Genomic DNA, 57671 nt, shown 5'->3' with positions numbered 1-57671 from the left:
TGGCTCGGCGGCAAGGCGTCTTCCCCCGTGATCCGCGCACCAGCCTGATGGCCCATTCCCCCGCGTCCCATGGAAGCCCCGCTGCGCGACGTCGTGGCCAGCGCTGGCGACAAGTCGTTGGCGATACTCGACATGGTGCAGGCTCCCGGGCCCGGCCAAGGTGACCCGCACGGCGCTGCAGAACGCCGCGTCGATCGCCGGCCTGATGATCACGACCGAAGCGATGGTCGCCGAAGCCCCGAAGAAGGACGCTCCGGCTCCGGGCGGCGGCGGTGGCATGGGCGGCATGGGCGACATGGATTTCTGATCCAGCGCGCCAAGCGGTACTGCGTCAAACGAAGCCCGGCCTTGTACCGGGCTTTGTGCTTTTTTGCCTCCCGCTGCTTCGCCTTCGACGCTGTTTCGCCGCTGACGGTCCGGGGGGCTGCGTTACAATCCGGCCGGCCAAAAAGGAGGCAATACAGCGTGCGACGTACCGAAAAGGACCTGCGGATCGCGGTGCTCATCCCCTGCCGCGACGAAGCTGCGGCCATCGCTCGTGTCGTCGCCGATTTCCGTGCTTACCTGCCGGATGCCGAGGTGCATGTGTTTGACAACGGGTCGCGAGACGATTCCTGCGCATTGGCGAAGGCCGCTGGCGCTCAGGTGCACCGCGTCGTGTTGGTCGGCAAGGGCAACGTGGTGCGCCGCGCATTCGCCGACATCGAGGCGGACGTGTACGTGATGGTCGATGGTGACGACACATACGAAGCGGCCGCGGCGCCGTCCATGGTCGCGAGGCTGCTGGACGAAGAGCTGGATATGCTGGTCGGCAAGCGGGTTGGAAACGAGGCGGCGGCCTATCGCCGTGGCCACCGGTTCGGCAACCGCATGCTGACCGAGACGCTGGCGATGCTGTTTGGACGCAGCTTCGATGACCTCTTGTCCGGGTACCGCGTCTTCTCGCGACGCTATGTCAAGTCGTTCCCGGCACACGCGCACGGTTTCGAGATTGAGACCGAGCTGGCTGTTCATGCCCTCCAGCTTCGGATGCCGGTGGGTGAAGTGCCGACGCGCTACGGAGCACGTGGAGACGGATCGGCCAGCAAGCTCCGTACCTACCGAGACGGCTGGCGCATCCTCGGCACCCTCGTCGGACTCTTCAAGACTGAGCGGCCGCTGCGCTTCTTCGGCATCGGCGGCGTCGCCTGCGCGGTGCTGGCCTTGGTGCTTTCGGTTCCGCTGTTCGCCACCTGGTGGTCAACCGGGCTGGTGCCGCGTTTCCCAACCGCTGTTCTCTGCGCAGCATTGTTCCTGCTGGGCGCTTTGCTTGGTGTCTGCGGCCTCTTGCTTGACACGGTCACGCGTGGCCGTGTCGAGGCCAAGCGTCTGGCCTACCTCGCCTTGCCTGGCCCCGGTGTCTTGCAGTCGCATGCGGGCAAGGGAGATTCCCTGCATGGCTGAAGCCACATCAATAGTGCGCGGCTGGCTCTCGCGAAACTTCGCTTTCGACACTCGCGCCAACGTCGTGCGAGCCTGTGTGGTGGCTTGCGCGCTTGCCGCCATGGTTTCGCTGCTGCTCGGACAGGACGCGAACGCGGATCTGCGCAATTACCATCTGTACAACGGTTGGGCGGCCCTGTACTCGCGGCTTTCGATCGATCTTGCTCCGGCGCAGATGCAGAGCTATTTCGTGCCTTGGCTGGACGTGGGCTACTACCTGGTGGCGGTGAAGGGCTCGGCAATGCTGGCCGGGATAGTGTTGGGCGCCTGGCACGGCCTGGTCTTCGCTGCGGTGGCGGCGGTGGCTTGGCAGGTGCTCGAAGGCGACCAACGCCGTAGCCGGCTGGTACCGATGCTCGCGTTCGCCGGGTGCTGTAGCGCCGTTTTTCTGGCCGAGCTTGGCAACACGATGGGCGACAACACCACGGCGCCACTGGTGCTGGCGGCGGTGGCGCTGACGATACGTGCGGTCAAGTCGCAATCATCGGCGACGTTGCACTGGCTGGTGGCGGGCTTGCTGCTTGGCTTGGCGCTCGGATTGAAACTGACCAATGCCATCTACGCCCTGGGGCTAGGCGTTGCCGTGCTTACCGGTCGCCCGGGCTGGAGGCGCCGCTTCGCCGATGCAACGCTGCTGACGGTGGTGACAACCATCGTGTTCGGTGTCGTCGCCGGCCCATGGTTCTTTCAGGTATGGAGCCAGTTCGGCAATCCGCTGTTTCCGCAGTTCAACACCTGGTTCCAGGCCCCCTTGGCGCAGCCGATCGGCGTGGCTGATCTGCGCTGGCTGCCCGATGGCGTACTGCAGGCCGTGCTTTGGCCGATCTGGATCACGCTCAATCCGCGCGAGATCAGCGAAAGCGCGATGCCGCAATTGGCGTGGGCCGCGCTTTACCTGCTGGGCATCGCGGCCGCCTTCATCGCCTTGATGCGCCGATTCGGCCCTGGGCGCTCGCAGCCAAGCGCGCCGGTCGGCTTCGCCATTGCTGAGCGGATGCTGCTGGTTTTCGTCGCGGTTTCTTTTCTGGCGTGGATGTGGATGTTCAGCATTCACCGTTACCTCGCGGCATTGGAAGCGTTGGCACCGCTAGCCATCTGGCTGTTGGCGCTGCGGGTGTTTCCCGCGGCATCTGCGAGGCAGTGGGGCGCACGAATCGTGACGGCATGTGTGTTCGTTGCCGTGCTTGGTTGGAATACGTGGGGGAACAACGGTTGGGACCGCCATGGTTTCTTCGTGGAAACTCCGCCGATGCGCGGGCCTGAGCGCGCCACAGTGCTGCTCGTCGGCGGCTATCCACAGGCGTGGCGCGTACCCTTCCTGCCGGCGAAGGCGACCTATGCCTCGGTGGGGACGAACTTCCCTGCGTCGCCCGCCTATTCGCTACGTGTGAACGAAACAATCGCCGAGCGCGGTGGAGAGATCTTTGCGATGTTCCCCGCTGAAGAGTCGCGGTTTAGCGCGCGGCTCGTGAAGATCAATCGGTGGGCGAAAAGGCTGGGCTTGACCAGCGGCGACTGTGGGGTGCTCGGTCGCTTTGCCAAGCCCGGGCGATTCGAGTTGCGTGCTGCCGTCGGCGACGTTCCCTGCCAACTGGTGCTTGCCGCTGCGGCTGAGGAGGCGCGCGAACGCGGCAACCAGGCGCTGATTCACAACGCCAGTGAGCTGCTGCGCGCCCACGGATTGAGCTTGCGCCCCGGTAGCTGCGCGGTGCTCGATTCGCGTATCGGCGATGAGGGGTATCCATTTCGCTGGTGCGAGGTGGAGCGAAGCCCCTGAAGGTGTGGAGAGCAAAGCCTGGATAACGTCGTGCCTTGAAGGATGTGATCCGCGGCAGGCCGATCAGGTCCGAGAGAGTGGCATTCTCATCGATGGTGCTGAAGCCGAGGCCGTCCATGCGCGCATAGCGACGCTCAGTGGACGCCGCTCGCGTAAACTGAGGCCCAGCCTCCCGCTCAACCTTCCCCATGTCGGCCTGTGTCCACTGCGGTACCGTCGCCGCGACCGTCGCGCTGGCGCTTGATCGTCGCGCATTGATCCGCTGCACCGGCTGCCACCTCGTCCGCCTCGATCCGGTGCCGACGCCCGCGGAGCTCAGCGCCGTCTACGACAGCGGTCACTACTACACGACCGAACCGCCGTCGCTGCGTTCGGGCCTCGCGGCGCGCCTGCAGGACCTCGTTCTGAGGACCTTCTGGAACTATCCCGAAGCCCTCTCGCCGCTGGTGCGCGCGGTCGCGTCGATCGTTCTGCGTCCGCTGCGCGCGCGCTTCCTGCCGGTCCCTTTCCCCGGCGATGCGCCGGTGCTCGACATCGGCTGCGGCAATGGGCAACGCCTGCTCGAACTCGAACGCTATGGCTGCTCGGCGCTGTTCGGCCTGGAGCCGACCGTCGGCGCCGCCGAGCAGGCGCGACGCGCGACGCGCGCGGACATCCGCACCGCCTTTCTCGACGACGCTGGGCTGCCGCGCGGGCATTTCGGCCTCGTCATCCTCAACCAGGTGCTCGAGCACGTTCCGTCGCCGAAGGACACGCTGGCGTCGATCCACGCGCACCTTCGCCCTGGCGGCACGCTGTACCTGACGGTGCCGAACTTCGACTCCGCCGAGGCGGGCTTCTTCGGGCCGTCCTGGTCCGGCCTGCAGATTCCCGAGCATCTCCACCACTTCACCGAGTCGTCGCTGCGGCCGATTGTGGAAGCGGCCGGGTTCCGCATCACGTTGTGGCGCACGGACAGCGTCTGGTCGGTGACGAGGATGAGCCTCAAGACGTGGAAGCAGTCCGCCCCCAAGGGCTGGCGTGCGCTTCTCGCCGCGCTGCCGCCCCTCGCCTGGCTGCCGCTGACCGTTGCCGCGGATCTTGTCGGGCGCGGCCAGATGCTGCGGATCGTGGCGACGCGGATCGATGGTTGATCGCGCTCGCTTCGGACGAATGATCGTCCTCGCGTTCCTGTGCGCGGCCACGCTGTGCGCGGCCGCGCCGGCGGAGAACGCGCTGACGACGCTCAAGGCTGATCCGATTCCTGTCGTGGCCAAGCCGGCGACGAAGGCGACCGGGCTGGACGCGCCGAGCTACATCGACCCGGTGTACGGCACCCGGGTGTTCAAGGCGACCGACGCCAGCGACCTCGCCGGCGCGACGCACGTGCGCCACAACTACAGTCGCCGGCAGGCCTTCAATGCCGACAACAGCCGCTACCTCGGCGCGGCCAGCAACGGCTATTGGGTGCTGTACGACGGCGGCACGTTCGGCATGCTGGCGCGCAGCGGCGAGGGCGGTGCACTTCGCGGTCTGGCGGGCGACGCCGAGCCGATCTGGCACCCGACCGACCCCCGCATCCTGTTCTACAACCAAGGCATGGCCTGGTACGCCAAGGACGTCGAGACCGATCGGGACACGCTGATGGCCGATTTCCGCGGCCGGCTGCCGTGGCCCGGGGCGACGCAGGTGTGGACGAAGTCGGAAGGCACCGCGTCGGCCGACGGCCGCTACTGGGCGTTCATGGCCACCTCCTACAACGACGCCACGAAGGCCAACACGATCCACGGCCTGGTCACGTACGACCGCGAGGAAGATCGCATCGTCGGCACGCTGGATGCCTCGGCCTTCGGCGGGGCGTTTCCCGACCACATCAGCATCAGTCCGAGCGGCCGCTGGGCCGTGCCCTCGTGGGCCTTCAACAAGGCGCTCGGCACGCGGGCCTACCCGCTCGACTTCTCCCGCTCGCGCCAGCTGCACGTGATGAGCGAGCACAGCGACCTGACGTTCGGCCCCGGGGGCGAAGACCTGTATGTCTTCACCGACTACGAGGCCGGTGCGATCCGGGCGATGGACATCGCCACCGGGAGGGCCTTCGACCTGCTGCCGCTCTATCCCCGCAGCGGTGCCGGCTATGCCGCGCACCTCTCCGGCCAGGCCTTCGACCGACCCGGCTGGGTCGTCATCAGCACCTACGCCGACTCGGCCGAGTACGGCAGGGTCGTGCCTGACGCCACCCTGGAGCCGATGCACCGTAAGGTCATGCTGCTCGAACTCAAGCCGGGCGGGCGGAAGCTCTCGGTGGCGCACACCCGAGCCGCCGCGAACTTCGGCGGCTACTTCGGCGAGCCCCAGGCCACGATCAGCCGCGACGGTTCACGCATCCTGTTCGTGACCAATTTCGACGATGGCGGCCCGCCGAGCAGCTACATGGTCCTCGTTCCTGCCGGGGTATACCGCTAGGTCACGGAACGGGCGCTTGAACGCTGGCGCCGTGCTTCTGGAACAGGTCTCATAGCCGTCCCCCGCGCCGGATCGATGCCGGCCCGCCCCCCACGCTGAAGAATGGACGCCCTCCCGATGAAGAAGACCCCCCTCGCCCTTGCCCTCCTTCTGTCGTCGCCCTGGGCGCTGGCCCAGAACGCCGCCGACGCCGCGGCCCTGCCTCTTGGCATGGGTGCCGGCGTGCGTGGCGAGATCACGACCGCCAACCGCATCAACTACAGCGACGGCAGCCGCAGCATCGTCTATGCCATCGACCTCGACGCCGGCCAGGCGGTGAGCTTCGAGGCCAGCGGCGCGCTGTGCGCCCGGCTGTTCGTGATGCGCGAAGGCGACGCGGTGGCCGGCCCCACCCAGAGCCAATGCGGTGAAGCGCCCGCGGGTGTCCGGCTGACGATGCTGGCGAGCGAGAAAGGGCGCTACGAGGTGGCGGTGAGCGGCAGCGGCCCCCGCGCCTTTGGCCCGTTCCGTCTCGACGCCAAGCCGCTGCAGGTCCATCGCGGCGAGGGCCCGTTGCGTCCCGGTGCCGACATCGCCGACCTGATCGGCCGTGACGGCAAGAGCTACCGACTCGAGATCCGGCAAGCCGGCTACTACCAGATCGAGATGCGTTCCAGCGAGTTCGATTCCGCGCTGGAGTTGCAAGGGAATGGCGTTTCGATCAGCGACGACGACGGCGGTGGCGGCCTGAACGCGCGCCTGAACGCGCCGCTGGAAGCCGGCACCTACACCCTGCGCGCGAAATCGGTGGACGAGGCGACGGGCCTGTTCCAGCTGGCCGTGGGGATGGGAGAGCTGCCGGATGGCGTGCGTCTGCGCAACAGCGGTGCGCTGGCCCTCGACGGCAGCGTCGTGCACGGCGCCCTGACCGGCAGCCCGCGCGAGTACCAGCTGCGGGTGAGGCAGCCGGGGCGCGTCATCATCGAACTCGGCAGCGAGTCCTTCGACACCCAGCTGGAGCTGCGCGGCAACGACGTTTCGCTCAGCGACGACGACGGTGGCGGCAACGGCACCGACTCGCGGATTGCCGCCATGCTGCAGCCGGGGACGTACACCGTGGTCGCCCGTGCGCTGAACGAGGGTTCGAACGGCCTGTTCCGGTTGTCCGCCACCCAAACCGCCCTGCCCGCGGGCACCGAGCTGCGCAGCGGCGGCACCCTGACGCTGGATGCGCCGGTCACCGGGATGAGCGCCGGCGAGGCCCACGGCTACCAGCTGACCATCACCGAAGCGGGGACGCTGGTCGTCGACATGCGCAGCGAAGACTTCGACACGATGCTGGAGCTGCGTCGCAACGGAAGCGTGGTGGCCGAAGATGACGACGGCGGCGATGGCGGCGGCACCAATGCGCGCCTTTCGGTCGACGTGCAGCCGGGGACGTACACCGTGATGGCGAAGGCGTACGAAGGCGGCAGCGGTGGGCTCTACGAGCTGCGTGCGCGGATGGGACTCGAATGACGCGTTGTTCGACCCGGCCGGTCCTGTTGCTGCCGTTGCTGCTCGCGCTGGCACCCATGGCGGCGGCGTCGGTCCCTGCACTCGAGGGGGCGAGCACCGTCGCCTTCGAGCACACCAGCGATCCCCATTTCGTCCAGCTCGGCGATGGGCGTGCGCTGACGGTGATCTATGCCGAGGGTGATTGGGAGAAGACCGAGGATTGGGCGGAAGGCCGCTCGCTGATCCTGGGTTTCGACCCGGAGCGTGGCACCGTGCTCGCCGATCCACGGAGTGGCCTCGTGCTGCCGGTGGTCGACGACCTCGGCGCGCAGCATCCGATCGATGTCGCCAACGACGCCTGCCAGCAGGACGACAGCAGCACCCTCGGGATCAGCAGCTGCCTTGCAGAAGCCACGGCGCGCTGGGACCGCCAGCTCAACCTCAACTACCAGCGCCTCCTCGGTCGCCTTGATGCGGAGCAGCAGGCGCCAGTGAAAGCGGCGCAGCGCGCGTGGCTGGCCTGGCGCGACGCGCAGTTCGCGGCGATTTCCGCGACCTACCAGCGCGAAGGGACGATATGGGGCCTGGTCAGCGCGGGCCGTCGACTCGATCTCGTCCGTGAGCAGGCGGTCCGGCTCGGCCAACTCGCCGCGGATTGATGCCGCATCCGCTGGCTTTGGGATACGTCGCGCCCGTTCCGCCGCAGGGTGCCTGCGTTATTCCGGCTCGTCGCGGCGCAGCGGCGCGGACAGCGGCGCGCGCAGCAAAAAGCGCGCGCCCTCGCCGGGCGTCGATTCCACGGTCAATCGCCCGCCGAGCACGGTGGCGGCCAATTGCCGGCTGATCGAAAGGCCGAGGCCCGAGCCCTCTTCGTCGCCACGGGTGGTGAAGTAGGGTTCGAAGATGCGCGCGAGGACTTCCGGCGCGATACCCACGCCGTTGTCGATGACCTCGAGTTCGAAGCCGGTGCTTGAGCGGCGCCCGTCGATGGCGATGCGCCCGTCGGTGCGGTCGGCGAAGCCGTGGAGGACGGCGTTCTGCAGCAGGTTGGTGATGATCTGGCCCAGCGGCCCCGGGTAGCCCTGCAGTTCGATGCCGGGCTCGATGCGGGTCTCCACGAGCATCCGGCGGTGGCCCTTGGAGGCTTTGAACGTGCGCACGAGGTCGGCGATGCACTCGTCGAGCATGAAGGCACGGCGCCGCCCCGAGGCCTGGTCGACCGACACGCGCTTGAAGCTCTGCACGAGGTCGCGCGCGCGGTCGAGCGAGCGCATCAGCAGCGCGGAGTGGTCGCGGGCGTCGGTGACGAAGGCCTCGAGCTCGCTTTTCCGCAGCGTTCCCGCGGTCATCTTGGCGCCGAGTTCCGTGGCCGCGTCCTCGAGCGCCGAAGCCACGACCACCGCGTTGCTGATCGGCGTGGCGAGCTCGTGGGTGACGCCGGAAACCGCGCTTCCGAGGGTGGCGAGGCGTTCGCTGCGCACGAGCTCGCGCGAGGCGCGTTCAATGCGGTCCACCGCCGCTTCGAGCTCGGCGTTGCTGGCTTCGAGCTCGGCCGTGCGCCGCTGCACCGCGCGCTCCAGATCGGCGTTGTGTGCGGCCAGGGCATCCAGCAGGAAGTTCAGCGCCCAGGACGCCGTCATGCCGACGAAGGTGGCGAAGGCGAGGATCAGCACCACGACGGGCGCCGTGCGCATCGCCAGCTCCGCCTCGGCCGGCGAAGGCGGCCTCGGCAGGAAGTCGTTGGCCGTCGCCAGGGCGAGGAACCCGGCAGAGGCCGCCGCCAGCACGCCGGTCAGCAGCGTGGCGCGTGGCCGCGCCACGAGGCCGATGGCCACCACGCTGGCCGGAAGGATCAGCATCGACACGTCGTGCATCCCGTACCCACTCCAAGCCAGAACGAGGGGCATGCCCACCAGCACGGCGGCGGCGATGGCGACGGCGGGCCCGGTCCGGCCCCGATGGGCCAGCCATAGGCCGAGCGACCCGAGCAGGACGGCGACCGCGGTCGTCGCGACGACCACGCCCGAGTAGTGGAAGATCCCCATGCAGATCAGCGAGCCGAGCGTGATCGAGGCGTGGATCCCCAGGACCGTGCGCTGGCGGAAGAAGCGGATGGGCCCGAGAAAGGTTTCCCCGGCGGTGTGGTCGACCAAGGGCATGCTCCGTCCAGTACGGACCCCTGAAGTGTAATCGGCGCCGGCCCGCCATGGCGGACCCCGGTCGGCCGCGATGCGACAATCCCGGAACCGAAGACCACCCCCGGAAGGCCATGCGTACGTTCGTCCTGCGCGCCCGTGCCGCACCCACCGACAGCGCCAAGCTGCTGGCCGGCGTGGGTGGCGAAGCGCACTCCGAGATCCTCGCCCACGTGCTGATGAACGCGATCTTCGTCGCGCAATCGCATCGCGATGATGTCGTGGTGTACCTCGTGCTCGAAAGCACATCGGACTACTCGCGGACGGTCCGCTTCGAGCCGCGCGCCATGCATGAGCTGGGCGGCTTCGACGAGCGCGCCCTGCTCGGCAAGGTGGCGAAGGCGTTGGACGCCTCGCGGGGCATGGGCAAGGAGGAGACGCGGCCAGTCGAGTCCGGCGTCACGGTGCAGACGATCAGCTTCGAACGGCTCGTGCAGCAGCTCGGCGCCGACCACAGGCTCTTCGTCCTCGACCGCAAGGGCACGCCGATCGGCGAGCAGGCCTTTGGCGGCAACCCCTGCTTCCTGCTCACCGACCACATCCCGATGCCGAAGAAGACCTTCGGCAGCCTCGAGCGGCTCGGCGCGACGAAGCTGTCGCTGGGCTCGCGGATGCTGTTCGCCTCGCAGTGCGTGGTGCTGATCCACCACGCGCTCGACCAGCGCTGAGCCCCAAACGAAGAACCCCGCGGCAAGCCGCGGGGTTCCGGGTGCAGCGATGGCGCTGGGATCAGCCGCTGAAGCCGACCGTCAGCAGGAACTTGTCTTCCGACAGGTCGGGGCCGAAGTTGTCCTCACCCTCGCTGTCGGTGCCCACGTAGCTCAGCGCCACGGTGGCCGGGCCGAACGCGCGGCTCACGCCGACGCTGAAGTCGATGAAGTTCTCCAGCGGGCCCTGGTCGATCACGGTGACGCCGGCGCCCGCATTGAAGGTGTAGTGCTCGGCGAAATCCCAGCTGCCGCCGAGGTTGTAGTAGTAGCTGTCGACGTCGGCGTTGAAGTAGTCGTTGGTGTAGCCGAAGGTGAACGTGTAGTTCTCCGCGAAGCCCAGCTTGGAGATCAGCTCGTTGTAGGCGTAATCGGTGCCGTTCGGCTCGTTGAGGTAGTTGTAGCGGACGACCTGCACGTCGAGGCTGGTGGTGTCCGACAGGTCGCCGGCCCAGCCGACGAAGGTGTCGATCTCGGCGTCCGTGCTGCCATCGCCGAAGTCGACGTTCGAGGCCCAGGCGCCGACGTACAGACCGTTCTCGAAGCCGTAGCCGGCGCCGAGCTGCAGCGCGGGCTGGTCGTCGTTCTGGTCGATGCCGCGGTAGAGGTAGTCGGACGCCAGGGTGGCGTTCCAGTTGAAGCCTTCAGCGGCAGCGGCGCCGGGGAGGGCGGCGAGGAGCAGGGCGGCAATCAGGGTCTTGCGGGTCATGGGAGGCGATTCCTTCTCTTGGGCTCGTCGAATGCGGCCGGGGCGGGGCCCGGCGGGTTAGGGGCAAGAGTGGCTAAGCGTAAACGCTTTGCCATCAAGCCTTCACTTTCTAGAGCTTGGGCACGAATCCGTCGACCCGCTATCGGGCGGGTGCCCCCGGGAGGTAGCGGTCGAAGCAGGCGGCCACCACCCGGAGCAGCAGCCGGCCCCGGTCGGTGACCCGCACGCGGTGGTCGCGGCAGGCCACCAGCCCGTCGGCTTCCAGCGCGGCGAGGCGCGGCCGGGCTTCCTCGAGGACGGCCAGGGTTTCCGCGCCGGTCCGCCGGCTGAGGGCGTCGAAATCCACCTCGCCCTGGCACATCAGGTCCTGGATCAGGGTGGCGCGGAGCTGGTCGTCGTCGTCCAGCACCAGGCCGCGCCACACCGGCAGCCGGCCGGCGTCGACGGCGGCCTCCCACAGGCCGAGTTCGCGCGGGTTCTGCGCGTAGGCGTCGGCGATGCGGGAGATGGCGCTGGCCCCGAAACCGACGAGGTCGGTGTCGGCGTGCGTGGTGTAGCCCATGAAGTTGCGGTGCAGGCCGCCCTTGCGTTGCGCGACGGCGAGTTCGTCGAAGGGCAGGGCAAAGTGGTCCATGCCGATGTAGACGTACCCGGCGGCGGTCAGGCGCTCGATGGCGAGGCCGAGCAGGGCGATCTTCCCGGCGGGGCTCGGCAGGTCGGCGGCATCGATGCGCTTCTGCGGCCGGAACATCTGCGGCAGATGCGCGTAGCTGTAGACGGCCACGCGGTCGGGGCGCAATTCCACGACCTTCTCCAGCGTCGCGCGGAAACCGTCGAGCGTCTGCTTCGGCAGGCCGTAGATCAGGTCGACGTTGATCGAGCGCATGCCGGCGGCGCGCGCGGCCTCGAGCACGTCGCGCGTGGCTTCGAAAGGCTGCACGCGGTTCACCGCCACCTGCACGTCGGGATCGAAATCCTGGATGCCGAAGCTGGCGCGGTTGAAGCCGATGTCGCGCAGCATCGCCATTGCCGCCGGCGTGGTGCTGCGTGGATCGATTTCGATCGACAGGTCGCTGTGCTGCTCGTCCGTGAAGCGGAAGGCCTGGCGCAGGTGCCCCACCAGCCCGGCGAGCGTCGTTTCGTCGAGGAAGTTCGGGGTGCCACCACCGAAGTGGAGCTGCACCACTTCGCGGTCGTCGTCGAACAGCGGGGCGATGCGGTCGATCTCGCGGCGCAGGCGCTCCGCGTAGGCCGGCCCGCGGGCGGTGTCGCGGGTGACGATGCGCGTGCAGCCGCAGTAGAAGCAGGGGCTCAGGCAGAAGGGGACGTGCACGTACAGCGACAGCGGCCGGGGGATCAGCGCGTCGTTGCTGCGGGTGATGGCGGCCCGCAGCGCCGACTCGCCGAAAGCGGCATCGAAGTGCGGGGCCGTCGGATACGAGGTGTAGCGCGGCCCTGGCGTGTCGTGCCGGGCCAGCAGGTCGGGGTCGAAGCGGGGGCGGCCGGTGGTCATGGCGCCACGGTAGGCGCGGTGCGCGGACCGGGCCTTGACCCGGATCAAGCCACGCACGCGAGGGTGGACCGTGCGGGACGCCACGATTTCACGGCGGGGTCATGGAACGCGGTGGAATGCCGGCGCATGCTGCGGCGATGGCGACACGATCCCAGGGGCAATGGTGGCGGCGGATGGCGGGCCTGGCGGCCCTGCTTTGCACGGCTGGCGTGCTCGCGGCGGCCGCTCCCCCGGAGCAGCGTTTCGCCACGTCGGAGTTCCTGCCCTACATCGACCGCACGGCGCCGGAAGGGGGCTACTACCCGGCGTTGGTGACACGGGTGCTCGCGCACCATGGCGAGCGTGCGGTGTTCGTCGACCGCCCTTGGGCCCGTGCCCATGAGGAAACGCGGGCGGGGCGCTTCGATGGCAGCTTCCCCTACCTGCGCAGCCCCGCGCGCGAGCGCGAGTTCCTGTTCTCCGACCCGCTGCTCGAGGTGCCCTCGCTGCTGTTCGTCCGCCGCGACACGCTTGCCGGGGGCGGCGATGTCGAGCGCAACCGGCACATGCAGTCGGCGCGCCGCACCTGCTACCTGCGCGATTCGCTGATGCCCACGCCCCTCGAGGCGCGTGTCGCGGCGGGCGGGCTGGAGGTGTTGCGCGTCGACGACATGGCGCAGTGCTTCCGCATGCTCGAGGCCGGTCGGGTCGATGTCGTTGCCGCCGGGGCCTACAACGGCCGCAGCACCCTGCGACGGCTGCACGGCGCCGGGGGCCCGATCGCCGCCGTCGGCGGCGCCATCGATGTCTCGACCCTGCACCTCGTCTGGCCGCGCCGTGATCCCCGCGCCGAGGCGAGGCGTCTAGCCTTCAACGCCTCGCTCGCCGAGCTCAGGCGCTCCGGTGTCGTCGCCGACCTGCAGGCGCGACTCCTCCTGCAAGCGGAGTAACACTGCAGCGCGGATAATCCGCCGCATGACGCCCCCCGACGAACTTCACCGGCACCACGCGCGATGGCTGCAGCGCCGACGGCGCCTGCGCCGCCTGCTGCGGCCGCTGCCGCGCCGCGCCAACCTCACGCGCTACCCGGTGCTGAAGTGGTTCGCCGAGCACGCCCGCCGTGCGGCATTCCTGTGGTCGTTCAAGCGCGCCAACGTGATGCCGTCCCTCTACGTGGGCTCGGTGCTGGCTTTCCTGCCGGTCTATGGCCTGCAGATCCTGTTCGGCTTCGGCCTTGCGCTGGGCCTGCGCGGCAACCTGACGTTGATGGTGGCGCTGCAGATGATCACCAACCCGCTGACCATCGTCCCGATCTACGGATTCACCGCGTGGGTGGGCCTGGGCGCGATGGCCCTCGCCGGCGTCGGCGCCGGTTGGCCCGACGCCTTGCGCTACACCAACGCGCTGTTCGTCGGCGGGGTGATCGTGGGCCTGGCCTTCGCGCTGCTCGCCGACCTCACCTGGCGCCTGCTGGCCTGGGAGGCGCGGGTGTTCCGCCAGCGGCTCGACGCGCTGCGTCGGCATCGAGGCGCAGTACCGGATAGCGACTGAATTCGCTGTCGAAGTACGGCGTGCGCTCGTAGAAGAAGCGCAGCCGCTGGCGCGGATCGGCGGCAAACGCGGCGTCGGCCGCGAGCTTGGCCTCGAAGGCCGCCTTCAGCGCGCGGTCCTTCGCCATCATCTCGCGGGCCATGGCTTCCATCACGCGCGGTTCCGCGTATTCCTTCTCTTCGAAGATCGCGTCGAAGAAGCCCCAACGCAGGAAGCTGTCGGGCGAGGCCGGTTCGAGCAGCAGCGCGGCGAGGCGCGCCTTCGGTTGGTCCATCGGCACCAGCCAGCTGCCCGCGGGGACGGCCTGCTCGCCGGTCTCGAGGGTCTGTTCCAGCTCGGCGATGGCGTGCCGCCCTTCGAACGGGCGCGGCGCCCACGCCACCTTGCCGAAGCGGTAGCGGCCGGCCTCGACGGTGGTGGCCGCCTCGATGCGCGTCATCGCGACGCCGTGCATCCGCAGCCGCTCGATCACCGCGGTCCACTGCGGGGGCACGACGTAGGCCGCGGGCGCCGGGGCTTCGGCCGTGACGGTGACGGCCCGTTGCACGGGCACGCGGATCGTCTCCGGCTTCGACGTTTCGTAGCGCACCCACGTGCCGCCCGAAACCTCGCTGTCAGTTCGCGAGTCGGCATAGCCGAGGAAGTCGATCGTCTCGGTGGTGTCGGCGAGGCCGAAGGCCAGCGGCACGCGGCGGTCACCGGTGAAGCGCGCCGCATCGGCCTGGGCATTCGCGGCCTGCAGGGCTTCGCCTTCCTTGCCGAGCATCCTCAGGATCTCGACCAGCAGGGCCTCGTTGACCGCCGCGCGGGTGCGGAAGTCCTTGAGCATGTGGGTTTCGACCAGCAGGCCGGGGCGATTCACGGCGGCGGCGTAGCCCACCGAGAAGCGCGGCCCCGAGGCCCCTTCGACGAGGCCGGCGCGGAGGTTCGTGCCGTCCTTCAGGCTGACGTAGAACGCCACCGGCCAGTCCTGCGCGGCGAGGGCGGGCTTCACCACGCCGTCGAAGGCGCGACGCTGCCAATCGGCGAGCGGGGCCTCGATGTTCTGCGCCGTCTCGAAGGCCCAGGTCATCGCGTACTGGTAGTCGGCGCCGTTGGTGTTGTGCAGGTCGATCAGCAGGTCGGGGTTCCACGCGTGCCACAGGCGCATCCACGCCTGCATTTCCGGCGCGTCGAGCTTGGTGTAGCCGCGATTGAGGTTGAGGTTCTGCGCGGTGGCGCGCCAGCCCATCGCCTCGGGGCCGTTCTGGTTGATGCGGTTGAACGGGCCGAAGCGCTCGTGCCCGTCGACATTGAAGATGGGCACCAGCACCAGCACGGACGCATCGACGAGGTCGGCGTACTTGCCGCCCACGGTGAGGTCGCGCACCAGGGCCATCAGCACGTCCTTGCCCTCGTGCTCGCCGGGATGGATGGCGGCCTGGATGAAGACCACCGGCTTGCCCGTCGCCTGCGCGGCCTGCGGCGTGGTCACGCCCTCCTTCGACACGATCACCGCGCGCATCGCGCGGCCCTGCGGCGTGGTGCCGAACTCAAGCATCGCGACCTGCGGGCTGGCCGCGTCGAGACGCTCGAAGTACGCCATCGTCTCGGCGTAGCGCGGTGTGCGCGTGAAGCCGCTGGCTTCCGCGGGCGTGGCCCAGCCATCGGCCGCGGCAAAGGCCGCGGGCGAGACGGCGAGGCACAGGGCGAATGCGAGGGCGTTCGCGCGCGGACGGACGAGGCGGTTCGACGTGGGCATGCGGTTCTCCGTGAGCAGGCGTCCGATGCTAGCGGAGCCGTGCCGCATGCAGCGAGCATTCAGCCTCCTCGCGACGGCATCGACGGTTTACGGCTTTCTTAGCCTGCAACTAACTCTTGCCTAACCTTGGCCTAAGACTGGCTTAAGTCGGCGCGGCAACGATGCCCCCATGCCGATGACCGCCTTCCCCTTGCCCGCCCGCACCCACGCCGCGCTCGACGCGGCCACCGATCCGGATTGGGTGCCGACCCTGCTCGGCCCCGACGACGACCGCCGGGTGGCCGAGGCCTTCGTCGCCCGCGTGTACCGCGAGCAGTTCGACGCCCACCTCGCCGAGTTCATGCCATGGCTGCTGGTCTTCCACGACCGCCAGGGCGTGCTGCGCGCCGCCGTCGGTTTGCGCCCCGCGAAGGGCCACCCCCTGTTCGTCGAGCAGTATCTGGACCAGCCGGCGGAACAGGCGGTCGCCGCGGCGCTGGGCCGCTGCATCGATCGCGATGCGATGGTCGAAGTGGGCGGCCTCGCCGCCTCCCGCCCCGGTGATGCGCGCCGCCTGATCCTCTGCCTCACCCGCGGACTGCACCGGGCCGGCCTGCGCTGGGTGCTGTTCGCCGCCACGCGCCAACTGCGCAACGCCTTCGATCGTCTCGGCCTGGCCACCGTCGCGCTTGCGCCTGCGCTGGCCTCGCGGCTGCGTCCCGGCGCGACCGATTGGGGCCGCTACTACGACACGTCGCCGACGCTCGTCTCCGGCGACATCGCCGCGGGCATGGCCTTCCTCGAAGCACGCGACGTCGCGGCGCCGATGCGCGGGGTGGGCACGTGAGCGCCGTCCTGCAGTCACTCGCCGATCGCGCCGCCCGCGACGTGCTGATGCACGACGGCGAGCAGGCGCTCACGGCCTCCGCCTTGCGCGATGCGGTGTCGCGCTGCCGCGACCAGCTCGAGACGCTGCCGCCGGGCGCGGTCGCCAGTCGCCTCGACAACGGCTTGGCCGCCGCCGTGCTCGATCTCGCCCTCGCGGCGAGCGCGCGCCCGCACATCGCCCTGCCGCCGTTCTTCACCGAAGCGCAGGCGGCGCATGCCGCGCAGTCGGCCGTGGCCATGGCCCTGCCTGCCGCGGCGGAATCGCCGCTGGACCGACTGCAGTGGCGGACGCTCGATGCCTCGCCTTGCGCCTTGCCGGCGGGCACCGCGATCGTCACCTACACCTCCGGCAGTACCGGCGCCCCGAAGGGCGTCTGCCTCGACCGCGCGTTGCCGGAGCGCGTTGCCGCTTCGCTGGTGCAGGCCATGGCCACCTTGGGCGTGCGCCGCCATCTGTGCCTGCTGCCCTTGGGCGTGTTGCTGGAAACGGTCGGCGGGCTCTATGCACCGCTGCTGGCGGGTGGCGAAGTGCATCTGCCCTCGCTGGCCACGGTCGGCCATCGCGGCAGCGCCGGCCTCGACCTGCAGGCCCTGCTGGCCACGCTGCATCGCCATGCGCCGGAGTCGATCATCCTCGTGCCGCAATTGCTGCAGGGGCTGGTGCAGGCGGCCGAAGCCGGTGCGGCCTTGCCGCGTTCGCTGCGGATGATCGCCGTCGGCGGCGCCCGCGTGCCGCTCAGCCTGCTCGGCCGCGCCGCGGCCCTCGGCTTGCCCGTCTTCGAAGGCTATGGCCTGAGCGAATGTGCCTCGGTCGTCGCCCTGAACCGCCCGGGCGCACAGCGTGCCGGCAGCGTCGGCCGTGCCTTGCCGCATGCGCGGATTCGCGTCGACGGCGAGGGCGAGGTGTGGGTCGACGGCCCTGCCTTCCTCGGCTACACCGGCGAGCCGCTGCGCGCTCCCGGTGCGTACGCGACGGGCGATCTCGGTGAGTTCGACAGCGAAGGCTTCCTGCACCTCCGCGGCCGCCGCAAGGCGATGTACATCACCGCCTGGGGTCGCAACGTCAGCCCCGAATGGCTGGAAAGCGAACTGGTGCAGCACCCGCTGATCGCCCAGGCCTTCGTCTGGGGCGAGGGCCGCGTGCAAGGCGCCGCCGTGCTGGTGCCGCGCCGCGCCGATGCCTCCCCCGCGGCGCTCGAGCGCGCGGTGGCCGAAGTCAACGCTGGCTTGCCCGACTACGCGCGCGTGGCCGCCGTGCTGCCCGCGGACGAACCCTTCACCGTCGCCAATGGCCTGCTCACCGGCAACGGCCGGCCGCGGCGCGAGGCGCTGATGCAGCGCTACGGCGCCGCCATGGTCGCCGCGCCCGATCCGCATGCGCGCACTGCCCTTTCTCCTCCTGTCCACGAGAGCGTCCATCCATGAAGACCTTCAGCCCGCTGCCCGAGATCGGCGGCTTCCACGCTCGCCTCATCGCGCAGAGCGCCGAGGCGCGCGCGGCCTTCCAAGCCCTGCTGATCCTCGGCGAGGCAGTGCAGGGCCGCGTCTCCCGCGAGGACTACATCGCCTTCCTCATCCAGGCCTACCACCACGTCCGCCACACCACGCCGCTGCTGATGGCCTGCGGCAGCCGCCTGCCGGCGCGCCTCGAATGGTTGCGCGAGGCCATCGCCGAGTACATCGAGGAGGAGGTCGGCCACCAGGAGTGGATCCTCGACGACCTCGAGACGCTGGGCGTGTCGCGCGCCGCCGTGCTCGAAGCCGGCCCCTCGCCGGCGACCGAACTGATGGTCGCCTACGCCTACGACACCATCCATCGCGGCAACCCGGTCGGCTTCTTCGGCATGGTGCTGGTGCTCGAAGGCACCAGCGTCGCGCTGGCGACACGCGCGGCGGATGTCATCGAAACCACGCTCGGGCTGCCGAAGAAGGCGTTCCGCTACCTGCGCTCGCACGGCAGCCTCGACGTCGAGCACACCGGCTTCTACGAAGGCCTGATGGACCGCCTGCACGAACCGTCCGACCAGGCGGCCGTGGTGCACGCGGCACGGATGTTCTACGGCCTGTATGGCGCGGTGTTCCAGGGCCTGCGCAACGCGCCCTCGCTGGCGGTGGCCGCTTGAACGGCGTCGCCGGTCGCGGCGTCCTGCTCACCGGGGCCAGCGGCGGCATCGGCCAATGCCTGGCACTGCGCCTCGCCGAGGCCGGCGCCACCGTGTACGCCGTCGGACGCCGTGCCGATGCGCTGCATGCGCTCGCGGCGCGTGCGCGTCCGGGCGCCATCCGTCCCGTGGTGGCCGACCTGGCCACGACGGACGGCATCGACGCGGTCCGCCGCGCGGTGGCCGCGGCGCCGATTCCGGTGTCGCTGCTGATCCTCGGGGCGGCGGATTCGCGTTTTGGCCTGTTCGAGCACAGCAGCGTCGTCGATGTGCAGGCCCAGGTCGCCACGAATCTCGTCGCACCGATGCTGCTGGTGCGCGCCCTGTTGCCCTCGTTGATGCGTCTTCCGGAGGCCGGTGTCGTCGGCATCGGTTCGACCTTCGGCAGCCTCGGCTACCCCGGCTTCGCCGCCTACAGCGCCAGCAAGTTCGGCCTGCGCGGTTTCCTCGAAGCGCTCGCGCGCGAACACGCCGACACCCCGCTGCGCGTGCAGTACCTCTCGCCGCGTGCGACACGCACGGCATTGAACAGCGTGGCGGTCGACGCGATGAACGCCGAACTCGGCGTGGCCGTCGACGATGCCGATCAGGTCGCCGCCGCTTTGCTCGAGGCCATCGAGGCCGGCACGCGCCGTCGTCAGCTCGGCTGGCCCGAGCGCCTGTTCGCCCGCCTCAACGGCCTTCTGCCCGAGCTCGTCGATCGCGCGCTCGCCAAGCAACTTCCCACCGTGCGGCGCTTCGCCCGCGCCGCCGCCCCCGTCGTTTCCGACACCGCCCTGGAGTCCCTCCCATGAATGCCTTCCGTCATCCCCTTGCCGTGGCGATCCTTGCCGGGCTGTTGCCTGTCACCGGACTGTTCGTCGCGACCTCCGTCCGCGCCGCCGACGCGCCCGCCGTGGCGTCCACGGTCGCCGCGAGCGAGGCGTCGACGGTCGCCGGGCTGCAGGCCCGCTGGGCCGAGATCAAGTACGGCATGGCCGCCAATGCGCAGGCCGCCGCGTTCGAGACGCTGGCGAAAGAGGCCGATGCCGTCGTCGCCGCACACCCGCGCGATGCCGCCGCGCTGACCTGGCGAGGGATCATCGAAGCCTCGTGGGCCGGCGCGAAGGGCGGGCTCGGGGCCCTCTCGCTGGTGAAGAAGGCCAAGGCCGATTTCGAAGCCGCGCTCGCCATCGACAACGCCGTCCTCGACGGTTCGGCGCACACCAGCCTCGGCAGCCTCTACTACCAGGTGCCCGGTTGGCCGGTCGGCTTCGGCGACGAGGATGCCGCGCGCGAGCACCTGCAGGCGGGCCTGCGGATGAACCCCGCGGGCATCGACAGCAACTACTTCTGGGCCGACTTCCTGCGCGACCAGGGCGACGATGCCGGCGCCGTGGCGGCCTTCCGCAAGGCCCTCGCCGCACCGCCGCGCCCCGGTCGTGAATCGGCCGACGCCGGCCGTCGCGGCGAGATCGAAGCCGCGCTGGCCGCGCTGGAGGGCTGACGCCTAGACTCCAGCCATGCGAATCCTGTTGGTGGAAGACGACGCCTCGCTCGGCGAGGGCCTTCAGACGGCCCTGCGCCGGGCGGCGATCGCGGTGGACTGGGTGCAGGATGGCGTCGCCGCGCTGACGGCCATCCGTGACGGTGGCTTCGACGCGGTGGTGCTCGATCTCGGCCTGCCGCGGATGGACGGCGTGCAGGTGATCCGCACCGCGCGGCAGGAGGGGCGCCGCGTGCCGATCCTCGTGCTGACCGCCCGTGACCGCGTCAGCGACCGCATCGAGGCGCTGGACCTCGGCGCCGACGATTTCCTCGGCAAGCCCTTCGACCCGAACGAACTGCTTGCCCGCCTGCGGGCGTTGCATCGCCGCGCGCAAGGGCAGGCCCAGTCCACGCTCTCGCACGGCGCGCTGCGCCTCGATCCGGCGACGCTCAGCGTGCACTGGCAGGGGCGCATCATCGATTTGCCGCGCCGCGAGTTCGCCCTGCTCCGTGCCTTGATGGAACAGCCCGGCCGCATCCTGACGCGCGATGCGCTGCAGCAGGCCATCTACGGCTGGGACGAGGACGTGGCCAGCAATTCGCTCGAAGTGCACGTGCACCACCTGCGCAAGCGGCTCGACGCCGACCTGATCCGCACCGTGCGCGGCGTGGGCTACACGCTGTCGGTGCCGGCATGAGGTCGGCGCGCCTTCTTCTCCTCGCCGCGCTGGTCGTCGTGGTCTGTGGCGTGTCGGCCGTGGCGGCGTTCTTCAGTTACCGCGAAGGCCGCACCGAGGCGGCCGAACTGTTCGACGCCAAGCTCGCGCACTCGGCCCGGGTGCTGTCGGCCCTCGTCGCGCCGCACGTCGAGGACCTGCCGCAGGCCGACGGCGCCCCGTCGCTGATCGAGGTGTGGCACGGCGACGCCGAAGGCCGGGGCGATGCCCTCGTGAGTGCCGACGGCCACGTTTACGAAACCAAGCTGGCCTTCCAGGTGCGCGATGCCGAAGGCCGGCTCCTGCTGCGCTCGGAGAGCGGCCCCGCCACGCCGCTGGCTGCGCTGGCATCAGGCTTCGCCGACGTCGAGCTCGAGGGCCAGCCGTGGCGCGTGTTCACGCTGCGCAGCCGCGAGGGCCTGTGGGTGCAGGCGGCCGAAGAGGGCGAGATCCGCGAGGAGCTCGCCACCGGCATCGCCCGCGGCACGCTGCTCCCCCTGCTTTTCGGCCTGCCCGTGCTCGTGCTGATGCTCTGGGTGGTGCTGGAGTTCGCCGCCCGTGGCCTCGCGCGCATCGTCGATGGCATCGAGCGCCGCGCCGGCCATGACCTGACGCCGATCGAGCCTGATTCCGTGCCGCTGGAACTCGGTGGTCTGGTGCGCGCCATCAACGGCCTGTTCGACCGCATGCGGACCGCGCTGGAGCGCGAGCGCCGATTCACGGCGGATGCCGCGCATGAACTGCGCACGCCGCTCGCGGCCTTGCGCGTCCACGCGGCCAACTGCCACGCCGAGGAGGACGCCGCGGCCCGCGACCGGCTGGCGGCACGCGTCGATCGCGCGCTGGTGAGGATGGAGCGCGTGATCGCGCAGATGCTCGACTTGGCGAGGCAGGAATCCGTGTTGCCCGGCGCTGCATTGCTTGGCCGCGGCGCGATCGACCTCGCGGCCCTCGTGCGGCGCGAGGCGGCGGAGCTCGGGGTCGCGGGTTTCGGGCGCGGCCTGCAGCTCGAAGTGACCGGTGACGAGCATGTCCCCGTGTTGGGCGACGAGATCGCCCTCGGCATCATGGTGCGCAACCTGCTCGACAACGCGTTCCGCTACACGCCCGACGGTGGCCGGATCCGCATCGAGGTCGGGACGCAGGGCGCTGGCGCGCTTCTGCGGATCGACGATTCCGGCCCCGGCCTGCCCGTCGAAGCCCGCGAGCGGGTGTTCGATCGCTTCCATCGCGAACTGGGCAGCGGCGCCACCGGCAGCGGCCTTGGTTTGTCGATCGTGCGCTCCGTGCTGGCGCGGCACGAGGGCACGATCACGCTGCGCGATTCCGAGTGGGGTGGGCTGGGCGTCGACGTGCGACTGCCCGGGGCCGCGGACGCGCTACCAGTGCAGCTGCAGGCGAAGTTCGGCGATGGTGGGGTTGTCGACCACGGCCGCGCCGCCGATCGGAGTGCGTTCCGTCCATAGCTTCACGACGTTGCCCATCAGCTTCAGGTGCGCGCCCAGATACGCGTTCGCACCGATCGTGAGCGCCCGGCCGCGGCCGCCGCGCACGGCACCGTCATCGAGATCGGCACCGTCCCAGCGCAGGGTCACCTGCCAGAGCCGCTCACCGGTTGCGGGCACGTTCGTGACCGGCACGCCGCCCTTGTAGCCGAAGCCAGGACCGCCCACGTTCCAAACGCCCTGCAATGCCCAGGCACGGGCGTCGAACGCCCGGCCGAGTGCCGGGGCCCCGGCCACGGCGTAGCGGTCGATGCGGGACTGGAACAGTTCTGCCTGCACGCGCCAGGTGTCTTTCATCCAAAGCGCTTCCAGCCCCAGCGTCTGCTGGGCATCGGTATTGGTGAAGGCGCCGGCATCCAGCAGGCGCACGGTGGCGAAATCCGCGTTCGGGCGCACCCTCACCCGGCTGCGGTCGCCGGGCGTGTCGGCCGATACCCACGAGGCGCCCAAGTGCAGCACCTCGCCATCGGCGTTCAGCGGCGACCACCACCCGCGCGCCGACCAGCCGCGCCCGCGGTTGAAGCCGCGGCTCAGTTCGCGCGTGAATCCGCTCGCCTGCGCGCCGCCGCTGCTGCCCTCGCGGGCCCAGCCGACGCCGAGGCGGCGACCCAGCGCGAACAGGTTGCCGGCCGTGTGCTTGCTGACGAAATCGTTGCTGCGCGTGCTGCTGAGTTCCTCGAGGCCGTTCGGCTGCTTGAACTGCCCCACCGTGACGCTGCCCAACGCGGTCTTCCAGCGCAGGTTCACGTCGAGCGCGCGCTCCGCCTCGGCGTCGTAGCCCAGCGTCCAGTCGACCACGCCGGCCTTGCCACGCCCCTTCAACACCAGTTCGGCGCGGCGGATGCCCTGCTCGCGATCATCGGGGCCGCGACCGTTGAGATCGGCACGGTCGTTGTCGAAGTCGTTGATGTCCCACTGCACCAGGCCTTCCAGGCCCACCTGCGCGCCGGCAAGATCGCCGAGCGGGATTTCCGCGCGGGCCACGGACGCGAGCCCCAGGCCCAGGGCGATGATCAGCGGCGTGCGTGACATGGCGGGCGTCCTCGTGGGGAAGGCACCCATCAAGTCACAAAAGTGCAACAAAAACTACATGGAAGGGGTCGGTGTCGTCGAAGGTTCCGCCGCCTCGGCACGCGCCACCTTGCTCGCCACCGTGAGGTCGGCGCTGACGTTGCCGACGGTGGAAAACACGTCGGGGATCAGGTCGACCGCAAGCAGCAGGCCCAGCGGTTCAACAGGCAATCCGGCGGCCTGCACGATCGGCAGGTTGGTGCCCATGAAGCTGGCCTGGCCCGGCAGGCCCACCGAGCCGAGGCTGATCACCACGGCCAGCGCGATGCACGTGGCGATCGTCGTGGCATCGAGTTCAATGCCGTAGGCCCAGGCGATGAAGCTCATCACGCCGAGGTACTGCGCCGGGCTAGTGATGCGGAACAGCGAGACCGCCAGCGGCAGCACGAGCGCGCCGATTTGCGGCGGGTAGCCGAAGCGTTCGTTCGACGCCTGCAGCATGGCTGGCAGGCTGGCCAGCGAACTCTGCGTGCTGGCGGCGACGACCTGCGCCGGGAGGATGGCGCTGGCGAAACGGCGCAGCGGCTCGCCGCCGCCGAGCGGCGCGAGCACGTACAGCGAGGCGGTGATCACGAGGTAGGTGGCGATCAGCACGGCCACGTGCACGCCCAGTGCGCCGAGCACGCTGCCGCCGGCCTGCACGGTGACGGGGAGGATCAGCGCGAAAACGCCGAGCGGACCAACCTTCAGCACCCAGTGCACGATCACGATCATCGCGTCGGCCACGCCCTGTGCCAGCGCCAGCACCGGTGCGCGGCGTTCGGCGGGGATGCGCGTCAATGCGAAGGCGAACAGCAGGGTGAACACCACCAGCGGCACGATGGCGCCCTGCGCGGCGGCGGCGATGGCATTGGTGGGCACGAGGGCGGCGAGGCTGGCGGCGACGCTGCCCTCTGGTGCGGCGACGGTGCCGGTGGCCGCGTGCAGGGCTTCGGTGAGCGCATCGCTGCGCGGCGCGAACGACAGCAGGAAGGGCGCGAAGAACGCGGTGAACACCGCCGAGGCCGTCGCGAGGCCGAGGATCCACGCCAGCGTGCGCCGCGCGATGCGCCCCGAGGCCGCGGCATCACTCGCCTGCGCCACGCCGACGATCAGCAGCCCCATCACCAGCGGGACGATGGTCATCTGCAGCGCATTGAGCCACAGCCGGCCAATGGGCTGCGCGATCGCGGCCGCGTGCTGTGCCGCCGCCGGTGCGGTCGCGTCGAGGACGAGGCCGAGGACGGCGCCGAGCAGCAGGCCGAGGAAGACCTTCGCGGCGCCGCTCATTCGTGGGCGTCCCGGCCGGCCGGTGTCGCACCGGCGGGGCCGGCATTCGGGTTGCCGCTGCCCGGTGCGGGCAGGTCCCACGCAGCCTGGAGGCGCGCATAGGCCTGTACCGGCAGCAGCACGAAGCGCGGCGTCGCGGCCGGGTCGAGCCAGCCGAGCAGCGTGGCCATGTCGGCGTCGGCCATCGCCGTGCAGCCAGCGGTGGGCACGTCCGGCCCTTTCCAGAGGTGGGCGAAGATGCAGCTGCCCGCGCGGTCGACGCCCATGGCGTTGTGCTCGATGACGAAACCAAGGCGATAGCGCTGGTCGCCGTCCTTGTGCAGGTCGCGGCGCATCGGTTCGGTGCTGCCTTCGATGGCTTTCGCGCCGACCTCGCGGGTATCGACGATGCGGTTGTAATCGGGCGAGCCCGGCACGTCGATGCACCAGTGCTCGCGCTGCATCGGCATGTACGCGAGGCGCGTCGAGGCGCTGTCCGCGTAACCGAACGCGGGGCCGATGGCGAATACGCCCGCGGGCGCGCGGCCGTCGCCTTCCGCCTTTCGCGGACCGTCGGTCTGCGGCGCATGAACGCCGAGGCCCCAAGCACTGCCGCTGCGACCCACCATCACTGGGAAGCTCGCGCCGACGGGTCGCCACGCACCGCCCGCGTCCCGCTCGAAGCGCGCGAGGCGGCCCTGCGGCGCGTCCCAGTTCGGCGTCAGCACGACGACGAGCTGGCGGGTGGCCGGGTTCGGCCAAGGGCCGTGGTCGACGTTGCGCGCGGTGTTGCGTCGGTCGGTGGCGTCGCTGGGGCGTGTGTCCTCGCGGCCCCCGAAGCCGGCGCAGCCGGAGAGCATGGCGAGGATCAAGAGAAGGGCGAAGCGGGGCGCGTATGTGCGGTGCATGGGGTCTCAATCGTGCGGCGCGACGATGCGCGCGCGGTTGGCATGGAAACGGGCGGCCGCGTCCGGTTGCGCGTGGAACACGCGCAGGAACAGATCGTCTAGGACGTGCTGCAGCGCGCTCTGGTAGACGAGGTCTTCGATCTGCGGTTGCGGATCGTGTGCGGAAACGACCAGCGTGGCATCCGCCACGGCGCGCAAGGCGCTGGCGCCATTCCGGCAGATCGCCACGACGCGGCCACCGAGCGCATGGGCCTCTCGGGTGGCCCGCAAGAACTCGGGCTGCGCGCCATGCTCGCTGACCAGCAGGATCAGGTCGCGCCGCTGGGCTGCCGATAGGCTGGCCAGCAGCGAGGCGGATTGCACGTGCGCGATGCAGCGTCGGCCCAGCAGCGCGACGCGTGCGCCGAAGCTGTGCGCTGCGTAGCCGTCAGCACCGGCACCGCCGACGAACAGCGTGTCGGCCTCGACGATCCACTGCGCGACCAGTGCGAGCGTGGCGGGCGGATTCAGCGCGCGCGTCTCCTCCTCGGACAATGCCTTTGCGTGCCAGAGCGCCTCGGCGCGGGCACTGTCTGGGTCCGGTGGCGCGACATCACCGGTCTCGGCATGGTCGCTGCCGGTGGGTTCGAGCGCCGACTCCCGGGCCAGGGCTTCGGAGATGGAGAGCTTCAGGTCGGGATAGCCCTTGAAGCCGAGGCGCTGGGCGAACTTCACCACGCTCGACTGGCTGATCTTCAGGGCGTCGGCGAGCTGCTGGCTGGAGTAGTCGCGCAGCAACTGGGCGTTGTCCAGGATGTAGTCGGCGATGCGACGCTCGATGGCCGACATCTGGCCGCGCTCGGCGCGCAACTTCAGCAGGGCGGTCATTGAGGTGGACATCGAGGCGCCTCAGTTCGGCAGCGTCTCGAGGCCCTGCACGTCGGTGACGCCCAGCCCCGGGGCTTCGGTGATGGCGATTTCGGCATCCTCGAAGCGTACGTTGCAAGCGACCGGGTTGAAACGCCCCAGCGAGGGGCCGTCGAGGTCGATCTTGGTGATGACATTGGCCTTGGCGACCGCGAGATGCACGGCCGCAGCCACGCCGATGCTGCCTTCGAGCATGCAGCCGACCATGCATTCGACGCCGTACAGGGCGGCGAGGTCGGCGATGCGGATCGCGTTTGAGAGGCCGCCCGTCTTCATCAGCTTGATGTTGATGATGTCGGCGGCGCGACGCTGGATGATCTCGATCACGTCGATGGGCGAGAACACGCTCTCGTCGGCCATGATCGGCGTCGTCACCCGTTCGGCGACGTACGTCATGCCGTCGATGTCATGGGCCTTCACCGGTTGTTCGACGAGCTCCAGAAGTACGCCGGCGTCCTCGAGTTGGTGCAGGGCGCGCACCGCCTGCTTCGGCGTCCAGCCTTGGTTGGCGTCGAGGCGCAACAAGGCACGCCCGGCCACCGCGGCGTGGATGGCCTTGACGCGTTCGATGTCGACACCGATGTCCTTTCCGACCTTGATCTTCAGGGCCGTGTAGCCCCGCTCCACTGCTGCGATGGCGTCGGCGACCATCTTGTCGATGTAGTCGACGCTGATCGTCAGGTCCGTGGTCAGCGTCGGTTCGCCGCCACCGAGCAGTCGGTAGGTCGGCGCGCCGTAGCGCTGGCCGAAGAGGTCGTAGAGGGCGATCTCGATGGCCGCCTTGGCGCTGGTGTTGTGCGCCATCGCGCCTTGCACGAGGGCGGTGAGGTGGTTGAGGTTGCCCACGTCCTCACCGAGCAGGCGCGGGGCGAGATGGTGCTTCCAGGCCTCGAGGATGGCGCCATGGGTGTCGCCGGTGATCATCGCGGTGGCGGGCGCGCTGCCCCAGCCGGTATGGCCGCTGTCGGTGTCGATCATGACCACGAGGTCGTCGATCGCGTCGACGGCGCGCAATGCGGTCTTGAACGGGGTCGTCAGCGGCACGCGCAGGCGGCCGTAGCGGAATCCGGTGATTTTCATTCGAGGGTGTCCGGGGGCAGGATCTGCTGGAGATGGGTGATGGCGTCGAGGTAGTCGCGATCCGCGTCGAAGCGCAGCGGTAGAAGCGGCGCAACGCTGACGCCATTGGTGGGGAGCGGACGGTCGACGCCGTCACTGCCGCGCGCACGGCCGCCGTGCGCGTCGTGGATGATCCAAGGCCCGTGTTCGTCGAATCCGACCACCATGACGACGTGACCCGGGAGGTAGATGAGGTCGCCGGGCTGCATGGCATTGACGGCGGCGCGGCGTTGTTCGCGCGTCCAGTCGGCCGGTATGGGCGTGTGCTTGGCGAAGGCTGGGCTGACGGCCTGGTCGCGGGTGTTGCGCGGCAACACGAGGCCGAGCGAACGATAGGTTTCGCTGACGAAGCCCGAGCAGTCGCGACTGCCGTAATCGTGGCCCCAGCCATAGCGCTCGCCGAGGAATCGGAAGGCTTGACGCAACAGGTTGGCGCGGGACGCGGGCAGCGGGCCATCGTGAGTCGCTTCGCCGCGCGGCAGCAGGGCGGTCATGGGCGCCAGCGCACCGTTGATGGCGCGGGTGGGGACCTCGACGACATGCGACGCGAGCGCGCCTTGGCCGTTGACCGGCTCGGACAGCGGCCAGTCGCGACGCTCGGGCAGTGCCACCCCCATGTCGAGCACCAGCCCCGACACCGCGGGGGCTTCGGGCGCGTGGGCGAGCCGCGCGATCGGTTCCAGCACGACTCGCGTGGCGCGCTGAGCGAAGCCGAGTGCGGTGGCGCGGTCGGTATGGGCGAGGGCGCCCTCGGGGATCCATGCGGCATACGTCGCCGCGATCACGAAGCGCCAGCGGCCATCGGCGCTGGCGTGCAGCACCGCCACCGGCGTTCCCGGGAATAGCGCCGACTCCTGGAAGCGGTCGATGTCGGTGTCGCCCGGTGCGCTGAAGACCCGCTCCAGCGTCGGAAAGGTCCGCAGCGGGGCGCGCTGCGTGACGAGCGCCCAGCCGAGCACGCGCGTGGCGTCGCCATCGAGACCTTCCAGGGCCAGGGCGGCCTGCCAGCGCTCCCGGTCGGCCGCGCCGGCGAGGCGGCCGTCGGCGAAGTAGCGCAGCGCGGTCGGCACGCTGGAGAGTCGCGTCACCCGCGTGCGGATGTCGGCCAGTGTCATCGCATCGGGCAAGGCCTCGAGGCGCGTCACCGAGGCCTCGCGTTCGAACAGGCGCACGTTGCGGGCGGTGATCTCGTCCGCATCAAGCAGCACGCGCTCGGCGTGCGGCCAGCGCGCGATCCAGTTTGCGGCGTCGAGTTTGGCTTCCGACCAGCCCGGCAGCACCACGTCCCGCGGCGGCGGCGAGGCCTGCGCGGGCAGCGGTGCCAAGGCGAGGAGGGCGAGCGCCAAGGCCCGCGCGTGCATGGATCGCATCTCAGTGCTCCATCAGTGCCGGCATGACGCTGGCCAGGGCGAGGCCGACGCCCGTGCCAAGCAGGTAGCCCAGGAGGGCGAGCAGGACCCCGAGCGGCGCCAGCGCCCTCGCATGCATGGCGGCGAGCAGTGGCGCGCTGGCAACGCCACCGATGTTGGCGAGCGACGCCACGCCGCACAGGGCAAGATCGAGCCTGAAGAGCCGCGCGGCGCCTGCCATCAAGGCCGCGTGCACCGCGAGCACCGTGAAGCCGGCCAGCACGAACCAGGGCGCGGCGGCGAGGCCCTCGAAGCTGCCTTGCGACGCGAGCGTCACGACCACGAGGGCCAGCAGGGCGCTGCCGCAGCCCTCCGCGCCGGGCAGCCGACGCAGCGGCGTCAGGGCCACCAACACTCCGGCGACGCTCACGGCCAACAGCGTCCACGTTGTGGCGTTCACCACGCCCCCTTGCGGGAGCAGCGCGGCCAACTCCCGGGCGCCCGCCCCAACGGCCAGCGACAGGCCCAACCACATCAGCACGTGCCCCGGCGCGGTGGCAGCCTCCGGTTCGGGAAGGAACCCCGCCACGGTCTCCGCACTGCCGCGGGCCTTCACCCAGGCATTGAAGCGCGGTGCGAGCGGAACGGTGGCGAACAGCACCAGCACCCACACGCTGTAGCAGAGTGCATCGGTGAGCAGGGCGAAGCTGAGCAGTTCCGGGGGCGTATCGATCGCTTGACTGACCGCCACGAGATTGGCGGTGCCGCCGACCCAGCCCCCGGCGACCGCAGCAAGTGGCTTCCACGCGTCGTCCGGCAGCACGCCCCGGAACAGCAGCGCCGCGACGATGAAACCGGTGGCGATCGTCGCCGTGGCACATCCGAAGGCCAGCAGCACCCTCGGACCAAGCGCGAGGATGGCGCGCAAGTCGCAGCGCACAAGCAGCAAGAACATCAGTGCCGGCAAGGCTTGCGTCATCACCTGCCTCTGCGTGGCCTCCACGGCCGCGCCCGTGCCCCACACGCCGAGCACCGCCAAGGCCGTGGCGAGGCCGTACGAAAGCACGATCGGTGGCAGCACCTCGAAAAGCCGAAGCGGCCATCGGGCAGCGATCACCGGACACAGGCCCGCGAGCACGAGCAGGGACGCGAGGAACGCGGCGGGTGAGTCCGTCATGCCGAGATAATAATTGCGCGAAAGAAAAAATTACAAGGAATAAAACATTGACGCCTCGATGACCCCGTGGTACTGCTGTGCCATCGCGGATCAGGGGATCGCACGATGGGATGGACGGGGGCAGCCAAGCGGTGTGCGGCCATCATGGCCGCTCTGCTGCTGTGCGTCGCGGTCCCTGGGGTGGCCAGCGACGAGTACCGTCCCGCCGATTCCGGCGAGCGGGCGCGACGCCTGGCGCTGGACTTCCCGCACGACGATGCGGCGTTGCGCCGCCAGCTGGACGCGCGACTCGCCGGCGTCACGGCCGATGACGTCGAGCGATGGGCCGCTAGCGGCGCCCTGGGGTGGACCGTCATCGATGGGCAGCGGCGGTGGTTCCATCGTGCCGTCGGGAATCTGCTGCTGCTCGCGCCCGATGCGGCGGCTCGGGTCAGGACGCCGTCGCGGACGGACGATGGCCCGTTGTACGCCCTGCACCCGATGCACGCCCGGTGGCGGGCCATGGCGGTCGAGGCGGCGGGGGCCGACGCCGAACGGCGCGTGATCGCGGTCGATCCGCAGGTGTTCGAGGTGACGCATACCGTCACGGTCGACGCCGACGCCGTGCCCAGCGGTGAAGCCTTGCGCGTCTGGATTCCGTTTCCACGGGCGATCGCTGGCGTCCAAGACCAGGTCGACGTGGTGGCCACCACGCCGGCGGGGGCGCGCCTCGCCTCCGAGGTCGTGCTTCAGCGCAGTGCGTACTTCGAGACCACGGCCGTCGCAGGGCGCGCCACGGTGGTGTCGATCACCTATCGGGTTCGAACCTACACCCGGGTCGCCCATCTCGATGCGGGAGTCGGCCTTGCCCTCTCGGTGGCCGAGCACAGCGACCTCGCCGAGTACTTGGCCGAGCGGCCGCCGCACGTGGTGTTTCATCCGGAACTCCGGGCGTTCTCTGCCCGCAGCATCGGCGACGCGACGGCGCCTGTGGATGTCGCGCGCCGGTTGTTCGATGCGGTTTCGGCCAAGCCTTGGGCCGTGGCGCGCGAGTACTCGACCGTCGACAACCTCAGTCTCCATGCGCTTCGCCAACCGCATGCCGACTGCGGCGAGAAAGCGATGCTGCTGATCACGCTGCTGCGGATAAATGGGATTCCGGCGCGCTGGCAAAGCGGCTGGCAGCTGTCGCCCGGCACGTTCGACACGATGCACGACTGGCTGCAGGCCTACCTGCCGCCTTGGGGTTGGGTGCCGCTGGACCCGACGCACGGCCCGCTCGCGAGCGACGACCCTGCGCTGCGCCACTTCTACTTCGGCGGTCTCGACGGCTTCCGAATCGCCTTCAACGACGACTGGGGTCGTGCGTTCGACCCGGCGAAGACACATCCGCGCTCCGAGCCGGTCGACGCCCAGCGCGGCGAAGTCGAGTGGCGCGGCGGGAATCTCTACTTCGACGTTTGGGACTACGACGTCCAGTGGCGCCGACTTTCGGCGCGTTGACCGCATCCATCCAACCGAGTGTCCAAGGGGGACCCGCCGTGAACCATCGCCACAACGAACGACGCCTGCCGCGTCACCGCCTGAGCCTTGCGCTCGCTGCGTGCCTCGCCGTGGCCGTCGCGCCCGCCGCTTTCGCCAACGACGGCGCGCTGGTGGGTCGCGTGACCGCGCAGGACGGTTCGCCCGTCACCAACGCCACCGTCACGGTGCGCAATCCGGCCACCGGGCTGGCGCGCAGCGTCGCCACCAATGCCAACGGCGAGTACCGATTCCCCTTCCTGCCGATCGGCGCCTACACGCTGGACGTCGACGGTCCCGGTGATGCCGATGCGCGTGTCGGGGAGGTGCGGATTGCCCTTGGCGCGGCGACGAACCTGCCGGTCAGCGTCGGTGCGACCACGCTGGCGGCGGTCGAGGTTTCGGGGGCGCGGCTGCCGTCCATCGACGTCGGGTCGGTGGAATCGGCGACCAACTTCACCGCCGACGACATCGCGCGGCTGCCCGTGGCGCGCAGCGCGACCGCCGTGGCCCTGCTGACGCCGGGCGTGAATCCGGGCGACCCGGACCTCGGCGGCATCTCGTTCGGCGGCAGCTCGATCGCCGAGAACACGGTGTACATCAACGGACTGAACGTCACTGACTTCTACAACCGCGTCGGTTTCAGCAGCGTGCCCTTCGCGTTCTTCCAGGAGTTCCAGGTCAAGACCGGCGGCTACTCCGTGGAGTTTGGCCGGACCACGGGTGGCGTGATCAACGCGGTGACCAAGAGCGGCACCAACGAGTTCCATGCTGGCGCGGAGCTGGTGTGGGAGCCCGCCTTCCTGCAAACGGCCGCGACCGATCGCTATGACGCCGCCGGCAACCCGGTGCGAATCGCCAGCTACGACCAGTCCGACCGCCTCAACGTCAACGGCTGGGCCTCGGGCGCGCTGATCAAGGATCGACTGTTCTTCTTCGCCATCTACGAAGCCCGGGACCTCGACACGGAAGCCACCAACAGTGCCGGCAACCGCTTCAATCTCGGCGGAACGGGGGACGATTTCTGGGGTGCCAAGCTCGACTGGCAGCTCAACGACAGCAACCTCGTCGAATTGCTCGCGTTCTCCGACAGCAACTCGACCGTCACCCGCGACCTTGCCTTCGATCTCGCCACGGGCGCGCGCGGGGCCTTCCTCGACCGCCGCTTCAGCTTCAGCGGCGGCGACAACCACGCCATCACCTGGACGAGCTACCTGACCGAAGGCCTGTCGATGAAGCTGATGGCGGGTGGGAACGAACGCGAGGCGCGCGCGTTCGCGCAGAGTGCGCTCGACTGCAGCCGTATCCGCGATCGGCGCACCGGCCAGGGCGGCCGCGACCTAGGCTGCACGGCGGCCGGAAGCCAGTTCGCGCGAATTGACGAGCGAGAAGCCCTTCGCGCCGATTTCGAATGGGCGCTGGGTGACCACCAGCTCCGCTTCGGCCTCGACCGCGAGACCAACACCTCCGACCACCGGCAGTTCTACCCGGGCCAGGACCGCCTTCTGTACGAGATCTACACCACCCGTCCGGGTGCCATCGTCAACGGGGCGACCATCCCCGACGGCGTGACTGGCTACGTGCGCACGCGCGAACTGGCCGTGGCGGGTGAATTCGAGACGCTGAACAACGCCTGGTACATCGAGGACAACTGGCAGTTCAACGACACGATGGTGCTGAACCTCGGCTTGCGTAACGAAGGCTTCGACAACAAGAACGGCGAGGGCGCCAGCTACATCAAGATCGACGACATGTGGGCCCCGCGCCTCGGGTTCTCCTGGGATGTCGATGGCGACGGTCGCAGCAAGTTCTTCGCCAATGCCGGCCGCTACTTCCTGCCAGTGGCGAACGTCATCAACATCAAGCAGGCCGGCGGCTTCCTCGATCGGCGCACGTTCTACGTGCTCAATGGCACCACGCCATTCACCTATAGCGGCAACACGTTCCAGCGGCCTGTCCTCGGGGCACAGCTCGGAACGGTGGACACGTCGCAGGGCGACGGCACCGTGGGCGACCTGCGGAGCGAAGTGGATGCCGACATGGATCCGGTGTACCAGGACGAGCTGATCGTTGGCTGGCAAGCCCAGATCGATGCCGACTGGTCCTGGGGCGTCCGCGGCATCTACCGCAAGCTCAACAACGCCATCGACGACATGGAGATCACGGCCACCGCGCAGTGCGGCGAGGACGGCGCGTTGGGCTTCGTGATGGCCAACCCCGGCGAGGTGTTGACCGTCTGGGGTGACAGCAACTGCGATGGCACCAACGACGCCTACATCGACATCGACACGTCGCGCGAAGGTTGGGCGCTGTACGACGACAATGGCAACTACATCGGCCAGCGCGGCTGGGACAAGCCACGCCGAACCTACAAGGCGCTGGAGTTCGTGATCGATCGTGCATGGGACGACCGCTGGGCGTTCAACGCGGCGTACACCCTGAGCTACAGCGAAGGCAATGCCGAAGGCCCGGTCAACTCCGACACTGACTTTGCGGATGCGGGTCGCACCGAGGCGTTCGACAATCCCTCGGTGAACCTCAACGCGTTCGGTCCGTTGCCGAACGACCGACGCCACCAGCTGAAGTTGCGTGGAGCGTATGCGATCAACGAGCAGTGGGAACTCGGCGGCACCTTCAATGCCAACTCCGGCCGACCGATCAGTGGCCTTGGCGTGGCCGCCCCGGGCGACGATACGGCGTTCTACAGCTTCTACACCTGCGTGCGGAACTGCACCGGCACCGACCCGCAGTCGTCGCGCGTCTACGAGCTGGTGCCGCGCGGCGGCTTCGGCCGCACGCCGTGGCTGTACGACGTCGGGCTGAGCGTGGCGTGGACGCCGGCGCTGGCCCTCGGGGACCTGCGCGTCGAGTTGGCGGTCTTCAACCTGTTGAACTCGGAGCGCGTGACGCAGGTCGATGAGATCCGCGAGAGCGACATTGGTTCGCCGAACGACGACTTCCTCGCGCCGACGGGCTGGCAGGGTGCGCGCTCGGCCCAGCTGACGGTCTCGATGAAGTTCTGATGGACGCGCGAATGGACGACGCGCGGCGCATGGATGCGCAGGCGTGGCAGGGCGTGGATTGGGTCGGTCTGGCCCACGCCCTGCCCACGCCCTTCTATGCCTACTCCGCGCCGGCGCTGCGGGCGCGGGTGGCGAGGCTGCAGGCGGCGTTCTCGCCCCGGCCCACGCTGATCGCGTACGCGGTGAAAGCGAACGGCAACCTGGGCCTGCTTCGGCTTCTGGCCGAGGCGGGTCTGGGCGCCGACATCGTTTCGGCGGGCGAGCTGGCCCGCGCGCGGGCCGCCGGCATCCCGGGTGAGCGCATCGTGTTCTCCGGCGTCGGGAAGACGGCCGAGGAGATGCGCCAAGGCCTCGAGGCCGGCGTGCGCCGCTTCAACGTCGAATCGCGCGAGGAGCTGGAGGTGCTCGACGGCGTGGCGCGCGCGATGGGGCGCATCGCCGACGTGGCGCTGCGCATCAACCCCGACATCGACGCGGGCACCCACGGAAAGATCTCCACCGGCCGGGCCGGCAATAAGTTCGGTATCGATCTTCCGGAGGCGCGAAGGCTGTTTTCGGAAAGGGCGACGTGGCGGGCCCTGCGGATCGACGGCCTGCACATGCACATCGGCTCGCAGATCACCGATGAAGTCCCGCTCCGGCGCGCGGCGCACTCGATGGTCGACTTCGCCCGGGAAATCCGCGCCTTGGGCGCCAGCGTGCGCAGCCTGGACTTCGGCGGCGGGCTTGGCGTGCCCTATCGCGAGGGGCAGGCGACGGTGCCGGTCGAGCACCACGCCGCCCTGATCCGCGGCGCGCTGGCGGCCTTCGATCCGCACTTCGATGGCGACTGCATCATCGAGCCGGGCCGCTGGCTGGTGGCCGAGGCGGGCGTGCTCGTGACCCGCGTGCTGCGCGTCAAGCGCGGTGCCGATCGCGAGTTCCTGATCCTCGATGCGGCGATGAACGACCTCATGCGCCCCGCGCTCTACGACGCCTGGCACGACATCGTGCCGCTGGTGTCCGGTCGCCCGATGGCAAGCTACGATGTCGTCGGACCCGTCTGCGAAACCGGCGACACCTTCGCCACAGCACGTGATCTGCCGGCCTGCCGCGCGGGCGACCTCGTGGCCATCCTTGGGGCCGGTGCCTACGGGGCCTCGATGGCCTCGACCTACAACAGCCGCCCCTTGGTGGCCGAAGTACTGGTCGACGGCCCGCATCACGCGCTGCTGCGGCGGGCGCAGTCGATCGAGGCCTTGCTGGCGCAGGACGAGGGCGAGACCGTTTGGGCGGTCTCGCCCCGTGCCACGGTGCGCCGCGCATGAGGCGCCGTAGGCTGGTTGCGCTTGCGGCGGGCCTTCTGGCCACCGCCGCCATCGGCGCGCCGGCAGAGGTCGGGCTCGATCGCCCCGCCCTCGACCGCGCGGTGGACGCCGTTCGCGCGCACTACGGTGTCCCCGGGTTGGCGGTCGGCATCGTCCGGGACGGCGAGGTGGTCTACACGCGGACCGTCGGCGAAGCCGTCGCCGGGTCGGGACTCGCGGTCGATGACGGGACGATCTTCAAGATCGCGTCGAACTCGAAGGCGTTTACTACCGCTTTGTTGGGGCGCCTCGTCGATCGCGGCGTCCTCGGTTGGCAAGATCCGGTCGTGGCACACCGCCCGAACTTTCGCATGGCCGACCCTTGGGTCACGCGCGAGATGCAGGTGCGCGACCTGCTGATCCACAACAGTGGCCTGCGGCCGTTCGCGGGTGACCTGATGTTGTGGCCTGAACCCAATGCCTTCACTCGTGCCGATATCGAAGCCGCGCTCGGGCACCTGCCTCTGGTGTCGAGCTTCCGAAGCCAGTACGCCTACGACAATGTGCTTTACCTCGTGGCCGGCGAGGTGGCGGCCTCGGTCGGCGGTGCAAGCTACGAGACGGTGCTGCAGCGCGAGTTGTTCGAGCCCTTGGGGCTCAACCGCTGCCGTGCGGGCGCATGGTCGCGGCTCGACGACCGCAACGTCGCACAGCCGCACCAGCGCTTGGAGGGCGTGGTCCGGGTGGTCCGTCCCGACCCGGCGCGCATCGAGGCCGCCACGGCGAACGCCGCCGGCGGCCTTCGCTGCAGCTTGGGCGACCTGTTGCGCTGGTCGTCTTTCTGGCTCGACGGGGGCGATGCCCGGCTGTCGCCGGCGCAACGCGCGGCGATCTGGACGCCGCACATCGCGTTGCCGCTCTCGGAGCGTCAGCGCCGATGGGACAACGCCCATTTCCACGCCTATGGCTACGGCTGGCGGCTCTCCGACATGGACGGCCAGCTGAAAGTGGCGCACACCGGCACCCTCGCGGGTGCGATGAGCATGATCGTGCTGCTGCCCGAGAGTGATGCGGGTGTCGTGTTGCTGATGAACCTCGACGATGAAGGGGCCCGCCAGGTGCTGATGCAGGTCCTGGTCAAGGCCATCACCGACCCAGAAGCGGGTGTCGACGCGATGGCGTGGGTCGCGGATTGGGACGCCACGGTGGCCGCGACACCTGGCGACGCCAATCCCCCGAGACAAGATTCGTTGAGCGGGCGTCGCCCGGCCACCGCGGAGGACCTCGGTGACGTGATCGGCCGCTATCGCAGCCCCTGGTTCGGAGAGGTGTCGCTGTGCCCCCGCGGCACGGGGGTCGGCTTCGCCAGCGCCCGTTCGCCGCGCGTCGCAGGCACCCTGTGGCGGGTCGGCGAAGGTCCGGAGGCACCGATCCACCTCGTGTTCGACGACGCGAGCGTGGGGGGGGATGTGCGACTAGCATTCGATGGCGCACTCACGCTCGAGCCGATCGACGCCGCCGATGAGAATGGCTTCGAGGACCTGACGCTCCATCGCGAGGGCGATTGTGGGCCCGCTGCAGCTTCCCAACCGCCACCCGTCTCCACCGCCGCGACCCCGGCGGAGGCCGGGATGATCCGCATGCGGGCCTTGTCGCCCTCGCTGGTGCATGACATCCGCTACGCCACGCGGCACAACTTCACCGGGCGTCGGGTGCCGGGCTATCGCCGTGGCGAATGCCTGCTGCTTCTGCCGGCCGCGGAGGCGCTGGCACGCGTCGAACGACGCCTTCGCGCCGACGGATTCGGATTGGTCGTGCACGACTGCTACCGCCCGGTGCGTGCCGTGCAGGCCTTCGTCGCGTGGGCGAAGAGCACCGATGAGCGCACCAAGCCCGACTACTACCCTGGGCTCGAGAAATCTGCCCTCGTGCCCGACTACATCGCGGAACACAGCGGCCACAGCCGGGGCGCCACCGTCGACGTGGCCCTCCTCGATTGCCGCGCGAGCGCTTGCACCCCGGTCGATATGGGCACGCGCTTCGACTTCTTCGGGCCGGAAGCGCACACCGGATCGCCCGAGGCTGAGCCTGTCCGCGAGGCGCGACGCCGCTTGATCGACGCCATGGCGCTCGAAGGCTTCGTGAACTATCCGCTGGAGTGGTGGCATTTCAGCTGGCGCGCCGGCCCGGTGCCGGATGCCGCCTACGGATTCGACGTCGAATGAGTCTTCCCAAGCGCCCTGCGGCGGTGGCCGATGTCGCCGTGGTCGGCATGGGCATCGTTGGCCTGTCCTGTGCCTGGCACCTGCGGCAGCGGGGTGCCAACGTTTTGATGGTCGACGCGAAAGGGCCCGCCGGCGAGACGTCCTTCGGCAACGCCGGTTCGATCTCGGTCGGCAACCTCATGCCTCAGGCCACGCCGGGCATTGTCGGCAAGGGCTTGCGAATGCTCCTCGATCCCGACGCGCCGCTGAAGCTCGACTGGCCGGCGCTCCCGACCTACGCGCGATGGCTGCTCGATTTCGTGCGTGCCGGACGACGCAACGCGGTACTGCCGGTCGTCGACGCGCTTCACGCGATCAACCACGCCTCGCGCGCGGCCTGGCTCGAGCTGGCGGCGGCCATCAACGCAATGGACCTCGTCGACCCCAGTGGTTACCTGCATGTCTATGCACGCGAGGCGAGTTTCGAAGCGGGGGCCTGGGAGCGTGCGCTCATGCGCGACCGCGGCGTGGCGTTCGAGGTGCTGGACGCCCGGCAGCTGCGTGAGCTCGAACCCGACATCGGCGCCGACTTCGAGCGTGCGGTGTTCCAGACCGAAGCATTGGCCATGCGCGACCCCGGCGGCTTCTGCCAGCGTCTGCATGCGGCGCTCGTTGCCGACGGTGTCGAGGACCTTCGGACGCGCGTGATCGCCCTTCAACGGCGGGGCGACGCCTGGGTGCTCGACACCGCGGCGGGTCCCGTGGCCGCCGCCCAGGTGGTGGTGGCGGCAGGCGCGTGGGCGCCGCGCCTTCTCGCCCCGCTGGGCCTCGTGGTGCCGGTCGTGCCCGCGCGTGGTTACCACCTGATGTTCGCGCCGCAGCCCCGCGCGGCACGCCGACCGACGCTGTGGGCCGAGCGCTACATGGTGATGACGCCGATGAAAGCCGGTGTGCGCGTCACCAGCATCAAGGAACTCACCGCGCTCGATCGTGCACCGCGCTTCGGATTGGTCCGGCGGCTCGTCCCCGCCGCGCGAACGCTGTATCCGGCCCTGCAAGGCGAGCCCTCGCGCGAATGGGCGGGGTTCCGGCCCTGCACGCCCGACTCGCTGCCGATCATCGATGCGGTCGATGGCTTGCACCTCGCCCTCGGGCACGGCCATCTCGGGTTGACCCAGGGGCCTGTGACTGGGGCGATGGTGGCGGCCCGCGTCGCGGGTGGCGTGCCGGCGGTCTCGCTATCGCCCTTCCGGCTGGGCCGGTTCCGGCCCCGGTTCGGGACGTCGACGTCCCGCTGAGCGTGCACGGTTGCAGCGTCGGCGATTGCGCGACATTCACGCGGCCTTCGTCACGTTCGCTTTTTCGTCATCGCCGCGCCTGCCCACCGTGTCCACTGCCTACTCCCGCATCGAGCGCATCGCCCGCGCCATCCCCGACCCGGTGCTGCTGTTCATCGGCTTCTACGTGCTGGCGCTGGCCGCGGCTGCCCTGCTCGGGGGCACCACGTTCTCCACCCTCGGACCGAACGGCCCGGTGGAACAGAGCGTCAAGCCGATGCTCGCCACCGAGCACGTCCGCTGGATTTTCGACAATGCGCTGCTGGCCAACTGGCTGGGCTTCGGCAACGGCGTGCTGGGCGTGATCCTGATCGTGACGCTGGCCATCGGCGTGGCCGAACACGCCGGCCTGCTCGGCGCGTTGATCAAGAAAGCCGGCCGCCAGGTGCCCATGCGCTGGATGCCGCTGTTGCTGGTCTTCCTCGGCATCATGAGTTCGCTGGCCACCGACGCCGGCTACCTCGTGCTGATCCCGCTGGCCGGCCTGCTCTATGCCGCGTTGGGGCAGAACCCGCTGATCGGCATGGCCGCGGCGTTCGCCGGCGTGTCGGCGGGCTTCAGCGCCAACCTGATCCCCGCCACGCCGCCGGACGTGATCGTGGGCCTCAACGCCAAGACGTTCGCCGAGGCCCAAGGCGTTCCTTTCGCCAGCGCCGACGGGACGCCCCTCAACGCGGCCACCATGAACTACTTCTTCATGGTGGCGTCGACCTTCCTGCTCGCTGTCGTCGGCGCGTGGGTGACGAAGCGCTTCGTCGCGCCGAAGCTGAGCCTGCAGCCGTGGACGAAGCCTGCCGACCTCGACCTTGGCGAGTTCACGCTGACCGAGTCCGAGCGTCGCGGCCTTCGCGCCGCCGCTTGGACCACGCCCGTGGCGTTGGCCGTGATCGCCGGATTCGCCTACGGGCCGCTGGCCTCGTTCACAGGTGCGGACGGCCGCGAGGTCCACCCCTTCCTCAACAACGTGATCCTGTTGATCTCGTTCTACTTCGTCGCCGTCGGCATGGCCTTCGGCTTCGCGAGTGGCAAGTTCCGCGCGCTCTCCGACGTCGTCGAGGCGATGACCAAGCAGGCCAACACCACGGGTTACATCCTGGTGCTCACCTTCTTCTCGTACAACTTCCTCGGCCTGCTGACCTACAGCGGCCTGGGCGCCTACATCACCTATCTCGGCGCGCAGGGCCTGCTGGGCCTGGGCCTCGCCGACAACCCGGTGCTGCTGCTGATCGGCTTCATCCTCACGACCACGCTGATCAACCTGTTCGTCGGTGGCCTGACTTCGAAGTGGCTGCTGCTCGGCCCGATCTTCGTGCCCATGCTCTACCAGGTGAACCCGCAGATGACGCCGGACCTGGTCGCCGCGGCCTACCGCGTGGCGGATTCGTCCACCAACATCGTGACGCCGATGATGGCCTACGCCGGCATCATCCTCGCCTTCATGCGGCGCTATCGCCCCGACCTCACCATCGGCGACATGATGCTCATGATGGTGCCCTACTCGGCCTGCTTCCTCGTGAGCTGGACCGCCCTGCTGCTCGCGTTCTTCCTGTTCGGGATCCCGCTGGGGTTCTGAGCCCCGTCGCTGTTCCCTTTCCGTCGTTCCCACCCTGACCCTGATGGAGTCCCGATGATCCGTTCCGTCCTCGCCTCGGCGCTGCTGGTGGCCACCGCGCCAATCGCCGCGCAGACCGCTGCCGCCGCGTCGCCGTCCGGCAAGCAGCCTTTCACCGTCGAGCGCAGCTGGCAGATCCAGCGCCTCGGCAACCCGGTCGTTTCGCCGGATGGCTCGCGCATCGTCGCGCCGGTCACCCGCTTTGAGATGAAGGAAGACAAGGCCTACACCGACCTGTGGATCTGGAACGCCGACGGCAGCGGCGAGCGTGCCTTCACCACCCACGTGGGCAACGAAGGCTCGCCGGCGTTCAGTCCCGACGGCCGCTTCATCGCCTTCACCGCGCAGCGCGAGGACGACAAGGCGCCGCAGCTCTACGTGATGCCGGTCGACGGCGGCGAAGCGCGCCGCCTCACCACGCTGGCCACCGGCGTGCAAAGCCCGAAGTGGTTCGCCGACGGCCGCCGCCTCGCTTTCGTTTCGCGCGTGTTCGCCGACCTGCCACTGGCCGAGCAGGGCAAGCGGATCGACGAGCGAGCCGCCAGCAAGATGACCGGCCAGGTCTGGGACGGCGGCCCGGTCACCGCGTGGGACCGCTACATGGATGAACGCCAGTTCCACGTCTTCGCCGTCGATGTCGGCGGTGGTGCACCGCAGGCGCTGACGCTGGGCACCGGCCTCGAACTGCCACGCGCGGCGGTGCAGGGCACGGACGGCCTGTTCGCGGTCTCGCCGGACGGCACGGAGCTGGCCTTCGTGGCCGATTCGAACCCCGCCCGCGAAGACGCCAACAACGACCTGTTCACCGTGGCCGTCCCCGCCGCGGGTGCCGTTTCGGCCAAGCCGGTGAACCTGACGCCGGACAACCCGGCCAACGACGGCGCGCCGCTGTACAGCCCGGACGGCCGCACGCTCAGCTTCATCCAGCAGCGCATCGAGGGCTTCTACGCCGACAAGGGCCGCCTGATGCTGCGCGACCGCCGCAGCGGCGATACCCGCGAGATGTACGCCGAGTGGGACCGCACGGTCGGTGAGTACCTGTGGGCGCCCGACAGCCGTCGCCTCTACGGTGCGGTCGACGACGCCGGCACCGTGCGCGCCTACGAGTTCCCGCTCACCGGTTCGCCGCGCGCGATCACCGGCCCGGCCTCGTTCAATGGCCTCGCACTGGCGAAGAACGGCCTGATGGTCGGCCTGCGCCAGACCTTCGTCGAACCGCCCACGCTCGTCCGCATCGACGCGCGCAGCGGCCGCGCCACCAAGCTCTCGACGATCAACGACGAGCTGCTGGCCAACACCGATTTCGGCACCTACGAGTCGGTGACCTACAAGGGCGCCAACGGCGCCGACATCCAGATGTGGGTCAACTACCCGCCGGGCTTCGACAAGTCGAAGCAGTACCCGTTCTTCATGTTGATCCACGGCGGCCCGCACAACGGCATCACCGACGGCATGAGCTTCCGCTGGAACGCGCAGGTGTTCGGCAGCTGGGGCTACGTCACTGCGTGGCCGAACTTCCACGGCAGCTCGGGCTTCGGCCAGGCCTTCACCGATTCGATCAACCCCGAGTGGGCCGAGAAGCCCTACCAGGACGTGATCAAGGCGGCCGAGTGGTTCGCCGCCCAGCCGTGGATCGACCAGGACCGCATGGTCGCCGGCGGCGGCAGCTACGGCGGCTACCTCACCAGCGTGATCCTCGGCCGCGAACACCCGTTCCGCGCCCTCGTCGCCCACGCGAAGGTCTACAACCTCTACACCCAGTACGCGGCCGACTTCTCGACCGAGATGCCGCGCTTCGGCGGCTTCTGGGAAAAGGACAACGACGAGGTGCTGCGCCGGAATTCCCCGCACCTCGGCGCCGCGAACTTCGACACGCCGACCCTGGTGATCCACGGCCAGACCGACCTGCGCGTGCCGGTGAACCACGGCCTCGAGCTCTACCAGACCCTGCTGATGAAGGGCGTGCCGAGCCGTTTCGTGTACTTCCCGAACGAGAACCACTGGATCCTGAAGCCGCAGAACTCGGTGTTCTGGTACCAGCAGGTGCAGCAGTGGTTCGAGGCGCACAACGCGCCGAAGGCCGACTGACGCGCGGCATCGGTTAGCCTTGTCGCCTTCGACGGCCGGGGAGGGCAGCGTGGGCGACAAGGCGAGTGACATCACGGCGGATGCGGCTGCGGCAAACGCCGCGGCCCCCGATGTGCAGCACCTCGACACCACGTCGCTGGCTGCACTGCTGAAGCGCGCACCGCCGGCCCGCGCGGCCCAGCTGCTGGCGGCCATGCCGCCCGCTCGGGCGGCGCGCATCCTCGAAGCCCTGCCGGCCGACGTGCGCGCGCCCATCATGGCGGCGGCGCCGCCCGGCACCGATTGGGCGGATGCGCAGCGCTACCCCGAGGGCAGCGTCGGCCGTCTTCTGGAAGACCCGCCGGCGGTGTTTCCTGCCGGTACGCGCGTCGGTGAGGCCATCGACCGCCTGCGTGAGGTCGTCAAGACGCGGATGGTCACCTACCTTTTCGTCGTCGATGCCACGCAGCGCCTGAAGGGCGTCGTCGCTTTCCGCGAGCTGCTGTGCGCCGGACGCGAGCAGGTGCTCGACGACGTGATGATCCGCCAGCCTTTCGTGCTTTCGCCCGCGGCTTCTCTGATCGATGCGATGCGCGAGGTCGTGCAGCGGCACTACCCGGTTTATCCGGTCTGCGAAGCCGACGGCACGCTGGTCGGGCAGGTGCGTGGCCAGGCACTGTTCGAACAGCAGGCCTTCGAGATCTCGGCGCAGGCCGGTGCGATGGTGGGCGTGGAGAAGGAAGAACGCCTCGCCACGCCGTGGGCGCGCAGCTTCCGCTTCCGCCACCCGTGGCTGCTGCTGAACCTGCTGACGGTGTTCGTGGCGGCCGGCGTGGTCGGCGTGTTCCAGGACACGATCAACGAGATCGGCGTGCTGGCCATGTTCCTCCCGGTGCTGGCCGGGCAGAGCGGCAATCTCGGCGCGCAGTCGCTGGCCGTCGTCGTGCGCAGCATGACGCTGGGCGAACTCCGGGGTGCGTCCATCCCGCGCCTGCTCGGCAAGGAGTCGTGGCTGGGCCTGCTGAACGGCTTCGGCACCGGCCTGCTCGCGGCGGCAGCGATGGCGGTGATCGCCCGGGAGCGCGCCGACATGCCGGTGCTGGCCCTCACCGTGCTGGTGGCGATGACGGCGAGCTGCGCCCTCTCCGGCGTCGCCGGCGCGGGCGTGCCCCTGCTGCTGAAGCGCCTCGGCGCCGACCCGGCCACCGCTTCGGCGATCATCCTTTCGACCATCACCGACGTGTGCAGCATGGGCTTTTTCCTCGGGCTCGCCAGCCTCCTGCTGGCCCTTTACGGCTGAAGGTCGGGCGATGTTGCAGTGCAGCGTGCAAGCCGTCGCGGCGGCATCGCAGGATCGAAGCGCTTCCGACGTGGGGGAGGGAGCACGAACCCGCAAGCGCCTTGGCCTTGCGGGTTCTTTTTTTCCGGCGAGGCGCCATGACATCGCTTGAGGCCACCCTCGATGCCCTCGTCGAACGGCGCCTCGACGCGCTCGCCGAAGCCACGCCGCTGGACGCCTCGACCCGCATCGCGCTGCGACCGCTGGCCATCGCCTCCGAGTTCGCGCTCGACGTGTTGCGGCGCCAGCCCGCCGTTCTCGCGGACCGGCACGCGATGCCAACGTTTCCGATGCTTGAGCCCGAGGCGCCGGAGGCGGCGATGGCCGCGCTGCGGCGTTGGCGGACCGCCGCGTCGAGCGTCCTCATCGCCCGCGACGTCGATGGTTTGGACGACGTCGACGCCACCCTCGTCGGCAGCACACGCATCGCCGAGCAAGCCCTGCAGGGCGCATTGGCGCAGGCAGAAGCGGAGTTCGCGCCGCGTTTCGGCACGGTGCGCGACAGCGATGGCCGGGCGCAGCGGCTGGTGGTGTTCGCGCTGGGCAAGCTCGGCGGCGGCGAGCTCAACTTCAGTTCCGACGTCGACCTCGTCTACGCCTACCCGCGCGGCGGCAGCAGCGACGGTGCGCGGTCACTCGACGCCGAGCCCTACTTCGTCCGTCTGGGCCAGCGCTTGGCACAGCTGTTGAACGAGCCGACGGTCGACGGCTTCTCCCATCGCGTCGACCTGCGCCTCCGCCCGTTCGGCGACAGTGGCCGGCTCGCGCTGAGCTTCGATGCGATGGAGGCCTACTTCCAGCGCGAGGGCCGCGACTGGGAGCGCTATGCGTGGCTGAAGGCGCGCCCGGTGGCCGGCGATCTCGCGGCTGGCGATGCGTTGGTCGAGGCACTGCGGCCCTTCGTCTACCGGCGCTACCTCGATTTCACCGCGTTGGATTCGCTGCGCGAGATGAAGGCGATGATCGAGGCGGAAGTCGCGCGCAAGGACATGGCCGACGACCTCAAGCGCGGCCCCGGCGGCATCCGCGAGGTGGAGTTCCTCGTGCAGGCCATCCAGCTCATTCGCGGCGGCCGCGAACCGGCCCTGCGCCGCCGTGGCCTTCTGCCGGCGCTGTCCGCCTTGGCCGCCGCGGGCCACCTGCCGCAAGCCACGGCGCAGCGCCTCGCCGAGGCCTACCGTTTCCTGCGTCGCGTCGAGAACCGCGTGCAGATGCTGCGCGACGCGCAGGAGTACGCGCTGCCCGCCGACCCGCTCGACCGCCTGCGCGTGGCGCGCGGTTTGGGCCATGCCGATGCGGCGGATCTCGAGGCCGCGCTCCGCGCGCATCGCGACGTGGTGGCGGCCGAGTTTGCCGCGGTACTCGGTGGCCGCGATGCGCCTGCGCGGTCCACCACGTCGTCGGATGCCCGCACTGCCGCCTTGGCCGCGTACTGGCAAGCGCTGCCCGAAGGCGGGGCCGCCGCCACGTTGGCCGAGGCGGGCTTCGCCGACGCCGAAGCGGCCGACGACGCGCTGCGTCGTCTCTCGGGCTCCGCCCTCCGGCGCAGCCTGTCGGCACGCGCGGCCGGGTGGTTCGACCGCATCGTCCCGATCCTCGCCGCACAGGCCGCTGCCAGCGACGCGCCCGACGCCAGCCTCGCGCGCGGCATCGCGCTGATCACCGCCATCGGTCGCCGCAGCAGCTATTTCGCCCTGCTGGCCGAGCAGCCCGCGGCCCTCGAACGCCTCGCCCAGGTTTGCGCCGGCAGCGCGCTGCTGGCCGAGCGCCTCACCGAGCATCCGCTGCTGCTGGACGAGTTGCTGGATGTGCGGGCGGCGGGGCCGTTGCCCGACGCAGCGACCATCGCGCAGGAGATCGCCGGACTGGTGCCCGCGCACGACGATGCGGAGGCCGCGTTGATCGCCTTGAACGAGCGGCGGCACAGCCTCGCGTTCCGGATCGGGATGGCGTGGCGCGCGGGCCGCATCGACGCCGTGGCGGCGACGCGCCGCCTTGCCGCGGTGGCGGAAGCCGTGGTCGTGGCGGCGCTGGCCCTCGCCAGGCGCGAAGTGGAGCGCACGCATGGTCGCGTCCCCGAGGGCGGATTCGCGGTGTTGGGCTACGGCAGCATCGGTGCGGAGGAGCTCGGCTTCGCCTCCGACCTCGACCTCGTCTTCGTGCACGGCGCCGACCCCAATGCCGTGTCCGACGGCGCGCGCCCGCTGGATGCCGGCCGCTACTACCTTCGCATCGCGCAGAAGCTCGTCGCGGTTCTTGATACGCCCACCGCGGCCGGCAGGCTCTACGAAGTGGACGTGCGGCTTCGCCCCGATGGCGCGAAGGGGCTGCTGGTCGTGAACTTCGACAGCTTCGCCGGCTACCAGCGCGAGCGCGCCTGGACTTGGGAGCACCAGGCCCTCGTGCGCATGCGCCCGCTGGCCGGCGACGCCCCGCTGCTCGCCCGGCTCGACACGCTTCGCGACGAGATCCTGGCGCGGCCGCGCGATCCGCAGGCGCTGGCGAAGGACATCGCCGACATGCGCGAGCGCATGCGTCGCGAACTCGACCGCAGCGATGCCGCGCACTTCGACTTGAAGCAGGGCGCCGGTGGCCTCGTCGACCTCGAGTTCGCCCTGCAGCACGCGGTGCTGCGGCATGCCGGCGCGCACCCGGCCTTGCGACGGCCGCGGCACAGCGCGGCGCTGGCGACGACGCTCGCGCAGGAGGGCGTGATCGACGCGCCGACGGCCCAGGTGCTCGTCGAGGCGCACGCCGCGCTGGTGGGCCTGTCGCTCGGATGCACGCTGGACCGCCGGCCGCGCCGCGTGCCGGACGCGACGGCTCAGGGCACGGCGTCGGCGCTTCGGGTGGCCTTGTCGGCGATGCCGCTGTCGTCGTCCACCGGCTGACGCGCGGCGATCGCTTCCATCACCCACGGCCGCAGTCGCTCGGCGACGCGGGCGCTCTCGCGCCAGGGCTCGATCGGCCACGGCGTGCCTTCCGGACCCAGCGAGCGGGCGCGGCCGCTGTCGATGGCCTTGGCAACGAGGTGTTGGATGCGGCCACGGTTGTAGCGCGGCACGGCGATCCACACCGGCGCGCGCGTGGCCGCCGCTTCGCTGATGAGATTGGCGGAATCCGGCGTGACCACCAGCCGGTCGGCCCAGGCGATCACGCCCGCGTAGGGGTTTGGGCCATCGGCGTCGCCCATCCAAACCTGCGCGCGGTCGCCGAGGGCCTGCTTGATCTGCCGGCGCATCGCCGACGGCGTGCGGCGCGAGCCGATGACCCACAGCGTGCCGCCATCGCGCTGCCGCCAGCGCAGCAGCAGTTCGAGGATGCCGTCGAGCGCATGGCGGTCCCAGTCGCTGTCGTCGGTCGGGCCGCCGACGAGCAGGGCGGTGACCGGTCCCGGTGCTTCGCCCAGCATCGGATGCGCCGCGCGCTTCTGTTCGAGCCAGGCGTCGTCGATCGGGTTCAGGCTGCCGTCGAGCGTCAGCACGTTGCCGCCCTGAACGCCGTCGTGCGCCGGCAGCACCACCGCGTCCCAATGCGGCGTGGGCAGGCGCGGGTGGAGGACCTGCACGACCTTGCTGCCGCGCTGCCGCAGCAGTCGCGTGGCGAGGGCCGCCTGGCGGCCGCAGCCCACCGCAATGACGGGAGGCGTCTCGAGCACGGCGGCGAAGTCCTCGCCGAACGCGGCGTGGCTGCCCGGCAGGATCCGTGGCGCGGCCCAGCGCCACGGCACGCGCGGCCGCAGCACCAGCTCGTCGAAGGGCAGGGCCCAGGCCTCGGCCAGGGCCAGCGCCTGCCGGCGGTTGCCGGAGGTGCCGTCGTGGACGACAAGGACAGGGGCGGAAGCTGCGGCACTCATGGGCCGAGTGTAGCCAGCCGTGCGACGACGCAGCAGCGCGCCGCGTCGTTCCGGCGTTCACAACGACCTGTTGCAGTGGCGGGCATCGTGCGCCGGCATCGCGCCGCCATACTGCGACCCCATCGCACCGCCCCCACCCCAGGATTCCCCATGACCACCCTCGACGACGCCGCCCTCGACCAGCTCTTCCGCAGCGCCCGCACGCACAACGCCTGGCAGGCCAAGGACGTTCCCGACGCGCTGCTGCACCAGCTCTACGACCTCGTGAAGTGGGCGCCGACCAGCGCCAACAGCTCGCCGGCCCGCTTCGTGTTCGTGAAGTCGCCGGAGGCCAAGGCCAAGCTGAAGGACGCGCTGGCCCCGGGCAACGTCGAGAAGACCATGACGGCGCCGGTCACCGTCATCGTCGCGCAAGACATGGCCTTCTACGACAAGCTGCCGCAGCTCTTCCCGCACGCCGACGCGCGCAGCTGGTTCGCCGGCAACGACGCGCTGATCGAAAGCACGGCCTTCCGCAACGCCAGCCTGCAGGGCGCCTACCTGCTGATGGCCGCGCGCGCGCTGGGCCTCGACACCGGCGCGATGTCCGGCTTCGACGCCGCCAAGCTCGACGCCGCCTTCTTCGCGGGCACCACGATCAAGTCGAACTTCCTGATCAACCTCGGCTACGGCGACGAAGCCGGGCTGTTCCCCCGTTCGCCGCGCCTGGCCTTCGACGACGCCGCGCGCATCGCCTGAGACCCACCCTTCCGCCGCGGCGCCCGCCGCGGCTTGCCCACCCGGAGCACCCCATGAAGAAGACCCTGTTCGCCGCCGCGCTGGCCGCCGCCTTCGCCGCCCCCGCCTTCGCCGCCGATGCCTTCAAGTTCGACGCCGGCCACACCTACGTCGGCTTCGAGATCAACCACCTCGGCTTCTCGCAGACCTTCGGCGAGTTCACCAAGTACGACGGCACGCTGAACCTCGATCGCGCCAACCTCGCGAACTCGTCGATCGAAGTGACCATCGACACCAACAGCATCGACACCGACCAGGCCGATTTCGACGAGCACCTGCGCTCGGCGGATTTCTTCAACGTCACCGCCCACCCGACCATGACCTTCAAGAGCACCAAGGTCGAAGACGCCGGCAACGGTGCACTGAAGGTTACGGGCGACTTCACGATGCTCGGCCAGACCCGCCCGGTCGTGCTCGACGTCAAGCTCAACAAGATCGCGCCGCACCCCTTCCGCCCGACGATCGAGGTTGCCGGCTTCTCGGCCACCACCACGATCGATCGCACGCAGTGGGGCTTCGACAAGTACGCCCCGGCGGTCGGCGCGGAAGTGAAGATCCGCATCGAGACCGAGTTCAACCGCGAGCTGCCGGCGCAGTAAGCCCCGGCGGGTTCCGCGCGCACGACGGGCCTTCGGGCCCGTCGTCGTTTCTGCGGCACAATCCGCGCATGCCCATCGTCTTCCGTCCTGCCGCCGAGCGCGGTCGCCTCGTCGATCCCGGTGTTGCCGGCACCGCCGCCTTCAGCCACGGCAGCGCCTTCGATCGCGAGTGGCTCGGCTTCCATGCGCTGCGCGTGCTGAATCGCGTCGAGCTCGCTCCGGGCACGCGACTGCCCGCGGCGCGACGCGCCAACATGGAAGTGCTCACCCTCGTGCTCGCCGGCACCTACCGCGTGCAGTCGCAGGCCGGGGATTCCGGCCCGGTGGCGGCCGGGCAGTGGCATCGCCTCGGCGCGGGCGCCGGCGTGGATGCCGTCGAACAGAACCTCGACCCGGCCGCGACGCTCCGACTGCTGCAGCTGTGGGTGCAGCCCACGCACAGCAATGCCGCGCCGGCGCAGGCCGTGGCCACCCCGGCCGTGGGCGAATCGCGCATCGCGGCGCCCGGCGACGCGCTGCTGCCCTGGGGCGCCGGGGCTACGGTGCGGCGCGAATCGATCGTCCCCGGCGCGATGTTCGCCGTGCCGGCCACGCGCGGTTCGGCGTGCTGGGTCGAGGTGATCGGCGGTGAACTGGCGTATCGCGGGCAGTTCCTCCGCGCGGGCGACGGGTTGGGCGTGGCCGACGAAGCGGGGTTCGCGCTGGTGTCGTCGTTCGGGGCCGACCTGCTGGTGGTCGAGCTTCCGGCCTGAGGGCGGGCGGCCGGGTCCGCGCCGGGCTAGAATGCGCGCCTTCGCCGTTCGAGCCCGCGCCCATGCTCCGCACCGACGCCACCGCCCAGAAGGCCGCCAACACCGAACGCGTCTATTCCGTGAAGCGCGCCGACCTGCCGCTCTCCTGCCCCACGCCCGAGATGAAGCTGTGGAATTCGCATCCGCGCGTCTACCTGCCGATCGAGAACGAAGGCGGCACGTCGATCTGCCCGTACTGCGGCGCGAAGTACGTCCTCGCCGACTGACGCCGCGGGCCCGGCCTTGCGCCGCCTCACCGTCGTCCAGCTGCTGCCGGCCCTGAACGCGGGCGGCGTTGAACGCTCCACCCTCGAGATCGCCGCGGCCCTCGTCGCCGCCGGGCATGCCTCGCACGTGGTCTCCGCTGGCGGCCGGCTGGTGCCGGCGCTGGAAGCCGGCGGCAGCACGCACCACGCCCTGCCGATCGGTGCGAAATCGCTGGCCACGCCTTTCCAGGTGTTCGCGCTGCGCCGCCTTTTGCAGGCGCTGAAGCCCGACATCGTCCATGCCCGCTCGCGGCTGCCCGCCTGGGTGGGCCTGGGGGCCTTGCGTGGCCTGTCGCCGCGGCCCCGCTTCATCACCACGGTGCATGGGCTGAATTCGCCAGGGCACTACAGCGGGGTGATGGCGCGCGGCGACGCGGTGATCTGCGTGTCGGACACGGTGCGCGACTACGTGCGGCATCACTGGCCCGCGGCCGAGCCGCGCCTCGTGGTGATCCCGCGTGGGGTCGATCCCGCGGCATTCCCGCGGCATGCGCGGCCCGACCCATCCGCGCGCGCGGCCGTGCTCGCCGAACTCGCGCTGCCCGACGACACCCGCCTGCTGCTGATGCCCGGGCGCGGCACGCGGCTCAAGGGCCATGCCGACGCCATCGCCTTGCTGGCCGATCTGCGCGCGCAGGGCGTGCCGGCGGCCCTTTGGCTGCTCGGCACCGACGAGCCGGGGCGCGAGGCCTACGTCGCCGAACTCCGTGACCTCGCGGCCGCGCGAGGCGTCGAATCGGCACTTAGGTTGTCGCCGCCGCGCAGCGAGGTCGTCCGCGCCTACGCCGCTAGCGATCTCGTGCTGCAGCTCTCGCGCAAGCCGGAGGCCTTCGGGCGCACGGTCATCGAGGCCCTGTCGGTCGGCGTGCCCGTGCTCGGCTGGGACCATGGCGGCGTGGGCGAGCAGCTCGCGGCGCTGCAGCCGGACGGCGCCGTGCCGTTGGGCGACGCGGCCGCACTGCTGCGTCGGGCGCGGGCCCTGCTCGAGGCCCCACCGGCCGCGCCGGCCCACATTCCCTACACTCTGGCGGCGATGCAGCAAGCCACCCTCGAGACGTATGCACGACACGCTGGTTGATCGACTCGCCCGGTTGGCACCCTGGTGGGTGCTGCTGCAGGTCGCCTGCTGGCCGTGGCGCGGCGTCGCCGAAGCCGTGCTCTCGCTCGGCGCGCTGCTCGGCTTCGGCCTGATGTGGGCGGTGCGCTTCCGCGGGGCACTGCGCGTGCTGAGCCACGAGGCCTGGGCCCTGACGAGCATCCTGTTCTGCGGCTATTGGCTGCCGCAGGTGCTGTCGATTCCGCTGGCGCTCGACCCCGCGAACACCGCCATCGAAGCGGTGAAGGACCTGCGTTATCTGCCCTTCCTTTGGCTGGCGGCGATGGCGGTCTCCACCGCCCGAGGCGCACGCCTCGTCGGTGTCGGGCTGGCCGCACTGGTGGCCGTGTGGACCCTCGACGGCCTGCTGCAGGCGGCCACCGGCTACAGCGTCGGCGGACCGGCCGTGGCGGACCGTCTCTCCGGCATCTTCGGCGCCGACAACCTGAAACTCGGTCTCGTGCTGGCGACGCTCTCGCCCTTCGCCCTGTTCCCTGCAGCGAAGCGCGGCGTGCTGCCGTGGCTGCTAGTGGCCGGCGCGCTCGGCGTGGTGATCCTGCTCGCCGGCGCCCGCGCAGCCTGGATCAGCTTCGCGCTCGCGCTCGCCGTCACCGGCCTGCGCCATTGGGGCTGGAAGCGCACGGGCATCGGCCTGCTGGCCGGCGGCCTGCTGACCGTGGTTGTCGCCAGCACCAGCGATTTCCTCGGGCCGCGCGTCGAGCGCACGCTCGAAGCGCTGGAGATGAAGGAGGAGGGCGTCGATTTCGCGCTCTCCGGGCGGCTGGTGCTGTGGCGGACCACGGCGCGGATCATCCTCGACCACCCGCTCACCGGCGTCGGCACCGACAACTTCCAGCGTGCCTACAAGGCGTATGCGGCACCCGACGACCAGTTCGTGGAATGGGGCCGCGCCGGCGCCTTCCATGCCCATCAGATCGTGCTCGAAGTGCTGGCGGAAACCGGCATCGTCGGCCTGATGCTGTGGTTGGCGGCCGTGGCGATCGCCCTGCGCGCCTGGCGTTTCGCCGCGCCCGCGGTGCGCGAGCGCGCGTCGGCACCCGCACTCGCGCTGCTGGTCACGGTCTTCCCGCTGAACACGCACCTCGCGTTCTATTCGACCTTCTGGGGCGGCGTCACCCTGCTGCTCGCCGCGCTCTACGCCGGTGCGCTGATGCGTCGCGAGCCGGGCGACACCGCCACGGCATGAGCACGCCGCGCTGCTTCGGCTGGCGCGCGATCGGTGCCGCCGCCGCCCTCCTCGCCCGTCTGCCGCAGCGCGCCACGCTGGCCCTTGGCACGGCGCTCGGCGTGCTGCTGCGCCCGCTGCTCCGCAGGCGCTGGCATGTGGCTCGGGTGAACCTCGCGCTGTGCTTCGCCGCCGAGTCCGTCGCCGAACGCGAACAGCGTTTGCATGACCACCAGCGCTCCCTCGCCGTGGCCCTGCTCGAACTGCTGCGGGCGTGGTTCGCGCCGTCGCCCACATTGGCGGGCTTGGCGGACGTCGAGGGCCTGCAGTCGCTGCTCGACGCGGCCGCGAAGGGGCAGGGCGTGCTGCTCCTCACCGGCCACCTGATGCACACCGAGCTCGCCACGCGCTTCGTCGCCGAAGCCTTGGGCGCTCCGGTGGGCGGCGTGGTGCGGCGCTACCACCGCCATCCTTGCCTCGAGCGCCTGCTCGACGCGGCGCGCATCCGGCGCCTCGGCCCGACGGTGGGGAAGTTCGACGCCCGCGGCATGGCTCGGCATCTGCGCAGCGGCGGGCGGCTGGTGTACTCCGCCGACCAGGATTTCCGCGAGGGCCACGCCTTCGTGCCGTTCTTCGGCGTGCCGGCCGCCACCTTCGTGGGTACGCCGCAGCTGGCGCGCGCCGGGCGCGCCGTCGTGCGTTTCCTGTCGATGGTGCGTGGCCCCGACGGCCGCTACCGCGTGCGCATCGCCGACCCCGGCCTCGACGCCCACCTCGACGATCCGGTGGGCTTCGCGGCGCAGTACATGGCGGTGCTGGAAGCGGCGGTTCGCGAGGCTCCGGACCAGTACCTGTGGGTGCATCGCCGCTTCAAGACGCGTCCACCGGGCGAGGGCTCGCCCTACGCGCGGTAGGCGTCGCCGCGGTCGCCTTCGGGCTGGGTCTTGAAGCGCTGGTGCAGCCACAGGTATTGCGAGGGCGCGCGGCGGATCATCGCCTCGAGGGCCGCCATTACCCGCGCGGTGTCCACGGTGGCGTCCTTCGACGGGAAATCGGCCAGCGGCGCCTGCACTTCCAAGCGGTAACTGCCGTCGGCGAGGCGCTCGTGGAAGAACGGGCAAACGGCCGCGCCCGAGAGTCGCGCGAGCTGATGCGTCGAGGTGAGGCTCCAGGCCGGCCGGCCGAAGAAGGGCACGAACACGCTGTCGCCGCGGCGGCTTTCCTGGTCGGGGGCGAACCACAGGATGCCGCCGCCCTTCAGGTGCTTCAGCGCCGGGCGCAGTTCGTCGCGCGCGAACATCGCGCAGGCGTAGCGCAGGCGGCCGGCCTTCACCGCCCACTCCATCGCCGCGTCGCCGTGCGGCCGGTACATGCCCGCTACCGGCACGTGCCGGCAGAGCAGGCGTGCGCACAGTTCGAGGTGCACGAAGTGCGCCGAGACCAGCAGCACGCCGCGGCCCTGCGCGCGCAGCGCCTCGAGGTGCTCGAGGCCTTCGACGGTGTAGCGCGGCGAGCCCTCCGAAACGCGGCCCCACCACGCGCGCAGGAATTCGAACAGGCCGAGGCCGGTCTGCGCGAGGTTCTCGCGCGCCAGCGCTTCCCGCGCGGCGGCATCGAGGCCGGGGAAACACAGGGCGAGATTGGCTTCGACCACGCGCCGGCGCGCCGGCAGGAGGCGCCACAGCACGGGGCCGAGCGCGCGGCCCACGCGGCGTTGGAACCACGTCGGGGTTCGTGCCGCGCACCAGCCGAGCGCGACGCCCAGCCACGGGCCCCAGTGGCGCGGATGCCCGAGGCGCAGCGTCCGGGGTGTCGGCGGGGAAGGGGCGGGATCACTCATGCGCAGATTGTAAGCGCGCCCCTGCTACCCTTCCGCGCATGTCCATGAGCCTTGGCCGGCGCCTGCTGCTGGCGTTCTATTCCGCCCTGCTGTGGCTGCTGGTGCCGGTCACGCTCTACCACCTCGTGTGGCGGGGTCTGCGCCAGCGCGAGTACCTGCTGCGCTGGAGCGAGCGCTACGCGCAGCTCGACGCGCTGCCCGACCTGCCGCCGGGCGCCCTGTGGGTGCACGCGGTCTCGGTCGGCGAGGTGAACGCGGCGATTCCCCTCATCAACGCGCTCCGCGAGCGGCATCCCGGCCGCCCGCTGCTCATCACGACGATCACGCCCACCGGCTCGGCGCGCGTGCGCTCGCTGTGGGGCGACGACGTGCACCACGTCTACCTGCCCTACGACCTGCGCGGCATGGTGCGTCGCTTCCTCGATCGGGTGCGCCCCGCGCTCGCCGTCGTCATCGAGACCGAACTCTGGCCCAACCTGTTCGTCGCCTGTGCGCGGGCCGAGGTGCCGGTGGTGATCGCCAACGCGCGCCTGTCGGAGCGCTCCCTGCGCGGCTATCGCTGGATGGGCCCGCTGATCCGGCTCGCGTTGTCCGGCGTTCGCCGCGTCGCCGCGCAGTCGGAGGCCGACGCCGCGCGCTTCCGCGTGCTGGCCGGCGATGGTGCGCGGATCGAAGTGACCGGCAACCTGAAGTTCGACCAGCCCCTGCCGAGGGCCTCGCTCGACGAAGCGGTCGGTTGGCGCAAGGCCGGAGGTGGGCGCCCCATCTGGGTGGCGGCCAGCACCCACGCCGACGAAGAGGCGGCGGTGCTCGACGCCCACCAGCGTCTCCGCGAAGCACATCCGGACGCGTTGCTGCTGTGGGCGCCCCGGCACCCCGAGCGCTTCGACGCCGTGGCGAACCGCGTGCGCGGCGCCGGGCTCGACCTGCGCCGGCGCAGCGTCGAGCGCGCCCCGGACGCCCGATGCGCGGTCTTCCTGATCGACAGCCTCGGCGAACTGCCGGGTTTCCTCGCGGCCGGCGATGTCGCCTTCGTCGGCGGCAGCCTCTGCGACATCGGCGGCCACAACCTGCTCGAACCCGCGGCGCTGGGCGTGCCGGTGTTGAGTGGCCCCCACACCTTCAACTTCGCCGAGATCACCGCCCTGTTGAAGGACGTGGGCGCGCTGGAGATCGTCGGCGATGCGGCGCAGCTCGCTGCGGCCGTCCAGTGGCTGGTCGAGCATCCGGAGAAGGCGCGGGCCCGCGGTCGCGCGGGCCGGCAGCGAATCGATCGTGAGCGCGGCGCCCTGCAGCGCACGCTGGCGGTGATCGACGACGTGGCGGGCTTTCCGCGCCCCTGAACGCACGAAGGCGGCCTTGCGGCCGCCTCCATGGAACCTTGCTTCGATGCGGCGCGATTACTTCGTCGCGTCGAGCGTCGCTTCGGCGTCGGCGGTGAGCAGGCGGTTGACCGCCTCGATATCGTCCGGTGACAGGTTGCCCGCGGCCTGCTTCAACGACAGCTCGTTGACCAGGAAGTTGTGGCGCGCCTGGGCGAACTGCGTCTGCGCGGCGAACAGCGTCTGCTGCGCCAGCAGCACGTCGACGACGGTGCGGGTGCCCACTTCGAGACCGGCTTCGCCGGCTTCCAGCGCGGCCTTGGCCGAAACCACCGCCAGGCGGCGGGCTTCGACTTCGGCGGCACCGGCCGCGAGCGAGCGGTAGGCGTTGCGGGTCTGGCGGGTGACGCCACGGCGCTCCTGCTCCAGCTGCTCGGCGACCGCATCGCGGTTGGCGAGGGCCGAGCGCACGCCGGCATGCACGGCGCCACCGCTGTAGATCGGCACGGTCAGGGTGATGCCCACGTTGTGGCCGTCGGACGCACCGTTCGCCGGGAAGCTGAAGGCACCATTGCTGCGCGAGCCCCACGTGGACGAATCATTGACGCCGCCGGAGAGCTCGAGCGTCGGCAGGTGGCCGGCGCGCGCGGTCGAGACGTTGGCTTCGGCGGCGTCGAGGGCGAGCGCCGCGGCCTGCAGCGCCGGGTTCTCGGCCATCGCCTTGTCCACCCAAGCCTGCAGGCCCTCGGTGTCGTCGAGCTTCGGCTGGTAATCGCTGCCCAAGCCCATCAGCGAGCCCGTCGGCTCACCGGTGATCTCGGCCAGCGCTTCGCGGGCGTCGTCGAGGCGCGTTGCCGCGCTGATTGCGTTGGCGCGGGCGCCGTCGTAGCTGGCGCGGGCCTCATGCACGTCGGTGATCGGCGCGAGGCCGACCTCGAGGCGCGTCTCGGCCTGGTCGAGCTGGCGCTTCGCCGCGGCTTCCTGCGCGCGGGCCGAAGCCAGCGATTCGATGGCCGTCAGCACGTCGAAGTAGGCGCGGGCCACGCGCACGCCGAGCGCCTGCTCGGCGGCGACGCGCTGCGCTTCGGCCTGCGCGGCCTGGGCCCTGGCGGCCTTCAGGCGCGTGTAGTCGGCGCGGTCATAGATCGACTGCCGCACGTTGATCCCGTAGGTGCGCGTGCGGGTGTCGGAGTTACCCGTGGCCTCGCCGAAGATCACTTCGCCGGGGCGGTTCGGGTCGGGCTGCGAGCCGATCGAGGTGCTGTCGCCGACGTTGTCGCTGAGGCTGGCCTGCCCGTTCACCTGCGGCAGCAGCGCAGCGCGGGACTGCGAGACACCGGCCTGGGCGGCGGCGGCGCGCGCCTCCGCGGCGGCCAGCTGCGGGTCGCTCTTGCGCGCCAACTCGTAGGCCTGCAACAGGTCGGCGGCGCTGGCCGGCACGGCGAGGCCGGCGGCGAGCAGGGCAAGGGCGAGGGGACGCAGGCGCATGGGGCTTCCTTCGGT

48 protein-coding genes and 1 pseudogene (1 of these 49 cut by a window edge) are annotated in these 57671 nt (G+C 70.2%); 35 read left to right on the top strand and 14 right to left on the bottom strand.

The window, feature by feature from the left end:
• The 8 genes and pseudogenes from O9280_RS08395 to O9280_RS08360 form a co-directional block, all read left to right on the top strand.
• A protein-coding gene (locus O9280_RS08395; protein WP_298341117.1) for an acyltransferase family protein crosses the window boundary here: on the top strand, positions 1-48 show its 3' portion. It extends 1050 nt beyond the left edge of the window; 48 of the gene's 1098 nt are visible here — the last part of the coding sequence; its start codon lies off the left edge, out of view; it ends in the stop codon at positions 46-48.
• A gap of 15 nt (positions 49-63) precedes the next feature.
• Positions 64-307 (top strand): annotated as a pseudogene (gene groEL, locus O9280_RS08390) (chaperonin GroEL); the annotation flags it as partial.
• Positions 308-465: 158 nt separating this feature from the next.
• Positions 466-1443, top strand: coding sequence for a glycosyltransferase family 2 protein (locus O9280_RS08385; protein WP_298341115.1), 978 nt, complete (start codon positions 466-468; stop codon positions 1441-1443).
• Entirely contained in the window at positions 1436-3259 is a 1824-nt protein-coding gene (locus tag O9280_RS08380; RefSeq protein WP_298341113.1) for a hypothetical protein, read from the top strand. Before O9280_RS08385 ends, O9280_RS08380 begins: the two co-directional genes overlap by 8 nt.
• Positions 3260-3447: 188 nt before the next feature.
• Positions 3448-4392 carry a class I SAM-dependent methyltransferase gene (locus tag O9280_RS08375; RefSeq protein ID WP_298341111.1) on the top strand — a complete coding sequence of 315 codons (945 nt, stop codon included), beginning with the start codon at positions 3448-3450 and terminating at the stop codon, positions 4390-4392.
• Positions 4393-4411: 19 nt separating this feature from the next.
• A complete protein-coding gene (locus tag O9280_RS08370; protein ID WP_298341109.1) occupies positions 4412-5701 on the top strand; it encodes a hypothetical protein in 1290 nt (429 codons plus the stop codon).
• A gap of 117 nt (positions 5702-5818) precedes the next feature.
• A complete protein-coding gene (locus O9280_RS08365; RefSeq protein ID WP_298341107.1) occupies positions 5819-7198 on the top strand; it encodes a pre-peptidase C-terminal domain-containing protein in 1380 nt (459 codons plus the stop codon).
• Positions 7195-7836, top strand: coding sequence for a lysozyme inhibitor LprI family protein (locus O9280_RS08360; RefSeq protein ID WP_298341105.1), 642 nt, complete (start codon positions 7195-7197; stop codon positions 7834-7836). Before O9280_RS08365 ends, O9280_RS08360 begins: the two co-directional genes overlap by 4 nt.
• A gap of 57 nt (positions 7837-7893) precedes the next feature.
• Here O9280_RS08360 and O9280_RS08355 read toward each other — a convergent pair whose 3' ends face one another.
• Positions 7894-9336, bottom strand: a complete 1443-nt coding sequence (locus tag O9280_RS08355; RefSeq protein WP_298341103.1) for a HAMP domain-containing sensor histidine kinase — start codon at positions 9334-9336, stop codon at positions 7894-7896.
• 110 nt (positions 9337-9446) lie between these two features.
• On the opposite strand from O9280_RS08355, the gene trmY reads away from it, so the two are divergent.
• A complete protein-coding gene (trmY, locus tag O9280_RS08350; RefSeq protein WP_298341101.1) occupies positions 9447-10040 on the top strand; it encodes a tRNA (pseudouridine(54)-N(1))-methyltransferase TrmY in 594 nt (197 codons plus the stop codon).
• A 61-nt stretch (positions 10041-10101) separates the two neighbouring features.
• Here trmY and O9280_RS08345 read toward each other — a convergent pair whose 3' ends face one another.
• Entirely contained in the window at positions 10102-10788 is a 687-nt protein-coding gene (locus O9280_RS08345; RefSeq protein ID WP_298341099.1) for a TorF family putative porin, read from the bottom strand.
• A 139-nt stretch (positions 10789-10927) separates the two neighbouring features.
• Positions 10928-12301 (bottom strand): oxygen-independent coproporphyrinogen III oxidase, encoded by a 1374-nt coding sequence (gene hemN, locus O9280_RS08340; protein WP_298341097.1) that lies wholly within the window; start codon positions 12299-12301, stop codon positions 10928-10930.
• Between the two features lie 137 nt (positions 12302-12438).
• Here hemN and O9280_RS08335 point away from each other — a divergent pair, with 137 nt between their 5' ends.
• Both O9280_RS08335 and O9280_RS08330 read left to right on the top strand, forming a co-directional pair.
• A complete protein-coding gene (locus O9280_RS08335; protein WP_298341095.1) occupies positions 12439-13230 on the top strand; it encodes an ABC transporter substrate-binding protein in 792 nt (263 codons plus the stop codon).
• 25 nt (positions 13231-13255) lie between these two features.
• Positions 13256-13831, top strand: a complete 576-nt coding sequence (locus O9280_RS08330; RefSeq protein ID WP_298341093.1) for a DUF2062 domain-containing protein — start codon at positions 13256-13258, stop codon at positions 13829-13831.
• Here the strand turns inward: O9280_RS08330 and O9280_RS08325 are convergent.
• Positions 13737-15572: a M14 family metallopeptidase gene (locus tag O9280_RS08325; RefSeq protein WP_298341091.1), complete on the bottom strand. Its 1836-nt coding sequence runs from the start codon at positions 15570-15572 to the stop codon at positions 13737-13739. The genes O9280_RS08330 and O9280_RS08325 overlap by 95 nt on opposite strands.
• Positions 15573-15741: 169 nt before the next feature.
• Between O9280_RS08325 and O9280_RS08320 the strand changes: the two genes are divergently transcribed.
• The 7 genes from O9280_RS08320 to O9280_RS08290 are packed head-to-tail and all read left to right on the top strand — an operon-like array spanning position 15742 to position 22250.
• Positions 15742-16398 (top strand): thermostable hemolysin, encoded by a 657-nt coding sequence (locus tag O9280_RS08320; protein ID WP_298341089.1) that lies wholly within the window; start codon positions 15742-15744, stop codon positions 16396-16398.
• Positions 16395-17864, top strand: coding sequence for an AMP-binding protein (locus O9280_RS08315; protein WP_298341087.1), 1470 nt, complete (start codon positions 16395-16397; stop codon positions 17862-17864). Before O9280_RS08320 ends, O9280_RS08315 begins: the two co-directional genes overlap by 4 nt.
• Complete coding sequence (locus O9280_RS08310; protein ID WP_298341085.1) at positions 17861-18562, top strand: iron-containing redox enzyme family protein; 702 nt, start codon at positions 17861-17863, stop codon at positions 18560-18562. The genes O9280_RS08315 and O9280_RS08310 overlap by 4 nt, the downstream gene beginning before the upstream one ends.
• Positions 18559-19395, top strand: coding sequence for an SDR family oxidoreductase (locus O9280_RS08305; RefSeq protein ID WP_298341083.1), 837 nt, complete (start codon positions 18559-18561; stop codon positions 19393-19395). The genes O9280_RS08310 and O9280_RS08305 overlap by 4 nt, the downstream gene beginning before the upstream one ends.
• Positions 19392-20087, top strand: a complete 696-nt coding sequence (locus O9280_RS08300) for a hypothetical protein (protein ID WP_298341081.1) — start codon at positions 19392-19394, stop codon at positions 20085-20087. Before O9280_RS08305 ends, O9280_RS08300 begins: the two co-directional genes overlap by 4 nt.
• Before the next feature lie 16 nt (positions 20088-20103).
• Entirely contained in the window at positions 20104-20766 is a 663-nt protein-coding gene (locus O9280_RS08295) for a response regulator transcription factor (RefSeq protein WP_298341079.1), read from the top strand.
• Positions 20763-22250, top strand: a complete 1488-nt coding sequence (locus O9280_RS08290; RefSeq protein WP_298341076.1) for an ATP-binding protein — start codon at positions 20763-20765, stop codon at positions 22248-22250. The genes O9280_RS08295 and O9280_RS08290 overlap by 4 nt, the downstream gene beginning before the upstream one ends.
• Here the strand turns inward: O9280_RS08290 and O9280_RS08285 are convergent.
• The 7 genes from O9280_RS08285 to O9280_RS08255 are packed head-to-tail and all read right to left on the bottom strand — an operon-like array spanning position 22164 to position 30067.
• Positions 22164-23321 (bottom strand): porin, encoded by a 1158-nt coding sequence (locus O9280_RS08285; RefSeq protein WP_298341074.1) that lies wholly within the window; start codon positions 23319-23321, stop codon positions 22164-22166. The genes O9280_RS08290 and O9280_RS08285 overlap by 87 nt on opposite strands.
• Positions 23322-23375: 54 nt before the next feature.
• A complete protein-coding gene (locus O9280_RS08280) occupies positions 23376-24629 on the bottom strand; it encodes a cation:dicarboxylase symporter family transporter (protein ID WP_298341072.1) in 1254 nt (417 codons plus the stop codon).
• Positions 24626-25516, bottom strand: coding sequence for a L,D-transpeptidase family protein (locus O9280_RS08275; protein ID WP_298341071.1), 891 nt, complete (start codon positions 25514-25516; stop codon positions 24626-24628). Before O9280_RS08275 ends, O9280_RS08280 begins: the two co-directional genes overlap by 4 nt.
• A 6-nt stretch (positions 25517-25522) precedes the next feature.
• Complete coding sequence (locus O9280_RS08270; RefSeq protein ID WP_298341069.1) at positions 25523-26395, bottom strand: MurR/RpiR family transcriptional regulator; 873 nt, start codon at positions 26393-26395, stop codon at positions 25523-25525.
• 9 nt (positions 26396-26404) lie between these two features.
• Positions 26405-27502 (bottom strand): dipeptide epimerase, encoded by a 1098-nt coding sequence (locus O9280_RS08265; protein ID WP_298341067.1) that lies wholly within the window; start codon positions 27500-27502, stop codon positions 26405-26407.
• The gene (locus O9280_RS08260) at positions 27499-28911 is read right to left on the bottom strand and encodes an SH3 domain-containing protein (protein ID WP_298341066.1); all 1413 of its coding nucleotides are present in this window, start codon (positions 28909-28911) and stop codon (positions 27499-27501) included. The genes O9280_RS08265 and O9280_RS08260 overlap by 4 nt, the downstream gene beginning before the upstream one ends.
• Before the next feature lies 1 nt (position 28912).
• Positions 28913-30067, bottom strand: coding sequence for a DUF819 family protein (locus O9280_RS08255; protein WP_298341065.1), 1155 nt, complete (start codon positions 30065-30067; stop codon positions 28913-28915).
• A 144-nt stretch (positions 30068-30211) separates the two neighbouring features.
• Here O9280_RS08255 and O9280_RS08250 point away from each other — a divergent pair, with 144 nt between their 5' ends.
• The 9 genes from O9280_RS08250 to glnE all read left to right on the top strand — a co-directional run bounded on the left by O9280_RS08250 (position 30212) and on the right by glnE (position 47326).
• Positions 30212-31549, top strand: coding sequence for a transglutaminase domain-containing protein (locus tag O9280_RS08250; RefSeq protein ID WP_298341063.1), 1338 nt, complete (start codon positions 30212-30214; stop codon positions 31547-31549).
• Between the two features lie 38 nt (positions 31550-31587).
• Entirely contained in the window at positions 31588-34590 is a 3003-nt protein-coding gene (locus O9280_RS08245; RefSeq protein WP_298341061.1) for a TonB-dependent receptor, read from the top strand.
• Positions 34590-35897, top strand: a complete 1308-nt coding sequence (gene lysA / locus O9280_RS08240) for a diaminopimelate decarboxylase (RefSeq protein ID WP_298341059.1) — start codon at positions 34590-34592, stop codon at positions 35895-35897. The genes O9280_RS08245 and lysA overlap by 1 nt, the downstream gene beginning before the upstream one ends.
• On the top strand, positions 35894-38101 hold the full coding sequence (locus O9280_RS08235) for a serine hydrolase (RefSeq protein WP_298341057.1): 2208 nt from the start codon (positions 35894-35896) through the stop codon (positions 38099-38101). The genes lysA and O9280_RS08235 overlap by 4 nt, the downstream gene beginning before the upstream one ends.
• Positions 38098-39378 (top strand): FAD-binding oxidoreductase, encoded by a 1281-nt coding sequence (locus O9280_RS08230; RefSeq protein WP_298341055.1) that lies wholly within the window; start codon positions 38098-38100, stop codon positions 39376-39378. The genes O9280_RS08235 and O9280_RS08230 overlap by 4 nt, the downstream gene beginning before the upstream one ends.
• Positions 39379-39466: 88 nt before the next feature.
• A complete protein-coding gene (locus O9280_RS08225) occupies positions 39467-40990 on the top strand; it encodes an AbgT family transporter (RefSeq protein ID WP_298341053.1) in 1524 nt (507 codons plus the stop codon).
• Between the two features lie 54 nt (positions 40991-41044).
• The gene (locus O9280_RS08220) at positions 41045-43117 is read left to right on the top strand and encodes a S9 family peptidase (RefSeq protein ID WP_298341051.1); all 2073 of its coding nucleotides are present in this window, start codon (positions 41045-41047) and stop codon (positions 43115-43117) included.
• A 49-nt stretch (positions 43118-43166) separates the two neighbouring features.
• The gene (locus O9280_RS08215) at positions 43167-44396 is read left to right on the top strand and encodes a magnesium transporter (RefSeq protein WP_298341049.1); all 1230 of its coding nucleotides are present in this window, start codon (positions 43167-43169) and stop codon (positions 44394-44396) included.
• A gap of 137 nt (positions 44397-44533) precedes the next feature.
• Complete coding sequence (gene glnE, locus O9280_RS08210; RefSeq protein WP_298341047.1) at positions 44534-47326, top strand: bifunctional [glutamate--ammonia ligase]-adenylyl-L-tyrosine phosphorylase/[glutamate--ammonia-ligase] adenylyltransferase; 2793 nt, start codon at positions 44534-44536, stop codon at positions 47324-47326.
• Here the strand turns inward: glnE and O9280_RS08205 are convergent.
• Entirely contained in the window at positions 47260-48291 is a 1032-nt protein-coding gene (locus O9280_RS08205; protein WP_298341045.1) for a mitochondrial fission ELM1 family protein, read from the bottom strand. The genes glnE and O9280_RS08205 overlap by 67 nt on opposite strands.
• A gap of 150 nt (positions 48292-48441) precedes the next feature.
• On the opposite strand from O9280_RS08205, the gene O9280_RS08200 reads away from it, so the two are divergent.
• From O9280_RS08200 to O9280_RS08170, 7 genes are all read left to right on the top strand, one after another.
• Complete coding sequence (locus O9280_RS08200; protein WP_298341043.1) at positions 48442-49029, top strand: malonic semialdehyde reductase; 588 nt, start codon at positions 48442-48444, stop codon at positions 49027-49029.
• A gap of 53 nt (positions 49030-49082) precedes the next feature.
• Complete coding sequence (locus tag O9280_RS08195; protein ID WP_298341041.1) at positions 49083-49667, top strand: YceI family protein; 585 nt, start codon at positions 49083-49085, stop codon at positions 49665-49667.
• A gap of 68 nt (positions 49668-49735) precedes the next feature.
• Positions 49736-50419: a pirin family protein gene (locus tag O9280_RS08190; RefSeq protein WP_298341039.1), complete on the top strand. Its 684-nt coding sequence runs from the start codon at positions 49736-49738 to the stop codon at positions 50417-50419.
• A gap of 62 nt (positions 50420-50481) precedes the next feature.
• The gene (locus O9280_RS08185) at positions 50482-50685 is read left to right on the top strand and encodes a zinc-finger domain-containing protein (RefSeq protein WP_297866011.1); all 204 of its coding nucleotides are present in this window, start codon (positions 50482-50484) and stop codon (positions 50683-50685) included.
• A 16-nt stretch (positions 50686-50701) separates the two neighbouring features.
• The gene (locus tag O9280_RS08180) at positions 50702-51802 is read left to right on the top strand and encodes a glycosyltransferase (RefSeq protein ID WP_298341037.1); all 1101 of its coding nucleotides are present in this window, start codon (positions 50702-50704) and stop codon (positions 51800-51802) included.
• Positions 51783-53027: an O-antigen ligase family protein gene (locus O9280_RS08175; protein WP_298341035.1), complete on the top strand. Its 1245-nt coding sequence runs from the start codon at positions 51783-51785 to the stop codon at positions 53025-53027. Before O9280_RS08180 ends, O9280_RS08175 begins: the two co-directional genes overlap by 20 nt.
• Positions 53024-53920: a lipid A biosynthesis lauroyl acyltransferase gene (locus O9280_RS08170; protein ID WP_298341033.1), complete on the top strand. Its 897-nt coding sequence runs from the start codon at positions 53024-53026 to the stop codon at positions 53918-53920. Before O9280_RS08175 ends, O9280_RS08170 begins: the two co-directional genes overlap by 4 nt.
• Here O9280_RS08170 and lpxL read toward each other — a convergent pair.
• Entirely contained in the window at positions 53908-54846 is a 939-nt protein-coding gene (gene lpxL / locus O9280_RS08165) for an LpxL/LpxP family Kdo(2)-lipid IV(A) lauroyl/palmitoleoyl acyltransferase (RefSeq protein WP_298341031.1), read from the bottom strand. The genes O9280_RS08170 and lpxL overlap by 13 nt on opposite strands.
• 38 nt (positions 54847-54884) lie before the next feature.
• Here lpxL and waaA point away from each other — a divergent pair, with 38 nt between their 5' ends.
• A complete protein-coding gene (gene waaA, locus O9280_RS08160) occupies positions 54885-56189 on the top strand; it encodes a lipid IV(A) 3-deoxy-D-manno-octulosonic acid transferase (RefSeq protein WP_298341029.1) in 1305 nt (434 codons plus the stop codon).
• A gap of 57 nt (positions 56190-56246) precedes the next feature.
• On the opposite strand, the gene O9280_RS08155 is transcribed toward waaA, so the two are convergent.
• Positions 56247-57656 (bottom strand): TolC family outer membrane protein, encoded by a 1410-nt coding sequence (locus O9280_RS08155; RefSeq protein ID WP_298341026.1) that lies wholly within the window; start codon positions 57654-57656, stop codon positions 56247-56249.
• Positions 57657-57671: the final 15 nt, after the last annotated feature.

It is taken from the genome of Silanimonas sp. (assembly GCF_027531545.1).
GTDB lineage: Bacteria > Pseudomonadota > Gammaproteobacteria > Xanthomonadales > Xanthomonadaceae > Silanimonas.
Note: the sequence above shows the minus strand (reverse complement) of the source record. Positions and strands in the feature narration are given on the sequence as shown.

Bases quoted from the DNA above. Each gene is read 5' to 3' on its own strand.
- O9280_RS08270 (WP_298341069.1), bottom strand. From the start codon at position 26,395: ATGTCCACCTCAATGACCGCCCTGCTGAAGTTGCGCGCCGAGCGCGGC.
- trmY (WP_298341101.1), top strand. From the start codon at position 9,447: ATGCGTACGTTCGTCCTGCGCGCCCGTGCCGCACCCACCGACAGCGCC.
- O9280_RS08325 (WP_298341091.1), bottom strand. From the start codon at position 15,572: ATGCCCACGTCGAACCGCCTCGTCCGTCCGCGCGCGAACGCCCTCGCA.
- lysA (WP_298341059.1), top strand. From the start codon at position 34,590: ATGGACGCGCGAATGGACGACGCGCGGCGCATGGATGCGCAGGCGTGG.
- glnE (WP_298341047.1), top strand. From the start codon at position 44,534: ATGACATCGCTTGAGGCCACCCTCGATGCCCTCGTCGAACGGCGCCTC.
- O9280_RS08375 (WP_298341111.1), top strand. From the start codon at position 3,448: ATGTCGGCCTGTGTCCACTGCGGTACCGTCGCCGCGACCGTCGCGCTG.
- O9280_RS08285 (WP_298341074.1), bottom strand. From the start codon at position 23,321: ATGTCACGCACGCCGCTGATCATCGCCCTGGGCCTGGGGCTCGCGTCC.
- O9280_RS08345 (WP_298341099.1), bottom strand. From the start codon at position 10,788: ATGACCCGCAAGACCCTGATTGCCGCCCTGCTCCTCGCCGCCCTCCCC.
- O9280_RS08220 (WP_298341051.1), top strand. From the start codon at position 41,045: ATGATCCGTTCCGTCCTCGCCTCGGCGCTGCTGGTGGCCACCGCGCCA.
- O9280_RS08265 (WP_298341067.1), bottom strand. From the start codon at position 27,502: ATGAAAATCACCGGATTCCGCTACGGCCGCCTGCGCGTGCCGCTGACG.
- O9280_RS08370 (WP_298341109.1), top strand. From the start codon at position 4,412: ATGATCGTCCTCGCGTTCCTGTGCGCGGCCACGCTGTGCGCGGCCGCG.
- O9280_RS08290 (WP_298341076.1), top strand. From the start codon at position 20,763: ATGAGGTCGGCGCGCCTTCTTCTCCTCGCCGCGCTGGTCGTCGTGGTC.
- O9280_RS08295 (WP_298341079.1), top strand. From the start codon at position 20,104: ATGCGAATCCTGTTGGTGGAAGACGACGCCTCGCTCGGCGAGGGCCTT.
- O9280_RS08280 (WP_298341072.1), bottom strand. From the start codon at position 24,629: ATGAGCGGCGCCGCGAAGGTCTTCCTCGGCCTGCTGCTCGGCGCCGTC.
- O9280_RS08365 (WP_298341107.1), top strand. From the start codon at position 5,819: ATGAAGAAGACCCCCCTCGCCCTTGCCCTCCTTCTGTCGTCGCCCTGG.
- O9280_RS08200 (WP_298341043.1), top strand. From the start codon at position 48,442: ATGACCACCCTCGACGACGCCGCCCTCGACCAGCTCTTCCGCAGCGCC.
- O9280_RS08380 (WP_298341113.1), top strand. From the start codon at position 1,436: ATGGCTGAAGCCACATCAATAGTGCGCGGCTGGCTCTCGCGAAACTTC.
- O9280_RS08310 (WP_298341085.1), top strand. From the start codon at position 17,861: ATGAAGACCTTCAGCCCGCTGCCCGAGATCGGCGGCTTCCACGCTCGC.
- O9280_RS08205 (WP_298341045.1), bottom strand. From the start codon at position 48,291: ATGAGTGCCGCAGCTTCCGCCCCTGTCCTTGTCGTCCACGACGGCACC.
- O9280_RS08170 (WP_298341033.1), top strand. From the start codon at position 53,024: ATGAGCACGCCGCGCTGCTTCGGCTGGCGCGCGATCGGTGCCGCCGCC.
- O9280_RS08175 (WP_298341035.1), top strand. From the start codon at position 51,783: ATGCACGACACGCTGGTTGATCGACTCGCCCGGTTGGCACCCTGGTGG.
- hemN (WP_298341097.1), bottom strand. From the start codon at position 12,301: ATGACCACCGGCCGCCCCCGCTTCGACCCCGACCTGCTGGCCCGGCAC.
- O9280_RS08360 (WP_298341105.1), top strand. From the start codon at position 7,195: ATGACGCGTTGTTCGACCCGGCCGGTCCTGTTGCTGCCGTTGCTGCTC.
- O9280_RS08185 (WP_297866011.1), top strand. From the start codon at position 50,482: ATGCTCCGCACCGACGCCACCGCCCAGAAGGCCGCCAACACCGAACGC.
- O9280_RS08255 (WP_298341065.1), bottom strand. From the start codon at position 30,067: ATGACGGACTCACCCGCCGCGTTCCTCGCGTCCCTGCTCGTGCTCGCG.
- waaA (WP_298341029.1), top strand. From the start codon at position 54,885: ATGTCCATGAGCCTTGGCCGGCGCCTGCTGCTGGCGTTCTATTCCGCC.
- O9280_RS08230 (WP_298341055.1), top strand. From the start codon at position 38,098: ATGAGTCTTCCCAAGCGCCCTGCGGCGGTGGCCGATGTCGCCGTGGTC.
- O9280_RS08260 (WP_298341066.1), bottom strand. From the start codon at position 28,911: ATGCGATCCATGCACGCGCGGGCCTTGGCGCTCGCCCTCCTCGCCTTG.
- O9280_RS08190 (WP_298341039.1), top strand. From the start codon at position 49,736: ATGCCCATCGTCTTCCGTCCTGCCGCCGAGCGCGGTCGCCTCGTCGAT.
- O9280_RS08250 (WP_298341063.1), top strand. From the start codon at position 30,212: ATGGCCGCTCTGCTGCTGTGCGTCGCGGTCCCTGGGGTGGCCAGCGAC.
- O9280_RS08155 (WP_298341026.1), bottom strand. From the start codon at position 57,656: ATGCGCCTGCGTCCCCTCGCCCTTGCCCTGCTCGCCGCCGGCCTCGCC.
- O9280_RS08330 (WP_298341093.1), top strand. From the start codon at position 13,256: ATGACGCCCCCCGACGAACTTCACCGGCACCACGCGCGATGGCTGCAG.
- O9280_RS08195 (WP_298341041.1), top strand. From the start codon at position 49,083: ATGAAGAAGACCCTGTTCGCCGCCGCGCTGGCCGCCGCCTTCGCCGCC.
- O9280_RS08300 (WP_298341081.1), top strand. From the start codon at position 19,392: ATGAATGCCTTCCGTCATCCCCTTGCCGTGGCGATCCTTGCCGGGCTG.
- O9280_RS08335 (WP_298341095.1), top strand. From the start codon at position 12,439: ATGGCGACACGATCCCAGGGGCAATGGTGGCGGCGGATGGCGGGCCTG.
- O9280_RS08235 (WP_298341057.1), top strand. From the start codon at position 35,894: ATGAGGCGCCGTAGGCTGGTTGCGCTTGCGGCGGGCCTTCTGGCCACC.
- O9280_RS08320 (WP_298341089.1), top strand. From the start codon at position 15,742: ATGCCGATGACCGCCTTCCCCTTGCCCGCCCGCACCCACGCCGCGCTC.
- lpxL (WP_298341031.1), bottom strand. From the start codon at position 54,846: ATGAGTGATCCCGCCCCTTCCCCGCCGACACCCCGGACGCTGCGCCTC.
- O9280_RS08275 (WP_298341071.1), bottom strand. From the start codon at position 25,516: ATGCACCGCACATACGCGCCCCGCTTCGCCCTTCTCTTGATCCTCGCC.
- O9280_RS08355 (WP_298341103.1), bottom strand. From the start codon at position 9,336: ATGCCCTTGGTCGACCACACCGCCGGGGAAACCTTTCTCGGGCCCATC.